We start from the raw sequence: 49,094 nt of genomic DNA on the forward strand, positions 1-49,094 counted from the left end.
GGTAGTGGTAAAACATTATTGGCACAAACATTAGCGCGTATTTTAAATGTTCCATTTGCGATCGCGGACGCAACATCTTTAACAGAAGCTGGATATGTAGGGGAAGATGTAGAAAACATCTTACTAAAATTAATCCAAGCCGCTGATTATGATGTAGAGAAAGCGGAAAAAGGAATCATTTATATTGATGAGATTGATAAAGTGGCACGTAAGTCCGAAAATCCATCAATTACACGTGATGTATCTGGTGAAGGCGTACAGCAGGCACTTCTGAAAATTTTAGAAGGTACTGTAGCAAGCGTTCCACCTCAAGGTGGTCGTAAGCACCCGCATCAAGAGTTTATTCAAATTGATACAACGAACATCCTATTCATTTGTGGTGGAGCGTTTGATGGCATCGAGCCTATTATTAAACGTCGCCTTGGTGAGAAAGTAATTGGATTTGGTGCTGAGAAGAAAAATGCTGATTTAAATGAGAAGCATGTTTTATCTCACGTTTTACCAGAGGATCTTTTAAGATTCGGTTTAATTCCGGAGTTTATCGGTCGTCTTCCAGTTATTGCGAACCTAGAGCCGCTTGATGAAGATGCTCTTGTAGATATTTTAACTAAACCGAAAAATGCACTTGTTAAGCAATTCCAAAAATTATTGGAGCTTGACGATGTTGAGTTAGAGTTTGAAGAAGGTGCACTAGTTGAGATTGCGAAAAAAGCAATTGAACGTAAAACAGGTGCTCGTGGACTTCGTTCTATTATTGAAGGCTTGATGCTTGATGTAATGTTCGAACTGCCATCTCGCAAAGATATCGAGAAGTGTATTCTTACGAAAGAAACAGTAGCTGATAATGAACCGCCGAAATTGGTGTTACAAGACGGTACTGTACTTGATACAAAAACATCTGCATAATGCGAAGAAGAAACAGCAATTTTTATAATTGCTGTTTTTCTTTATGTTTAGCACTATTCCTCCCAGGAAATACTAAAAGGTAAAACATAGCGGGAGGAAATGAATTATGAGCTGGACAAATATATTTTTACTTGTTCAACTTGTTTTTGGCGTAATTGTCGGATTGTATTTTTGGCACTTACTTCGAAATCAGCGAACACAAAAAGTTTCAATTGATCGAGAATCGAAAAAAGAATTAGAGCAGCTTCGTAAAATGCGTGAGGTTTCTTTAACAGAGCCACTTGCGGAAAAGGTACGTCCTACATCCTTTATAGACATTGTAGGGCAAGAAGACGGGATTAAGTCGTTAAAAGCGGCTCTTTGTGGTCCTAATCCGCAACATGTGATCATATACGGTCCGCCAGGTGTCGGAAAGACAGCGGCAGCACGCCTTGTATTAGAAGAAGCGAAACGAAATCCGAAATCTCCATTTCGTACAAATGCAACATTTATCGAACTTGATGCAACGACAGCTAGGTTTGATGAGCGTGGTATTGCGGATCCATTAATTGGTTCAGTGCATGACCCGATTTATCAAGGAGCAGGTGCAATGGGGCAAGCGGGTATCCCGCAACCGAAAAAAGGGGCTGTAACAGATGCGCATGGTGGTATTTTGTTCATTGATGAGATTGGTGAATTACATCCAATTCAAATGAATAAAATGCTAAAGGTGTTAGAAGATCGGAAAGTATTTTTGGAAAGTGCGTACTATAGTGAAGAAAATTCGATGATTCCAACGTATATACATGATATTTTTCAAAAAGGTTTACCTGCAGATTTTCGCTTAGTTGGTGCAACGACGCGTTCGCCAGAGGAAATTCCTCCTGCAATTAGGTCGCGTTGTTTAGAAGTGTTCTTCCGTGAATTAGATACAGAAGAAATTCAAAAAGTAGCGAAAAATGCAGCTGACAAAGTGGAAATGCAAGTAGGTGAGAACGGTATCGAAATGATTGGAATGTATGCAAGAAATGGACGAGAAGCAATTAATCTCGTGCAAATTTCTGCTGGCATGGCGATAAATGAAGAACGACCTTTCATTAAAGATGAAGATATTGAGTGGGTTGTTCATTCTAGTCAGCTTACACCAAAGTACGAAAAACGTATTTATCCAATTCCAAGAATCGGTCTTGTGAACGGGCTTGCTGTATATGGGCCGAATACAGGTACGTTATTAGAAATTGAGGTAACAGCTATTCCTGCGAAAGATAAAGGGTCAGTAAATGTCACTGGAATTGTAGAAGAGGAAAGTATTGGTAGCCAAACGAAATCAATTCGCCGTAAAAGTATGGCGAAAGGTTCTGTTGATAATGTGTTAACAGTACTTCGTTCTCTAGATGTGTTGCCAGAAGGGTATGATATACATATTAATTTTCCTGGTGGTATCCCGATTGATGGTCCTTCAGCAGGTATTGCTATGGCAACAGGTGTCTATTCAGCAGTGCATCGTACGTATGTGAATAATGAAGTAGCGATGACAGGTGAGATAAGTATCCACGGAGAAGTGAAGCCTATTGGTGGTGTGTACGCAAAAATAAAAGCTGCGAAAAAAGCGGGAGCTAAGAAAGTCATCATTCCGGCTGAAAACATGCAACCATTTTTGTATACAATAAAGGGAATTGAGATCATTCCTGTTCGCAAATTAAAAGAAGTATTTGAATTAACATTTATGCAGGAAAATATGCATCGTGAGCTTGATGCACATACTGCTTTGGATGAAACAGATGCGCAATCAATGTGAGAATATACAATAATAAAGATTTGCCAGACTTCGTTTAAGTTTGTATGCTTAAGCGGAGTCTTTTTTCTTTTCGTGAGGCACAAAAAAACAGGGGATTTACAATTGCGAAGAATCTCTGCAATTGCATCTAGATGTATTGTAATATAAAATAGTTGAACAGGAGTTTAATTTATTATGGAGGTGCTATGTCTAGTATGAATACGAATGAAAGAATTGTACCCCTCCTACCATTAAGAGGCATTCTCGTATATCCAACGATGGTTCTGCATCTTGATGTAGGACGTGATAAATCGATACAAGCACTAGAGCAGGCGGCAATGGATGAAAATATCATCTTTTTAGCAATGCAAAAAGAAATGAATATCGACGATCCTAAAGAAGATGACATATATAGTGTAGGTACAGTGGCGAAAGTGAAGCAAATGTTAAAATTGCCGAACGGTACGCTTCGTGTCCTTGTAGAAGGTTTACATAGAGCAGAAGTAGTAGAGTTTATCGAAGAAGAAAATCTGGTACAAGTTTCTATTAGAACAGTAACTGAAGAAGTAGAAGATGATTTAGAAGAGAAGGCTCTTATGCGTACGTTACTGGAGCATTTCGAACAATATATTAAAGTTTCGAAAAAAGTTTCAAATGAAACATTTGCAACGGTAGCTGATGTAGAAGAACCCGGAAGACTAGCTGATTTAATTGCTTCTCACTTACCGATTAAAACGAAGCAGAAACAAGAGATTTTAGAGATTGTATCTGTGAAAGAACGACTACATACACTTATTTCAATTATTCAAGATGAACAAGAGTTACTTAGCCTAGAAAAGAAAATTGGACAAAAAGTGAAACGTTCAATGGAGCGCACGCAAAAAGAATATTTCTTACGTGAGCAAATGAAGGCGATTCAAACTGAACTTGGTGATAAAGAAGGCAAGGGCGGGGAAGTTGAAGAACTTCGTGAGAAAATTGAACAGTCGGGAATGCCTGAAGAAACAATGCAGGCTGCACTGAAAGAATTAGATCGTTATGAAAAGTTACCTGTAAGTTCTGCTGAGAGTGGTGTCATTCGTAATTATATTGATTGGTTATTAGCTCTCCCATGGACAACAGCAACAGAGGATATGATTGACCTCGCTCATTCGGAAGAAATTTTAAATAAAGATCATTACGGTCTTGAAAAAGTGAAAGAGCGAGTACTTGAATATTTAGCTGTACAGAAGTTAACGAATTCATTAAAAGGACCAATTCTTTGTCTAGTAGGACCTCCTGGGGTTGGGAAAACTTCGTTAGCACGTTCTATTGCAACATCGTTAAATCGTAATTTTGTACGTGTTTCTCTTGGTGGTGTGCGCGATGAATCTGAAATTCGTGGTCACCGTCGTACATATGTAGGAGCGATGCCAGGACGTATTATTCAAGGTATGAAAAAGGCGAAAACAGTTAATCCAGTCTTCTTATTAGATGAGATTGATAAAATGTCTAACGATTTCAGGGGAGACCCATCAGCGGCGTTACTTGAAGTATTAGATCCAGAGCAAAACCATAACTTCAGTGATCATTACATTGAAGAGCCATATGATTTATCGAAAGTTATGTTCGTTGCAACTGCTAATACACTTGCAAGTGTTCCTGGCCCATTGCTTGACCGTATGGAAATCATTTCGATTGCTGGTTATACAGAACTTGAAAAAGTGCACATTGCTCGTGAGCATTTATTGCCGAAACAATTAAAAGAGCATGGCCTACGAAAAGGTAATTTGCAAGTGCGTGATGAAGCGCTTCTTGAAATTATTCGTTATTATACACGTGAGGCTGGTGTTCGTACGTTAGAGCGTCAAATTGCAAAAGTTTGCCGTAAAGCAGCAAAAATTATCGTTACAGCAGAACGCAAGCGCATTGTTGTAACAGAGAAAAATATTGTTGATTTACTTGGTAAGCATATATTCCGTTATGGTCAAGCTGAAAAAACAGACCAAGTTGGTATGGCAACAGGTTTAGCTTACACAGCAGCGGGCGGCGATACACTTGCAATTGAAGTGTCTGTAGCGCCAGGAAAAGGGAAATTAATTTTAACAGGGAAACTTGGGGATGTTATGAAAGAATCCGCACAAGCCGCGTTTAGCTATATTCGTTCTCGTGCAGAAGAACTTCATATTGATCCGGATTTCCATGAGAAAAACGATATTCATATTCATGTTCCAGAAGGAGCAGTTCCAAAAGATGGACCGTCAGCAGGTATTACGATGGCAACGGCACTTATTTCTGCACTAACAGGTATTCCTGTAAGTAAAGAAGTTGGTATGACAGGTGAAATTACACTTCGTGGTCGTGTATTACCAATTGGTGGTTTGAAAGAAAAAACATTAAGTGCTCACCGCGCGGGATTAACAAAAATTATTTTACCGGCGGAAAATGAGAAAGATTTAGATGATATTCCAGAGAGCGTAAAAGAAAACCTTACGTTTGTGCTTGCATCTCATTTAGACGAAGTATTGGAGCACGCATTAGTAGGAGTGAAACAATGAAAGTAACAAAAGCAGATATTGTAATTAGTGCCGTTAAACCGGAACAATATCCAGACAGTGATTTACCAGAAATTGCCTTAGCGGGTCGTTCTAATGTCGGGAAGTCTTCCTTTATTAATAAAATTTTAAATCGTAAAAAGTTAGTACGTATTTCTTCTAAACCAGGAAAAACGCAAACGCTGAACTTTTTCTTAATCAATGAAATGATGCATTTTGTTGACGTTCCAGGTTATGGATATGCGAAAGTATCTAAAACAGAGCGCGCGGCATGGGGCAGAATGATTGAGACTTACTTTACAACACGTACGCAATTAGACGCAGCTGTATTAGTAGTTGATTTACGTCACCAACCAACAAAAGATGACATTATGATGTATGATTTCTTAAAGCATTATGAAATCCCAACAATTATTATTGCAACGAAAGCCGATAAAATTCCGAAAGGGAAATGGCAAAAGCATTTAAAAGTTGTAAAAGAAACGCTTGCTGTTGAAATTGGCGATGAAATCGTTCTATTCTCTTCTGAAACAGGTCTTGGAAAAGAAGAAGCATGGAAAGCAATTCATAAAATGACAAAAACAAAAAACGCGTGACGAATGTCGCGCGTTTTTTTTATTTACTAAACTTTTAGCGTACGTTTAATGTAACCTCAATATTTCCTCTTGTTGCTTTGGAGTAAGGACATACACCGTGAGCGGCTTCTACAAGTTCTTGTGCTTCGGCATGAGAAACACCAGCAACATGTACGTCAAGTACAGCAGATAGTCCGAAACCACCATCTGTATCTTTACCGATAGAAACGTGTGCAGTCACTTCTGTACTTTCCACTTTCATACGTTTTGTACGAATTACAAGTTGCAATGCGCTATCAAAGCAAGCTGCATAACCAGCTGCAAATAATTGTTCTGGATTTGTTGCCTCTCCGCCTGCGCCACCTAGTGCTTTTGGCATTTTTACATCAAGATTTAATATGCCATCATCTGAAACTACCTTACCGTTTCTTCCACCTGTAGCTGTTACTGAAGCAGTATATAATTTATCCATGTTTATTCCCCTTTTCTATCATTAATTTTTTTCATTGTTTCAATTAATGTGTTTAATTGGATTAATAAAGAATGATATTCTTGCTCTGTAATTCCTAAATTTGTAGCCATCGTTGTTGGTAATGAACAAGCTATTTCTTTTAAATCTTTACCTTGTTCTGTTAATTCAATACAAACTTTTCGCTCGTCTTCTTTTGAACGAACACGTTGTACAAGTTTTAATGATTCCATCCGTTTTAACATAGGTGTTAAAGTACCAGAATCTAAAAATAGACGTTCTCCAATTTCTTTTACTGTTAGTCCGTCTCGTTCCCAGAGTACGAGTAAAGTAATGTACTGGGGATACGTAATGCCCATTTCTTCTAAATAGGGTCGGTAAAAACGAGTAACCTCTTTAGAACAAGCGTAAATAGAAAAACAAAGTTGGTTATCTAGATGTAGAGGATTTTCTTTCATAAGCAACTCCTTATACTTTTAAATTGTGCGCAATTTAATTTTGTAAAATCAATATAACGAAAAATAAATACAATGTCAAATGCATTGCATTGAGAAAGTGAGTACTATATTTTGGAACAATCATACATATTTTCCTTCATGATGAAAGAAGATAGAAAAGATGATGTTATAATTAATATGGAATAGTTTCCATCACTTGATTATGAGGACTTTTTTTGGTAACGTACAAATAGAGTTATTATTTTATAATTATTATAAAGTAGAGAGTTCTTTATTAATCTTACTGAAGCTCCTTTATTACATATGGAGAAAAAATAATCAGTTGTTCACACGATTGTCAGATTCATAAGAGGAAAGTTGTATTATGATAGTAGATAAAGTGATAAAACGGGTGAAGGGGGACATGCTGCGTGCATATTCTTGTTGTTAGTGTAAATTATCGAACAGCCCCTGTAGAATTTCGTGAGAAACTCACATTTCAGGCAGCAGAGCTAGAGCAAGCAATGACTACATTACAAAACCAAAAGAGCGTACTAGAAAATGTCATTGTATCAACTTGTAATCGCACTGAGATTTACGCTGTTGTCGATCAATTACACACGGGACGGTATTACATTAAGAAGTTTTTAGCTGATTGGTTTCAGCTTGAAATAGAAGAAGTCGCACCATACTTGTCTATTTTTGAACAAGATGGCGCAATAGATCATTTATTCCGCGTAACGTGCGGTTTAGATTCTATGGTTGTTGGAGAAACGCAAATTTTAGGTCAAATAAAAGATAGCTTTTTAGAAGCGCAACAAGTAAAAGCGACAGGTACAATTTTTAATGAGTTGTTTAAGCAAGTGGTTACGTTAGCAAAACGTGCGCACTCAGAAACAACGATTGGTGAAAGTGCGATGTCTGTTAGTTATGCTGCTGTTGAGCTCGGAAAGAAAATATTTGGAGATTTAACAGATTGTCATGTACTTATTCTTGGTGCTGGTAAGATGGGTGAACTTGCACTGCAAAACTTATACGGAAGCGGTGCTCGTAAAGTAACAGTTATGAATAGGACGCTTACGAAAGCGGAAGTGATGGCTGAGAAATATATGGGACATGCAAAGCCTTTAAGTGAATTGCAATGTGCATTATTAGAAGCGGATATTTTAATTAGTTCAACGGGTGCATCAGAATATGTCATTACGAAAGAGATGATGACGAAAGTAGAGAGAATGCGCTCTGGTCGTCCGTTATTTATGGTTGATATTGCAGTACCACGTGATATTGATCCTGCGATTGATGAATTAGAAGGCTCTTTCTTATATGATATCGACGATCTGCAAGGTGTAGTTGAAGCAAACCGTGCTGAACGTTTAAAAGAAGCAGAGAAAATTCAATTTATGATTGAAGAGGAAATGGTTTTATTTAAAACTTGGTTAAGTACGCTTGGTGTTGTACCGTTAATATCGGCTCTTCGTGATAAAGCGCTAGCAATTCAAAGTGACACGATGGAAAGCCTTGAACGAAAAATACCAAACCTTAGTGATCGTGAGAAAAAAGTAATTAGTAAACATACGAAAAGTATTATTAACCAATTATTAAAAGATCCAATTTTAGTAGCTAAAGAATTAGCTGCTGAAGAGGGAGCTGGCGAAAAATTAGCTTTATTTGCGAAGATTTTTGATTTAGAAGTGGAAGAAGCGGGAAATACGGAAGAAGTAGAACATAAAAGAGCCTGGACACCATCCGTTCCATCTTTATAACTTGGAAGGATGATCGGATGAGTTTTTTAAATAACAGTATTATTTATCATATTGCAATTATTTTATATGCTTGTAGCATTAGTTTATATTTTATAGATTATTTTCAAAGTAACCGAAAGGCGAACCGATTTGCTTTTTGGTTACTTTCGATTGTATGGGTATTGCAGTCTATCTTTATGTTACTTAGGGCTACAGATTCAGAAACGAATCCTATTTTAACTTTATTGTCAGGGATTTATTTTTATGTTTGGTTATTGATTACGATGTCATTAGTCATTAATCGATTTATGCGCATTGACTTTTTAGTCTTTTTTACAAATGTTGTAGCATTTGGCGTAAGCGCTTTTTCTATTTTTACACCGCTCGGAAAGATGTCGCCAGTACTTGCAGAGCAATTAGTTTCAGAACTTGTATACGTGCATGTCGGTATGGCGATTATTTCTTATGCAACGTTTACTGTATCGTTTATTTTTTCTATCATGTATTTATTGCAATATCGGCTATTAAAAAAGAAAAAATGGAATGCGAGATTAAGAAGGTTAGGAAATTTGCCGAAGCTTGAATCGATGTCTTACGGATTAAATTTATTTTCTGTTCCGTTTTTCTTATTAGCAATTATATTAGGATGCATATGGGGATATACAAAATTGGATAATTTCCATTGGTATGATACGAAAGTAATCGGGTCTTTTGTCGTTCTATTTGTATATTGCGTGGGCTTATATTTACGAGCGGCAGATGTGTTGCAGGGTAAGAAAATTGTGCTGTGGAATATCGGGGCATTTCTCGTAATGCTAGTTAACATTTTTCTATTAAGCAGTTTATCTAATTTCCACTTTTGGTATTTATAATGAGGAGAGAGAATTATGCGCAAAATTATTGTAGGTTCACGAAAGAGTAAGCTAGCATTAACACAAACAAATTGGTTTATCGATCAATTAAAAGCGCTTGGTTTACCATATGAATTTGAAGTGAAAGAAATCGTCACAAAAGGTGATGTTATTTTAGATGTTACTCTTTCAAAAGTAGGCGGAAAAGGTTTATTTGTAAAGGAAATTGAACATGCGTTACTTACGAAAGAAATTGATATGGCTGTACATAGTATGAAAGATATGCCAGCTGTACTCCCAGATGGATTAACGATTGGTTGTACGCCAAAGCGCGTTGACCCTCGTGATGCTTTTATTTCTAAAAACGGAGAATCGTTTAAAGACTTAGCAGAAGGCGCGATCTTAGGGACGAGTAGTTTGAGACGTAGTGCACAATTACTAGCTGCGAGACCAGATTTACAAGTGAAATGGATTCGTGGGAATATCGATACACGCTTACGTAAGTTGAAAGATGAAGATTACGATGCAATTATTTTAGCGACAGCAGGATTACAGAGAATGGGCTGGGACGGAGAAGTTATTACAGAACATTTAGATGAAACGTTATGTGTACCAGCCGTAGGACAAGGTGCATTAGCGATTGAATGTCGTGAGGATGATAAGGATTTACTTCAGTTGTTAGCACATATTAATGATGCAGTAACAGAAAGAACAGTGGCTGCTGAACGAGTATTTCTTCATAAACTTGAAGGTGGATGCCAAGTTCCAATCGCTGGATATGCAACTCTTAAAGAAAATGATGCAATCGAATTAACAGCGCTTGTCGGTTCTATGGACGGTTCTGTTTTATTGAAAGAGATAGTAGTAGGCAATGATCCGAAGCAAGTTGGATTAGAGGCTGCGGACCGTTTAATTAAACAAGGAGCAAAAGAGCTCATCCTTGCTGCAAATAAGGAGCAACAATAAATATGGATGCTCTCGCTGGCAAAATAGTATTGATTACACGTGCCCAGCATCAAGCGAAACAAATGAGTGTAGCAGTGAAAGAAAGGAGCGGAATTCCATTGGAAATTCCGCTTTTGCGTATGGAAGGCATATCTCATAGGCAAATTCAACGTATAACAAGGCAACTACATTCGTATGACTGGGTTATTTTTACGAGTAAAAATGGTGTAGCTTTTTTTCTAGATGGTTTGAAAAAGAAAATACCATTAACTATTAAAATTGCTGCGGTAGGCGTGAAAACAAAATTAGAGTTAGAAAAAAGGGGCTATCAAGTTCATTTTGTTCCGACCTCATTTGTTGCAGAAGCATTTTCCGAAGAGTTTTTAAAAGAATTAAGTGGAAACGAGCGTATTTTATTTCCGAAGGGGAATTTAGCAAGAGATGTAATCCCGGTTAAACTTAGGGAGTTTGGTGTTTTTCTAGATGAGCTAATCGTATATAGTACGAAGGTGAATGTAGAGAAAAAACAAGAACTTATAGCAGCATTGAAATTAGGGGAAGTAAATATTATTACATTTACGAGCCCTTCAACTGTTGATAGTTTTGTTCGTTTACTTGAGGGTACAAACTGGAGAGAATGGACGAAAAAATGTACAATTGCTTGTATAGGGCCTATTACGGAAAAAGAGGCGCTCCTTTATTTTCCACATGTTATTGTGCCGAAAGAGTACACTGTAGAAGCATTACTACAATGCATTTGTGAATCTATAAAGTGAAACTTTAATTAGTGGGAGGTTCATCCCCCACTAATTATTAGCCTTCACCAATCGGGCGTTTACGGGCAGTTGATTTCCCATCTAACTTCTTTGCTCTAGCCGAATTTTGAGATGGGAGTCTTACTGCCCGTTAACGCGGGATAAAATAAAAGAATGGGGATAGAAATCTATGAATTCTTTACAATTTAATCGTCATCGTCGTCTAAGACAAAGCGGGGGTATGCGTGCACTTGTGCGTGAAACATTTTTACATACAGAAGATTTTATTTATCCTATTTTTGTATTAGAAGGAGAAAATACTCGTAATGAAGTTCCTTCTATGCCAGGCGTATATCAAATGTCTTTAGATTTATTGCAAGCTGAAATGCAAGAGGTCGTTGATTTAGGTATTCGTTCTGTTATTGTATTTGGTTTACCTGCTGAAAAGGACGAAGTTGGATCATCGGCATATTGTGAGCATGGAATTGTACAGCGTGCAATTAAGCAAATTAAGAATGAGTTCCCAGAGCTAGTAGTAGTTGCAGATACATGTTTATGTCAATTCACAAGCCATGGTCATTGCGGTGTTATTGAAGATGGCGTTATTTTAAATGATGAGTCTCTTGCAGCTCTTGCAAAAACAGCTGTAAGTCAAGCGAAAGCAGGGGCGGACATTATTGCACCATCTAACATGATGGATGGATTTGTAACAGCAATTCGCCATGCATTAGATGAAAATGGTTTCGCGCACGTACCAGTTATGTCGTATGCTGTGAAATATTCATCAGCATTTTACGGACCGTTCCGTGATGCAGCACATGGTGCACCGCAGTTTGGTGATCGTAAAACATATCAAATGGACCCAGCGAACCGTATGGAAGCATTCCGTGAAGCAGAATCAGATGTAATGGAAGGGGCAGACTTCTTAATTGTAAAGCCAGCTCTTTCTTATTTAGATATCGTTCGTGATGTGAAAAATAGCTTTAACTTACCCGTCGTTGCTTATAACGTAAGTGGTGAATATTCGATGATTAAAGCAGCAGCACAAAATGGTTGGATTAATGAAAAAGAAGTTGTACTTGAGAAATTAATTAGCATGAAACGCGCAGGAGCAGACTTGATTATTACGTATCATGCAAAAGATGCAGCAAGATGGTTACAAGAAGGAGGCGCTAAATAATGAAAAAGTTCGATAAGTCGATTGCGGCGTTTGAAGAGGCACAAAATTTAATGCCTGGAGGCGTAAATAGCCCTGTTCGTGCCTTTAAGTCTGTTGGTATGAATCCGCTGTTTATGGAGCGCGGAAAAGGCTCTAAAGTATATGATATCGATGGGAATGAATACATCGATTACGTATTATCGTGGGGACCTTTAATTCATGGTCATGCGAACGACCGTGTTGTTGAGGCTTTAAAAGCTGTTGCTGAAAAAGGAACAAGCTTTGGTGCCCCAACAGAAATTGAAAATAAATTAGCGCAGCTTGTTATTGAGCGCGTGCCATCAATTGAAATTGTACGTATGGTTAACTCTGGAACAGAAGCGACAATGAGTGCACTACGTTTAGCTCGAGGTTATACAGGGCGTAACAAAATTTTGAAATTCATTGGTTGTTACCATGGTCATGGCGATTCTTTATTAATTAAAGCAGGTTCTGGTGTGGCGACGCTAGGTTTACCAGATAGCCCTGGTGTACCAGAAGGTGTAGCGAAAAATACGATTACAGTAGCGTATAACGATTTAGAAAGTGTAAAATATGCTTTCGAACAATTCGGTGATGACATCGCTTGTATAATTGTAGAACCAGTGGCAGGGAATATGGGTGTTGTTCCCCCGCAACCAGGATTTTTAGAAGGACTTCGTGAAGTGACAGAGCAAAACGGTGCACTACTTATTTTTGATGAAGTAATGACTGGATTCCGTGTTGCTTATAATTGTGGGCAAGGTTACTACGGCGTAACTCCTGATTTAACTTGTTTAGGTAAAGTAATCGGTGGTGGCTTGCCGGTAGGAGCATACGGTGGTAAGGCAGAGATTATGCGTCAAGTTGCACCAAGCGGACCGATTTACCAAGCCGGAACATTATCGGGTAATCCACTTGCAATGACAGCAGGCTATGAAACGCTAGTGCAGTTAACACCAGAATCATATGTGGAATTTGAGCGTAAAGCAGAAATGTTAGAGGCTGGACTACGTAAGGTAGCTGAAAAGCATAATATCCCGCATCACATTAATCGTGCAGGTTCTATGATTGGCATTTTCTTTACAGATGAGCAGGTTATTAATTATGATACAGCAAAATCTTCAAACTTAGAATTCTTTGCAGCTTACTATCGTGAAATGGTAGAACAAGGTGTATTTTTACCACCTTCTCAATTTGAAGGTTTATTCTTATCGACAGCACATAGTGATGCAGATATTGAGGCGACAATTGCGGCGGCTGAAATTGCAATGTCAAAATTAAAAGCATAATTTCTTAGAGAAAATCGCTTTCCATTAGGGGAGCGATTTTTTTTATTCATAAAGTAGCCGTAGGGAACATAAATCTGTAATGACCTATAGTTTGGGAGGGGGAAAAGAAGTGGCAACAGATCATTCATTACGATTTTCGTTAAAAGAATCTGTTTGGTTCCAAAAGGGACAGGAAGTCGAAGAACTTTTGTCAATTTCGTTAGATCCAGACGTTGAGATAGAGGAGCTCGATCATGAAGTTATCGTGAGAGGGCAATTAGATTTAACGGGAGAGTACGTTGCAAGGCAAGATGATTCAGCTTATTCATTAAGAGAGCTATCACCAGCAAAGGCAATTGATTATGTAGAAACAAGGGCAGACGGGGTTAATGAGCTTGTCCATTCCTTTCCGCTCGAAATATCAATTCCAAGAAATCGAGTGAAAGTAATTGAAGAATTATATGTATCAATCGAGGAATTTGATTATGAATTAAAGGAAAATGGTTGCTTACAACTATTAGCGGATATATCTATTACAGGTTTATGTGACGAAGAAAGAACCGAGGATGAAGAGGAAGAGATGGCGTATGCCGAGTTGGAAGCTGATTCAGCTGAAGAAGGTGAAAGTAGACCTGGGCCGCACGAAGAGGTACCAGCCTATAAAGAATCAGATGGATGGGAAGATTATGCATTTGAACCGTTTCAGCTAGAAGAAAGAAAAGAGCAAGAAATAGAAGAAGAGGAAATAGAAGAAGAGGAATTAGAAGAACATGAATTTGCGGGGCGTGAAGAGGAGAAAGAAACGACGCCACAATTTGAATTGTTCGGGCGAAAAAATTTCAAGAAAGAAAAAGCGAAAAAGCAGGAAGAGCCAGAGGAAGAAACATATTCACAGCGAGATGAAAATGCACTTTATTTAACGAAATTATTTACGAAAGAACCAGAAGAAGAATTTACGAAGTTAAGAATGTACTTCGTACAAGAAGGAGATACAATTGAAGCTGTTGCAGAACGTTATGAAACGACTGTACAAAACTTACATCGTGTAAATCAATCAGAAGATATATATTTAACTACAGGGCAAATTATATATATTCCTGTTTCAAAAGCAAAGGTGAAATAAGTGAGTGAGTTTTTTCACTCACCTCTTTTCTTTTCCTAGAAGCTATGTTTTGAATAAGAAAGGGTTATTCGTATGGATATTGAATTACGAAATCGCTATGAACCCATTGTGAGGCAATATAGATTGGACACTCAGCATATGGAAGAGCACGGAAGTGTAATGAAAATTTATACGAATCAAGGTCCGTATGCGTTAAAGAAAATACAAGATAGAAAATTAGAGCGGAATAATTTTTTGCACCATATTCAATATTTGAAGGAGAAAGGTTTTTCAAATTATGTACCTATCTATCATGCGACGGACGGGAATTATGTTTTAAGTGATGGGACGTATAGTTATTATTTAATGCCTTGGTTAGAACGTGCGGAAGGAAACGGAGAAGATAATGATCAATACCATAAGATGTTTCAAACGCTCGGGACGTTGCATCAAAAAACAGTGAAAGAGGAGACTTATACAGAAGAAGATTTAAAAAAACATTATACAAATATATCCGATCGTTGGGAAAATGATGGTGAGATGTTAGAAGAGTTTCTTGTAGAATCTGAAGCGAAGTGGTATATGTCGCCATTTGAATTACAATATTGTACGTATTATCACCATGCTATGAGAGCACGTGAGTTTGCAACGAAACAGTTAAGTGAATGGCACGATGCAATGAAAGAAAAGGAAACGACACGTACTACTTTCGTTCATGGAAATGTATCGCTTAATCACTTTTTATTTGATTATGAACGAAACGGTTATTTTATTAGTTTAGAAAAGTCTCAGTTTGCTACACCGGTACAGGATATTGTCAGCTTTTATTCAAGGTCTTTGAACACATATCCAATTGCGCGGAGTGATCGCTTTGAATGGTATCAAATGTATCAAAAAAATTTTCCATTTACGAAAGAAGAGCAGCTTCTTATGTTTGCGTATATGACGTACCCGTCGCATTTTATTCGGCAAATTCAGTCGTATACGAAAAGAAGAAAGAGTCGTAATGAAGAAAATGAGCTCCGCGGGGTGAAAACTCTGCAGCAATCGCATTGGCTCATTAGTAATACAGAATATTTCCTTTCGCAATTACAAGCTGCCCAGCAAGGGAACGGATAAAGTGGAATTTTAATCAGTGGGGGTTTTGTTCATTCCCACTGATTATTAGCCTTCATCAATCGGGATAAAGAAGGTAAGTAGGGAGAAACCTGCTTATCTTCTTTTTATTAGTTCCATAAAGAGATAAAGGTCGCAGTTTCAAATTTATCTTGACGAATAAGGTTTCGTTTTTTACACTATTGTATATAATAATTAACAATCATATAAATGCCTTGAAGGGGAAGAGTATAACATGAAACGTCTTCAGAGAGGAGAATCATTAGCTGGGAGATTCTCTAGATAGTTATGTTAGAAGGTAGCCCTGGAGCATCTTTTCTGAACGGAATAGTTCTCATTAGGAAAAGACGGATTTGTCCGTTATCAAATTAAGAGTATAAGCAAATTCTGAATTTGTTTGTAAATAAAGGTGGTACCGCGATGTCCCTCGTCCTTTTTTGGATGAGGGACATTTTTTATTTTAAGGAGGGAAAATAATGTCAAACACGGAAAAGAATTTACCAACTAAATATGATCATATGTCCGTTGAAGAAGGCCTTTATAAGTGGTGGCTTGAAGGCAAATATTTCGAAGCAACAGGAGACGAGAAGAAACAACCGTATACAATTGTAATTCCACCTCCGAACGTAACTGGTAAGTTACATTTAGGTCATGCTTGGGATACAACTCTTCAAGATATTTTAACTCGTACGAAGCGTATGCAAGGATACGATGTATTATGGCTTCCAGGAATGGACCATGCTGGTATCGCAACACAAGCGAAAGTAGAAGGGAAACTTCGTGAAGAAGGTATTTCACGTTACGATCTTGGCCGTGAGAAATTCCTTGAAAAAGCTTGGGAGTGGAAAGAAGAGTACGCTTCTCACATTCGTCAACAATGGGGAAAAGTTGGTTTAGGACTAGACTATTCTCGTGAACGTTTCACATTAGACGAAGGTTTATCTGATGCAGTTAATAAAGTATTCGTTCAATTATATGAAAAAGGCTTAATTTACCGTGGTGAGTATATCATCAACTGGGACCCAGCAACACGCACAGCTCTTTCTGATATTGAAGTAATTCATAAAGAAGTTCAAGGTGCATTCTACCATATGAACTATCCGCTAACAGACGGTTCAGGTCACATTCGCCTTGCAACTACTCGTCCAGAAACAATGCTTGGTGATACAGCAGTAGCAGTTCATCCAGAAGATGATCGTTACAAACATTTAATCGGAAAAACAGTAACACTTCCAATTGTAGGCCGTGAGATTCCGATTATTGCTGATGAATACGTAGAAAAAGACTTCGGAACAGGCGTTGTAAAAATTACACCAGCTCATGACCCGAATGACTTTGAAGTAGGTAACCGTCATGACTTATCACGTATTTTAGTAATGAACGAAGATGGAACGATGAACGAAAAAGCTGGTAAGTACAACGGTATGGATCGTTTCGAATGCCGTAAAGAGTTAGTGAAAGACTTACAAGAAGCTGGCGTATTAGTAGAAATCGAGCCTCATATGCACTCAGTAGGTCATAGTGAGCGTAGCGGTGCAGTTGTTGAGCCTTACTTATCAACACAATGGTTCGTAAAAATGGCTCCACTTGCAGAAAAAGCGGTAAAACTTCAACAAAAAGAAGAAGAAAAAGTAACGTTCGTACCAGAGCGTTTTGAAAACACATACTTACGCTGGATGGAAAACATTCATGACTGGTGTATTTCTCGTCAATTATGGTGGGGTCACCGCATTCCAGCTTGGTATCATAAAGAAACTGGTGAAGTATACGTAGGTACAGAAGCGCCAGCGGATATTGAAAACTGGAATCAAGATAACGACGTACTTGATACATGGTTTAGTTCAGCACTATGGCCATTCTCAACACTCGGCTGGCCGAATGAAGATGCAGCAGACTTTAAAAAGTTCTATTCAACAGATGCTTTAATAACTGGTTATGACATTATCTTCTTCTGGGTATCTCGTATGATTTTCCAAGGTTTAGAGTTTACAGGAGAGCGTCCATTTAAAGATGTATTAATTCACGGTTTAGTTCGTGATGAGCAAGGACGTAAAATGAGTAAATCTCTTGGTAACGGTATTGATCCGATGGATGTTATCGAGAAGTATGGTGCAGATGCAATGCGTTACTTCTTATCAACAGGAAGTGCACCAGGTCAAGATTTACGTTTCAGCATGGAAAAAGTAGAATCTACTTGGAACTTCATTAATAAAATTTGGAATGCATCACGTTTCGTATTAATGAACATGGATGACATGAAGTATGAAGAAATCGATTTAACTGGTGAAAAATCAGTTGCAGATAAGTGGATTTTAACTCGCTTAAACGAAACAATCGAAAGTGTAACACGTAACATGGATAAATATGAGTTCGGTGAAGCTGGTCGTTCATTATACAACTTCATTTGGGATGATTTCTGTGACTGGTACATTGAGATGGCGAAACTGCCACTATACGGTGAAGATGAAGAAGCTAAGAAAACAACTCGTTCTATTTTAGCTTACGTATTAGACCAAACGATGCGTCTATTACACCCATTCATGCCATTTGTAACAGAGAAAATTTGGCAGCATTTACCGCATGAAGGCGAGTCTATTACAGTAGCGGCATGGCCAACAGTTCGTGAAGATTTACAAGATAAAGAAGCGGCAGCAGAAATGCACCTTCTAGTTGATATCATTCGCTCTGTTCGTAACATCCGTGCGGAAGTAAATACACCAATGAGCAAAAAAGTTCAAATGCAAATTAAAGCAAAAGACGAGGCAGTACTAGCTCAGCTTACGAAAAACAGTTCTTACATTGAGCGTTTCTGTAACCCAAGTGAACTAACAATTAAGATTGATTTACAAGCGCCAGAAAAAGCGATGACTGCAATCGTATCAGGTGCAGAGTTATTCTTACCATTAGCTGATCTTATCAATCTTGATGAAGAGAAAGCACGTCTTGAAAAAGAACTTGAGAAGTTCGATAAAGAAGTAGAGCGTGTACAGAAGAAACTTTCAAACCAAGGATTCGTAGCGAAAGCTCCTGCAGAAGTTATTGACGGAGAGCGTGCGAAAGAGCAAGATTATCTAGAAAAACGCGAAGCGGTTCGTCAACGTCTAGCTGATCTTGAAAAATAAAAATGTTTTTCAGAGACTCACTATATTGGTGAGTCTCTTTTCTTTGCGTATAATAGAATTAAGAAGTTTGTCTTTTGAAAGGGGAATAGCAAACGTGATACATACATACGAAGAAGCGATAAGCTGGATTCATAGCCGATTGAAATTTGGGATAAAACCAGGACTAGAAAGAATGCAATGGATGTTGGAAGAACTCGGAAATCCAGAGCGTCATATAAAATGTGTGCATCTTGCCGGCACAAATGGAAAAGGTTCAACTTTAACATATATGCGCTACATGTTAGAAGGTGCGAAATATAAAGTAGGAACGTTTACATCGCCTTACATAGAAACATTCAATGAACGTATTAGTGTAAACGGAATACCGATTGCAGATGAAGAGATTGCGGAACTTGTAAATATGGTAAAGCCAGTCGTTGAAAAATTAGATGAGACGGACTTAGGAGAAGCGACTGAGTTTGAAATCATTACAGTAATGGCAATTTGTTATTTCGGTAAAGTTAATTTCTGTGATGTTGTTTTATTTGAAACGGGGCTTGGGGGAAGATTTGATTCTACAAATGTTATTCATCCGGTTCTCACGATTATTACGAATATCGGCCACGATCATATGCATATTTTAGGAAATACACTAGGAGAAATTGCATATGAAAAGGCAGGGATTATTAAGTCTGGTGTTCCAGTTATTACTGGTGTGAAAAATGAAGAAGCATTACAAGTAATTCAAAAGGTTGCTAAGGAAAATCATGCAAGCTTATATGAATTTGGAAAACAGTTTACAACATTACATAAACATTCTAATGAAGATGGGGAACATTTTGATTTTGCTTGTCCATTCGCCTCATTTGAAAATGTTCGGATTTCAATGAAAGGTATTCATCAAGTAGGCAATGCAGCGCTAGCGCTTATGGCAGTCATGTATTTAAAAACATATTTATCATTTTTAATTGATGAAGAGGAAATGAAAGCTGGCTTACAAGAAGCCTACTGGATTGGTCGATTTGAAAAGTTACAAAGTAATCCAGATATTATAATAGATGGTGCCCATAATCCAGAAGGTATTGAAAGTCTTGTAAAAACAGTAGAGGCACATTATAAAAAGAAGAATGTAATAGTTTTATTTACTGCTCTTGGTGACAAACAGTTACATAACATGGTAGGGCAATTAGAAAAAGTTGCTGATGAAATAATATTTACGACGTTTGCCTTTGATCGTGCCATTTCTGCTGACAAGCTTGCATCGTATTCACAACAAGAATCAAAATTAGTTTTTGAAGATTGGAAAGAGGCAATTGATACAAAAGTTGATATGATTGGAGAAAATGATGTCTTTATCATAACAGGTTCTCTTTATTTCATTTCTGAAGTTCGAAAATATATTCGCGAGAAAAACTAGATAGTCTTTGCTATCTAGTTTTTTGTTCTACAAATGAAGTCAAATGCATACATATAAGATAATAATATAGGGTTATTTGACGAATTCCTCTGACAAATATCTCGTTTTTTTGTGGAATGAATATGATATGATGCGGACAACGACAAGAGGTGAGGTGTGAGTGTATGGACAAGCAATCACGAACAATCTCGGTGAAAGTAAATGGAACAGAAGCGAAGTATGAGGAAAAAAAGAAGGATGAGTTTGACTGGATGGTAGCAGAAAGTGAGAGACCGAAAAATGTCGTTCCGTTTCAAAAAGCGAAATCAGTATCTATGGAAAAATATCGAAAGAAGTGGAGTAATACATTAATTGCAATCGTTGCAACTGCAATTGTTATTGGTACGGCGTTTGGAATGGGAATGCTTCATTTAACAGGACAAGGGACGACAGGGGGAAGCGAAGTAACAGCTTCGAAGCAGACGGGGAATGAAGAATCAAAGGTGGGTGGAACGGCAGAACAAACACCGGCACCAAAAGAGGAAAAACAAAAAGCACAGGTAGGAACGTCATTAGACCCGATGAAATTATTTTTTGTTCAAGGAGGGATTTATTCTTCCGAAGAAAAGGGACAGGCCGCTCTTGAAGAGTGGAAAGGCAATGGAGGCGTGGCTGCTTTGAAACCGAGTGGTGATAAGTATGCGTTAGTTGTTGGTATTACGAGCGATGAACAGGCTGTTAATCAATTAATAGATCAGTATAAGCAAGATGGTGTTTCAGTTTTGAAAAAAAATTGGGATATTACAGATAAAGTATTGCTCAAAAATGATAAAGAAGTAGGAATGTTTTTAGCGAAAGTGCAGCCATTATATACTCATTTAACAAAATATGTGTCCAGCGTACAAACTAGTGGAAAAAGTAATCCAAAAGATGTAGAGGCGATTGAAAAAGAGTGGAAAGTTATTGAAAAGGAAGGGAAGAGTATGAAGCGTGAAGATGCGAAGAAGCTTTATACGTATACGTCAATAGCGGTGCAAACGATTAAGGAAGGGAAGAACGATAAGGAATCTGTAGCTAAATTAAATCAAGTTATTATTGATGGATTACTTTCGTACGAAAAAATGGTTTCACAAAAAGTGAAATAATAAGATAATAAGATGAAGGGGAAAGAAGTACATATACTTCTTTCTTTTCTTTTGAATTTAGAGCAAAGTGCTTTCTGTATGGGCAGAATATAATCGTATTTAAAAAGAACTATTATTTTGTTTAGAGAAAATGATATTTCTAGAATTTGTGGGGAAACTATTCCTTTGATACGATTGATTTGAATTATTCTGCTTCATGCGAGAAGGGAAGGAGAAAATATGAGGAAAATTATTTTAGCTTCAGGATCACCTAGGAGGAAGGAACTGCTTGAATTAGCTGATGTGCCATTTGAAATCGTTGTTAGTGAAGTAGAAGAGACGATTGGTGCATATTTATCACCTTCTGATATTGTTATGTCGCTTGCTTTGCAAAAAGCATCTGCTGTGGCAGAAAATCATAGTGATCACGTTGTATTAGGTGCAGATACAATTGTTACATATGATTCACGTATTCTTGGAAAGCCGTCTAATGAGGCTGAGGCGAAAGAAATGTTACGATTATTATCGGGGAAAACACACGAAGTATACACAGGTGTTGCAATTATATTGAAAGAAAAAACGGTAACTTTTTATGAACGTACAGAAGTAACATTTTGGGAATTAACAGAAGAGGAAATAGACGTATACGTTGCATCGAAGGAACCACTTGATAAAGCAGGAAGCTATGGAATTCAAGGTAAAGGGTCTATTTTTGTTCAACATATTCAAGGGGACTACTACAGTGTAGTTGGCTTGCCAATTGCGCGTCTTGTCCGTGAATTAAAACAGTTTGATAGCGATGTAACCCATGCGTAAAATTGCATGGGGTTTTCTTTAGGAGAAATCGTAAAAAAAGGGGTGGAGAGATGAACGGTATTCGTGATGTTGTGAGAGAAGAACAGCCACGGGAGCGTTTATTGTTAGAAGGAGCAGGAAGTTTATCGAATCGAGAACTTCTTGCAGTTTTACTCAGAACGGGTTCTAAAGAAGAAACGGTGTTAACGTTATCAGATAATATTCTACATCATTTTGACGGCTTACGAATGTTAAAGGATGCAACGTTAGAAGAGATGATGAGCATTCATGGTGTTGGGATTGCAAAGGCGTCGCAGCTTATGGCTGCTTTTGAATTAGGTAGAAGAATGGTACGTTTAGAATATCAAAATAGATATAGTATTCGAAGTCCAGAAGATTGTGCGAGTTATATGATGGAAGAGATGCGTTTTTTGCAACAGGAGCATTTTGTTTGTTTATATTTGAATACGAAAAATCAAGTTATACATAGGCAAACTATTTTTATTGGAAGTTTAAATACGTCGATTGTGCACCCAAGGGAGGTTTTTAAAGAAGCGTTCCGTCGGGCAGCAGCCTCTATTATATGTCTTCATAACCATCCCTCAGGAGATCCGGCGCCGAGCCGTGAAGATATTGAAGTTACAAAACGACTAGTAGAATGTGGTCGAATTATTGGAATTGAAGTGCTTGATCATATCATAATAGGTGACCATAAATTCGTGAGTTTAAAGGAAAAAGGTCATATTTAAGACTATTCTTTTTACCTATTTTGTTTTATAATGTGATTTATGAGTTTTTTGTAGAAAATTATCTACAAGAAGGATACAGATATAAAAAAACGTACTGTTTTTATAAATATAAAGTAAGAAAAATGAGTCCGTGAAAATAAGAAGGGAAGATAAATGATATGTTTGGATTTGGTGGATTTACTCGCGATCTTGGAATTGACTTAGGAACAGCGAACACGCTTGTATATGTGAAAGGAAAAGGTGTAGTTTTACGTGAACCTTCAGTAGTAGCATTACAAACTGATACGAAACAAATCGTGGCGGTAGGTAGCGATGCAAAACAAATGATTGGTCGTACACCAGGAAACGTAGTGGCACTTCGCCCTATGAAAGATGGTGTAATTGCTGATTATGAAACAACAGCAATAATGATGAAATACTACATTCAACAAGCTCAAAAATCAAATGGATTCTTCTCACGTAAGCCATACGTAATGGTATGTGTACCATCTGGTATTACAGCTGTAGAAAGACGGGCGGTAATCGATGCGACTCGTCAAGCTGGTGCTCGTGATGCTTATCCAATCGAAGAGCCATTTGCAGCAGCAATTGGTGCAAACTTACCTGTTTGGGAGCCGACTGGTAGTATGGTTGTTGATATCGGTGGTGGTACAACAGAAGTTGCAATTATTTCTTTAGGTGGTATTGTAACAAGTCAATCAGTTCGTGTTGCTGGTGATGATATGGACGATTCAATCATTCAGTACATTAAGAAAAGCTACAACCTAATGATCGGTGAAAGAACAGCAGAAGCACTAAAATTAGAAATCGGTTCTGCAGGCGAGCCAGAAGGTATCGAGCCTATGGAAATTCGCGGTCGTGATTTAGTAAGTGGTTTACCAAAAACAGTACTAATTCAACCAGAAGAAATTGCAGATGCATTAAAAGATACAGTAGATGCAATTGTAGAATCAGTTAAAAATACGTTAGAAAAAACTCCACCTGAATTAGCAGCGGATATTATGGACCGTGGTATCGTATTAACAGGTGGTGGGGCATTACTACGTAACTTAGATAAAGTTATTAGTGAAGAAACAAATATGCCAGTTCTTGTTGCAGAGGACCCATTAGATTGCGTAGCAATTGGAACGGGTAAAGCATTAGACAATATCGATCTTTTCAAAACTGCTGCTCGATAATATTGCAAAATAAAAATCACTGAAATTAAGAGGGTGTGAACGTGCCACAGTTTTTCTTAAACAAAAGATTAATTGTTTTGTTAGTTAGTATTATTCTTCTCGTGGCATTGATTGGAATCTCATTGAAAGAACGGAATAGTTTAACATGGCCAGAGCAGTTTATTAAAGATACTGTCGGTGTTGTAGAACGTGTATTCCAAAAGCCAGCGAATTATGTTGCCGGATTCTTCGAAAACGTAGAAGATGTAAAGCGCACGTATGAAGAGAATAAAAAGCTGAAAGCAAAATTAGATACTACCGCAGATTTATCTGTAGTAGTGAAAAATTTAGAGGATGAGAATAAAAAACTACGAGAATTAACTGGTAAAGAAAAGTCCCGTGGTGATTATACGGAAGTACAAGCTAGTGTGGTTTCTCGTAATCCCGATAAATGGTACGATTTAGTTGCAATTGATAAAGGAGCACAGCAAGGGATCAAAAAAGATATGGCTGTTGTAACTCCGAAAGGTTTAGTTGGACGCGTAAAAAGTGCATCTCAGTTTACATCGTCAGTAGAGTTGTTAAGTTCTATGAGCCGAACAAACCGTGTTTCTGCTATTGTACAAGGACAAGAAAATATCTTTGGATTGATTGAAGGTTACGATAAAGAAAAACAACTACTTCTTTTCACAAAGATTAGCTCTGATGCAAAAGTAGAAAAAGATCAACTAGTTGTAACATCTGGACTTGGTGATATCTTCCCAAAAGGTCTTGCGATTGGGAAAATTGTTGATGTTCAGCCAGATCCATACGGTTTAACAAAAACAGCTTATGTAAAACCATCCGCTGATTTGAATGATGTAGAGCATATTATAGTTGCAAAACGTGATATGCCTACAGCGTCGTTAGAATAGGAGGGGGAGAAGAGATGATGACGATTTTAAAAAGAGCAGCTCTTCCTCTTCTGCTCCTTTTTGTTTTTTTATTTGAAAATATGTTCTCTACTGTTGTTCCAACAGACGTCTTTTGGAAAGGCAGTATAGCAGCACCGCATTTCTTTATAATTGTGTTATGTTTTATTACAGTGTACTATAGTCCGATTCAAGGGATTTACTACGGACTATTATTTGGTTTCTTATTTGATACCGTATACACAGAACTGGTCGGAATATATATTTTTGCTTATCCGATTTTAGCTTATTTAGTTTATAGTGTGATGAAGGTATTACAATTAAATTTATTTATTGTCGCTTCTATCGTACTGGCTGGCATTGCAGCATTAGAGTATTATGTGTATGGGTTTTTAACTTTGTTAGGACGTACTCACATGTCAGCATCTGTCTTTTTCACAGATCGTCTCCTTGCTACTTTATTGCTAAATGGAATTTTCTTGTTAATAGTTTGTTTCCCACTGAGACGATATTTAGTGCGTCTTTCAAAAGCGATAGAAGAAAAAGAAAAAAGGATTTTCTAATTTTATGTCGAATTGAATCGGTGGGGTGAACTTTAGTGGAAGAAAAAAAGCAACAAAATGTAACGATAAAAGGGACAAAAGATGGAATAACACTTCATTTAGATGATTGCTGTTCATTCTCCGAACTACTAAAAGAATTGGATGAAAAGCTTTCTACACATTACTATGAGGGTGACGGACGTTCTTTAATTGAAGTGCGTGTTAAAGTAGGAAATCGCTATTTAACAGAAGTACAACAAGAAGAGATTCGTACGTTAATTCGCAATAAGAAGAATCTTGTTGTGGAATCAATCGAAAGTGATGTTATAACAAAAGCAGAAGCAATAGCTTGGAAAGAAGAAACAGAAATTGTCCCTATTTCCAAAATTGTTCGCTCTGGACAAGTGTTACATGTAAAAGGCAATTTATTATTAATTGGAGATGTTAATCCAGGCGGAACGGTTATCGCTGGGGGGAATATTTTTGTCGTGGGATCATTAAGAGGAATTGCACACGCGGGGTATGATGGAGATTCAGAAGCTGTTATTGCTGCATCTAGTATGAACCCTATGCAACTCCGAATTAGTGATGTGACAATGCGGGCTCCGGAAGAGAAAGAAGACGGAGCAGAGGCGGCAGAATGTGCGTACATTAATGAGAACAATCACATTGTTGTCGATCGCCTGCAACTTCTCACTCATCTTAGACCTAATTTAACAAAGTTAGAAAGGGGAATTGTATAGCTGTGGGAGAGGCAATAGTAATTACATCTGGAAAAGGCGGAGTAGGTAAAACTACAACGTCTGCGAACATTGGTACAGCCCTTGCGTTATCTGGAAAAAAAGTATGTTTAATTGATACAGATATCGGTTTACGCAATTTAGACGTAGTAATGGGGCTGGAAAATCGTATTGTATTTGATCTTGTTGATGTCGTTGAAGGGCGTTGTCGTTTACCTCAGGCTCTTATTAAAGATAAGCGTTTTGATGATCTTTATTTATTACCTGCAGCACAAACGAGCGATAAATCGGCGGTAACACCTGAACAAATGGATGAATTAATACAAGTATTACGTCAAGATTATGATTACATATTAATTGATTGTCCTGCGGGGATTGAGCAGGGGTTTAAAAATGCAGTAGCAGGTGCGGATAAAGCAATCGTTGTAACAACACCAGAAGTATCCTCAATGCGTGATGCGGATCGTATTATCGGACTTTTAGAGAAAGAAGATATTGAACCACCGAAACTTGTCATTAACCGTGTGCGTAGTCATATGCTTCATGAACAGGATATGTTAGACGTTGATGAAATCGTACGTACACTGTCAATCGAGCTTCTTGGAGTTGTCGAGGATGATGATGAAGTTATTCGTGCTACGAATACAGGTGAACCTGTAGCACTGCAACCTAGTGGGAAAGCAGCAATAGCTTATCGTAATATTGCAAGACGCTTGTTAGGTGAGAATGTACCATTACAAGCATTTGAACAAGAGAAAGTATCGGTATTTACAAAGATGAAGAATTTCTTTGGAATCCGTTAAAAGCACTTCGCATAAATGCGGAGTGCTTTCTTTTTTCTTCGCATGAATATCTTCCTTCTATAACTCATACATATGTACAAACTGTATATAACTGTTTCTATATTAAATAAGGCTAACGAAAGAAAGGAGACAGTATGAAGAATAGACGTGTGGAAGAAATTAAAAAGCGGATTGCGAAAAGGAAAGCAGAGCAAGAATTGCTAGAAGAAGAGCGGTATTTTGCGGGAGGAGATTTTGATAGCGAAACGGTCTTTATTGAAGAGGGGGAGAAGGAAATTCATCCTCTATTTCGAAAAGAAGTTTTTCTCTTCAAAGTTTTGCTATCAGCAATATTAGTTCTTTCTGTTGCTATTTTATATAAGAATGCTCCTTCTTCTTTCGATGGTGCTAAAGCTGTTACAGAAAAAGTGATGAAAGAGGAGTTTCAGTTTGCCACTGTAGCGAAATGGTACGAAAAGCAGTTTGGAAAACCTCTCGTATTCTATTCGCCTAATGAAAGAAAGGAAGGAACGATTCAGCAAAAAGATTATGCAATTCCCGCCTCTGGAAAGGTGATGCAAGGCTTTCAAAAAAATGGTCAAGGTGTATTTGTCCAAACAGCTACAAATGCAACAGTTGAGTCAGTGAATGAAGGGCTAGTTGTTTTTGCGGGCAAGAAAGAGGAACTTGGAAATACAGTTCAAATTCAGCACGCTGATGGCACGGAGTCATGGTATGCAAATTTAAATGATATGTCAGTAAAATTATATGATTACGTTTCAAAGAAACAAAAAATTGGAATAGTGAGTAATGATGAAAATAATAAAAATGGCAAATTTTATTTTGCAATAAAAAAGAATGAAAAATTTATTGATCCAATTCAGGTGATTTCATTTGATTAAATATAGGGATGTTTTCACGAAAATTTCCGTGCATCCGTTGTTTTGGGTTATTATTGTCATTGGTATTTTTACGGCGCGTTTTAAAGAGTTACTATTGTTATTTTGTATCGTTCTCATTCATGAACTTGGGCACGCTTTTGCCGCAGCGTATTATAATTGGCGTATTAAACAAATTCAGCTTTTGCCGTTTGGTGGCGTAGTTGAGATGGAAGAGCATGGGAATAAATCGTTAAAAGAAGAATTAATTGTCGTTATGGCGGGGCCAATTCAGCATATATGGATGATTGCGGCCGCTTACATTTTGTATCAAGCGGGCTGGGTAACTGATGATTTGTACCATTTCTTTGTATGGAATAATGTCATTATTTTAGGGTTTAATTTATTGCCTATTTGGCCACTTGATGGTGGAAAAGTATTATTTAATGTATTATCATATCGTTTTCCCTATTTACAAGCACATGAAAAGATGATGAAATTGTCATGTGTTTTTTTTAGTGTAATATTAGGATGGCAGTTACTTTGGAATAGTAATAACATTATGATGTGGGTATTACTCGTTTTTCTAGCGATTTCTTTATATCAAGAATGGAAACAAAGACGGTACGCATTTATGCGTTTTTTATTAGAGCGTTATTATGGGAATAAAAGAGATATTGAAAAAATAGCACCTATTGAGGTAAAAACGGAAGATCATTTATATACGATTTTCACAAAATTTCGCAGAGGATATAAACACTCTATTATCGTCCATGGAAAATATAAAGAGCATTACACATTGGACGAAAATGAATTGTTGTATGCGTATTTTGCTGAAAAACGAACAACCTCATCTGTTGAAGAATTAATTGGTTAGTGTTGACGACGACACTAACCTTTTATATTGTAAGGAAAAGAAATGAAAAGTGAGGAAAGAATTTTGAAGACGTTATATATTAACTACACTGGTTCGGAAAAGCGTGTTGCGATAGAAGAGAAACAAAAAATTGTCGAGCTTTTATGGAAACGGAATGAAGAGCAGGAGATTGTCGGACATATTTATGTTGGGCGTATCGTAAGAACAATTGCAGGAATGAACGCAGCCTTTGTAAATATCGGATTAGAAAAACATGCATATCTTTCGTATGATGATGTACCATCTTCATATCGCATACATGAAGGGCAGGCGATACTTGCACAAGTTGTGAAAGAGGCAATTGATACGAAGGGGCCAAAATTAACGGCGAAGATAGAATTTACCGGAAAATATGTCGTTTACATGCCGTATGATGACATGCGCGCTGTTTCTCGGAAAATAAAAAATAATAAAAGAAGACAACAGTTACTGGGAATTGAAGTAGAAGGAACGGGTGGATACATTTTCCGTTCTGCTTCTGAAAAAGGAACGATCGATGAAATACAAGCTGAAATGCAAGGGTTGCAGCAGTTATATGAAGAGTTAAAAAGAAAAGAAGATCAAGGGAAGGCGCCCTTACTACTTCATCAACCAGCGACGTTTTTAGATCGTGTATTTCAGGAGAACCCAATTGAAACAATTGAAAAAATAGTTGTAGATACGAGAAGTATAGTAAAAGAATTAGAAGAAAAAGTAGGGAAAGAAAGAGTATCCTTTTATAATGAAAAATCTTCGATGTTTAACCATTTTGGAATAGATCGTGAAATCGAGAAAGCACTTCAAAAAATTGTGTGGCTACCAAATGGTGCCTATCTAATTGTAGAACAAATGGAGACGATGACTGTAATTGATGTGAATACAGGTAAATTTACTGGAAAACAAAATTTACAAGATACCGTATTTCGCACAAATGAAATGGCTGCTGAAGAGATTGCTCGTCAATTAAGACTTCGTGATATTGGCGGGATGATATTAATTGATTTTATTAATATGAAAAGACGGGAAGATAAAGAGAAGGTAAGAGAACGTCTCATAGCTGCTATGCAAGATGATCGCACATATACAAGGGTGCTTGGGTTTACAGAGTTAGGTATTTTAGAGATGACGCGAAAACGTAAGAAACATTCGTTACGTGACGTATTATTAGAAGAATGTGTACCTTGTAAAGCGACGGGGTATGTTATGTCTTATGAAACAATTGCATATGAGCTAGAGAGAGAATTAATTACATATGGCAATATAGAAGATGAAGCAGTATTAATCGCTGCACCAAAAATTTTGCAAAAACATTTTTCACAAAAAGAATTACAAAAAAATATTCCATTTGAAATTTATTTCAAAGATGATATTATCGAAAAGTACGCTATTATCCGTTTTGGAAGTAAGAAAGAAATTGTAGAACGGAAAAAATAGTTAGCAGAACATTCATTGACAATAGTCAATGAGTCATGGTAATATTTTTATGTTATAGTTTATAGCACCTAAACTGCTATATGCTACAACCGCACAAGACAGGTTCCCTAAAGACATTTTATGTCTACCTCGTTTTTGGCGAGTCTTAGTAATTAAGAGGAGGTGCAAGTATGTACGCAATTATCGAAACAGGTGGAAAACAAATTAAAGTTGAAGCTGGTCAAGCAATCTACATTGAAAAATTAGATGTTGAAGCTGGTGAAACTGTTACTTTTGACAAAGTTCTTTTCGTTGGTGGCGAAAACGTGAAAGTTGGTAGCCCAGTTGTAGAAGGTGCAACAGTTACTGCGAAAGTTGAAAAACAAGGTCGCGCTAAGAAAATCATCGTTTTCAAATATAAAGCGAAAAAGAACAATCGTAAGAAACAAGGTCATCGTCAACCTTACACTAAGCTAGTAGTTGAAGCTATCAACGCTTAATTCTGGTTAAGATGATTAAGATTACGATAAGTCGCACGAAACTAGGAAGTATCCAATCATTTAAAATGACTGGACATGCCAATTATGCGCCACATGGACAAGATCTTGTCTGTGCTGGAACTACAGCGGTTGTGTTTGGCTCTATAAATGCAGTGGAAGAACTTTGTAATGTGCAGGCAACTATTGAACTCGGAAGTGATGGCGGATTCTTGACGTATGAATTGCCTAATGATTTAGACGTTCATACAGCAGAAAAAGCACAAATACTTTTAGAAGGATTGGTTGTTTCACTTAAGACGATTGAACTTGATTACGGAAAGTATATCCGTTTAATAGAAAAAGTGCAGGAGGTGTAACGTATGTTAAGATTAGATCTTCAGTTTTTCGCATCTAAGAAAGGTGTAGGTAGTACAAAGAACGGTCGTGACTCTCAGTCAAAACGTCTTGGTGCTAAACGCGCAGATGGTCAAACGGTTTCAGGTGGTTCAATTCTTTACCGTCAACGCGGTACAAAAATTTATCCAGGTGTTAACGTTGGTCGTGGTGGCGATGACACTTTATACGCGAAAGTTGACGGCGTAGTACGCTTTGAGCGTCTTGGTCGTGACCGCAAACAAGTGAGCGTATATCCTGTTGCTCAAGAAGCATAAGAACTCACGGAAAACTCTAACCTGAGTGCAGGTTAGAGTTTTTCTATATTAAGGGGTATCTAAATGAATGAAAAATGGACAATTATAGATGCGTTGAGCCACTCAAGGCATGATTGGCTCAACCGTTTGCAGATGGTTAAAGGAAATCTTTCCCTTGGAAAAGTGGAAGAAATTCATAGGCTCATCGATCGTTTTGTCCAAGAAGCGAGACAAGAATCCAATCTGATGGGGCTATCAATGCCTTTATTTTCAGAGTGGATTTTAACATATAATTGGAAACAGCAACCGTGCTTATTGGAGTACGAAGTATTAGGGAAATTACATAACTTATCTCATCTAGATGAGACTGTATGTACATGGACGAATCAGTTTTTCTTAATGCTTCAGCATAGTTTAGACGTATATGTTGAAAATTATGTTTGTATCACAATTGAATGTGACGCGGAGAATGCTCGTTTCTTTTTTGATTTTCGTGGAAAGCTAACGAATGTAGAAGAACTACAAACGTGGCTTGCGAACCAAAACAATAAATGGTATTCCATTTCTTATACAGTACGAGACGAAGAAGTCTCAGTTATATTACAACTAATCGAAAAAAGTGTGGTGAAATAATGTTTGTAGATCAGGTCAAGATATATGTAAAAGGCGGCGACGGTGGTAACGGAATGGTTGCGTATCGTCGTGAGAAGTATGTACCTAAAGGTGGCCCAGCAGGTGGCGACGGTGGTAAAGGTGCAGATGTTGTTTTTGTTGTTGAGGAAGGCTTACGTACATTAATGGACTTCCGCTACCAACGTCATTTCAAAGCTGATCGCGGTCAGCACGGAATGAGTAAAGGTCAGCACGGCCGTAAATCTGAAGATTTAATCGTAAAGGTTCCACCAGGAACAATAGTAAAAGATGAAAAAACAGGTGAAATTCTTGCCGATTTAGTAACGCATGAACAAACAGCTGTAATCGCAAGAGGTGGCCGTGGTGGTCGTGGTAACTCACGTTTCGCAACAGCGACGAACCCAGCGCCAGAAATCGCTGAGAACGGGGAACCAGGTCAAGAACGTGATGTCACGCTAGAACTTAAAGTGCTAGCAGATGTTGGACTTGTTGGATTCCCAAGTGTAGGTAAATCTACATTATTATCTGTTGTATCATCAGCGCGTCCGAAAATTGCAGAATATCACTTTACAACAATCGTTCCGAATCTTGGTGTTGTTGAAACTGGTGATAACCGCAGCTTCGTTATGGCTGACCTTCCTGGACTAATTGAAGGCGCACACTCCGGCGTTGGACTTGGACACCAATTCTTACGCCATATCGAACGTACACGTGTAATTGTGCACGTTATCGATATGTCTGGTTTAGAAGGACGTGAGCCATATGAAGATTATGTCACAATCAATAATGAACTAAAAGAATATAATATGCGTTTAACTGAGCGTCCACAAGTTGTTGTTGCAAACAAAATGGATATGCCAGATGCAGAAGAAAACTTACAAGCATTTAAGGAGAAATTGGGAGACGAAGTGAAAATTTTCCCAATCTCAGCTGTAACGAAACAAGGTGTTCGTGACTTACTATTTGAAGTAGCGAACTTATTAGAAACAACACCAGAATTCCCAATGTACGATGATGTAGAAGAATCTGAAGCAAGTGTAATGTACAAATTTGAATCTGAATCTAATTTTGAAATTACACGCGAAAGTGATGGCACATTTGTTATTTCTGGTTATGACATTGAGAAAACATTCAAGATGACAGACTTCTCACGTGATGAATCTGTACGCCGATTTGCTCGTCAAATGCGTGGAATGGGTATCGATGAAGCCCTTCGTGCACGCGGTGCAACAGACGGAGATATTGTAAAAATTCTTGAATATCAATTTGAATTTATCGATTAAGACTGCCGAAATATGGCGGTCTTTTTTTTTTCACTATTTGAGTTCAGTAAAGATCCGATTCGTATAGGCGAACTATAAGTCGATATAGGAAAAAATCCCCATTGATTAAAGTTTCAATTTATAATAGAAAAAGGAGTGATTTTAGAAGAATATTTTATGGGGAGAAAAGGAACATGTATAAAATATTAATTGTAGAAGATGATGAAAAAATTGCAGAAATATTAGAGGAGCATTTAGAAAGGTATGGATATCAATCTTTCAGAGTAAGCGATTTACGTCATATAAAAGATGAGTTTGTAAAAGTAAGTCCTCATCTTGTGTTACTTGATATTAATTTACCGTACTTTGATGGTTTCTATTGGTGTCGTCAAATTCGCACAGTATCGAATGCACCGATTATTTTTGTCTCCGCCAGAACAGGCGAAATGGATCAAGTGATGGCGATTGAGAATGGTGGGGATGATTATATTACGAAGCCATTCCATTTAGATATCGTAATGGCAAAGGTGAAGAGTGCACTTCGCCGTGGATATGGTGAGTATGCTTTGGCAGCGGAAAGTGATTGTTTAGGTGTTAATGGGTTGTTATTATTCCCATCACAGCACACAGTAGAGTGGAAAGGGCAACAAACTGAACTTACAAAAAATGAATTTTATTTATTAGAATGTTTAATGAAACAAGCAAATCAATACGTAACGCGTGAAGAGCTGTTAGAGGCCTTATGGGATGAAGTAGCTTTTGTTGATGATAATACATTAACTGTGAATGTAAAGCGTGTAAGGAAGAAACTTGAGGAGCTAGGCATTAAAAATGCAATTGTCACAAAAAGGGGATACGGTTATGCGCTTCTTACAGAGTGGAGTGAAGGGCATGAAGGTTAAAAATTACCTCATAGATCGTTTTTCCTTAATCCTTTCTTACATTATAAGCCTTTGTTTATTTGGGCTCGTATTGCAGTTGCAAAGTCTTTTAGAAAAGCGTTCGCTGGACTGGAGTACATGGCTATACGGACTGTTATTAGGGACAGTTGTGTTTAGTGTATATCTTATTTACGATTACCGAAAACGGAGTGTGTTTTTAAAGAGAATAGAACAGTATATTGCTGGTGGACATACATTACATGACTCTTTACTTATTGATACTTCTTATACGTCAGAGCAAGAACTGGTTGTTGAAGCGTTTACGCTGCTAAGGCAGCAATATATGAATGAGGTTCATAAGCAGCATGCAAAAGAGCAACAGCAAATGATTTTCATGAATCAATGGATCCATCAAATGAAAACACCAGTATCCGTTATTGAATTATTGTTACAGAAATATGGTAAGGAACACCGTGAAGCAAGGGGAACGATTGAAAGTATTCGTGAAGAAAATAACCGTATTTTAAATGGGTTAGATTTAGCGTTACATATGGCAAGGTTAGATCAGTTTTCGAAAGATTATAAAGTAGAAGTAGTAAATGTTATAGAGGTCATTCGAGATATTATTAATGAAAATCGAAAGTCGTTCATTCAATCTTCTGTATTTCCGAAAATGATGTTTGAAGAAGAGACTTGTATGATTGCGTCTGATAGAAAGTGGCTTAGTATCGCTATGAGCCAAATTGTTGTGAATGCAATTAAGTATACAAAAATTTCAGAAGCAGGGAAAAAAGAAATTCAATTTCAAATTGAAGAGAAAGATCAAAAGGTGCTATTACATATTAAGGACAATGGAATCGGTATTCCAGAGCAAGATGTAAAGCGTATATTTGACCCATTCTTTACGGGGGTAAACGGCCGTAAAACGAGGGAAGCGACTGGAATGGGCTTATATATTACGAAAGAAATTTGCGATAATTTACATCATAGAATTTATGTTCAATCGGCTGAAGGAGAAGGGACAACTTTTACGTTCCAATTTGCAAAAGATGAAGAATATCATACATTAATGAGAAAAATGACAAAACTGTAAGATAACAAAACGTTTTGTAAGGAAAATCACTCGTTTCTTTTTCTTATTTTTCTTATAGTAAATGTAAGAAGAAAACACATAGGGGGATTAGAAATGAGTGTTCTTGAAGTAAAAGGATTAACAAAGGTGTATCAATCAAAAGGTTCAGTAGCGACGACTGCTTTAAATGATATAAATTTTAAAATTGAAGAAGGCGAATTTGTAGGAATTATGGGGCCTTCAGGGAGCGGTAAAACAACGCTTTTAAATTTATTAGCGACAATTGATAAGCAAACTTCAGGTCATGTGCTTGTAAATGGTGAAGAAATTAATCAAATGCGTGCTGCAAAATTGGCGGAATTTCGCCGTACACATTTAGGATTCATTTTCCAAGATTTCAACTTACTTGATACGTTATCCATTAAAGAAAATATTATTTTGCCGCTTGTAATGGCGAAGAAGTCTGTAAAAGAAATTGATGCGAAAGTGCTGGAAATTGCGAAGTTTTTAAATATCGAAGAAATTTTAAATAAAAAAGTATATGAAGTATCAGGCGGACAACAACAACGTGCAGCAGCAGCGAGAGCGATCATTCATGAGCCGACGTTAATTTTAGCAGATGAACCAACTGGAAACTTAGATTCTAAGTCAGCTAAATCATTAATGGGAGCACTTCAAGATTTACATGAGCAAAAGAAAGTAACGATTGCAATGGTAACGCATGATCCGGTAGCGGCTAGTTATTGTGAACGTATCCTCTTCATACGTGATGGAGAGATCTTCTCAGAAATACATAAAGGAAGAACGAAACAAGCCTTTTTCCAAGAAATTTTGGACGTACTTGCGATGCTAGGGGGGGAATATCATGAACTTTCGCCAGCTCGCGCTTAACAATGTAAAAGGAAATTGGCGTAATTATAAAGCGTTCCTTATTAGTAGTTGTTTATCGATTGTCGTATTTTTCATGTACGCTTCCTTCATTTATCATCCAGATGTCGTAAGCGGTAATATTAGTATGAAGACGATGATTACAAAAGGGTTAGAATCAATGAATTATATCGTAGTCATCTTCTCAGCACTCTTTATTTTATATGCGAATTCAACGTTTTTACGAGCAAGAAAAAAAGAATTCGGTTTATTAACATTAATAGGTGGAACGAAGTCTCAGCTCGGCCGAATGATTATATTAGAGCAACTGATGTTAGGTAGTATTGCCATTGTAGTAGGTATTGGGATTGGAATGCTTTGTTCAAAACTTTTCTTCCAAGCACTCAGTGTCTTACTAAAAATTGATAAAACACTGCCGCTTGTGTGGAATGGAAAAGCAGTTCTTATTACAGCTGGTATATACTTTATCCTCTTTTTAATACTATCATTGTTTAGTGTTTGGACAGTAGGACGCTTACAAATTATTGATTTATTAAGAGAAGCAAGAAAACAAAAAATAGAGCCGTTTGCATTTACATGGTTATGTGTAGCCGGTATAGGATGTATCATTGCTGCATATGTCCTTTGCTTCCAAGTAACAATTATGAATTTTATTATATATTTCTTACCAATTGTAGGATTGACCATTGGCGGAACGTATTTACTATTTACGCAAGGAAGTACAGTCGTATTAAAAGTATTGCAAAAAAGAAAACAATCTTTTTATACATATCCAAATATGTTCGTGCTTAGTAATCTTATTTATAAAATGAAAGATAATGCTCGTTTTCTATTTATCATTTCTATTATTACGGCGGTTGTTTCCTCAGCAGTTGGTACGCTTTATGTATATTATGAAAATATGAGTGCAAAAACGGTAGAGCTTACGCCGCATGCTATTTCATATGAGGAAAAGGGGTTAAATACGCATAGTCTTATTAATGAAGAAAAAGTACAAGAGATTGTAAAAAAACATGGGTTTGAAGATGCACGAAAAGTAACCTACGTAAAACTACCTGCAACACAGAAAATAATGTTGTTTAACAGTGAACGTGAAGTACCAATGACGATTATTTCAGAAAAAGAATATAACGCAGAAGTGCGTAAACAAAAGAAAGAGCAAATTACAGAGGTTCATAATGCGCCAGGTAGTGCGACGATGGTTATGGTTGATGCAGCAAATGAACTTATGAAAATAGATCGTACTAAACCGTATGAATTTACAATTAATGGACAAAAGCAGTCTGTTCAATTAAATGAGCCAACGTCATATTCTGTTTTTAACGATAGCGAATATCTCATTGTGAATGATCAAGATTTTGAGAAGTATGCAAAGCTCGTACCAGATGAAGAAAAGACGAAATATTACGGTTATTATATTGAAGACTGGAAAAGTACGGAAGACCTTGTGCTAGATTTGAAAAAGCAAATTGCACCAGAAAAGCAAGGAGAACTGAAAAATTCAGTGTTTGCTTATAAAGATATAAGAGAATCTGGAGCAATTACAATGTTCATCGGTTTCTTCGTAACAGTACTGTTCTTCTTCTTCGCTTGTAGCATGACATACTTTAAATGGTTTAACGATAAAGAACAAGATCGTATTCAATTTAAGTCATTGAAAAGAATTGGTATGACTGATAAGGAAATCCGTAAAATTGCAATTCGTCAAATGGGCGTTATCTTCTTTATCCCAATCTTAATCGGTACAATTCATAGTGGATTTGCTCTTCATACGTTAGGGAAAATGCTTTATATCGATTTATGGAAATCAGGTGCGATTGTAATAGGGGCTTATATTTTAGCTTCTGCCATTTACTTTATGATCGCGCAAAGAGGATATTTAAAACACGTAAAAAGCTAGGGAAACCTCTAGCTTTTTACCTATGTAGTAAGGTACAGGAGGACGATAGATGAACATTTGGCAACTGGCGCTACAAAATATAAAGGGAAATTGGCGTAATTATAAAGTGTTTTTCTTAAGTAGTTGTTTTGCAATATTTGCGTCTTTTGCATATATGTCTGTTATTGTACATCCGTATATGCAAGAGACGATGTGGTATCAAAATGTACGCTGGGGACTTATCATATGTAACGTTATAATTATTTCTTTTTTCGTCATATTTATTTTGTATTCTACTTCTATTTTTATAGAAGCACGTAAGAAAGAATTAGGGTTATATATGTTAATGGGAGCAACGAAATCTAACGTAATAGGAGTGATTATGACCGAGCAAATATTGATCGGAATTTCCGCTAATATTTTCGGTATTGGGCTTGGCATGATTTTTTTGAAACTCTTTTTTATGGTATTTAGTATGTTACTTCATCTTCCGAAAGAACTCCCTGTCATATTTGACATGAGAGCGGTTGGTGTAACGTTTGTTACATATATGCTCGTCTTTGTTCTGTTATCTTTTGTAAGTGCTTTACGTATATGGAATATAAAAATCATACGGTTATTAAAAGAATTTCGAACAGATAAACGAGAGAGGAAAACATCAAAGTGGCTTTGTTTATTCGGTTTTGCTTGTTTAGGGACGGGATATGCGTTAGCGCTACAAGTGACGATGACAACGATAGCATTATACTTTTTTCCGGTTGTTATACTCATTTCTTTTGGGACGTATTTCTCATTTACACATGGCGCTACACAAATATTAGAAGTGATAAAAAGAAATAAAAGGATTATGTATACATATCCGTATTTATTTATAGTGAATCAATTGTCACATCGAATGAAGGAAAATAGTCGCTTTTTCTTTCTGTTGTCTATGGCAACAACGTTTGTCGTTACGGCGACAGGTACGGTGTTCTTATATTTTTCTAGCATGCAAGATATGTGGCGTGGCGGAGGAGTACACTCATTTTCATACATAGAAAAAGGCACTTCTGCTCATGAAGTTTTCGAGAAAGACAAGGTTGAAAACTTATTACATCAATATGGATATGATGATTTTCAATATATGAGTTTTGTTGGAGTGTATGCATCCTTTCAGTCCAATAAGGGAGAAACAACAATAGCGCCGCTTATAAAGGAAAGTGAATACAATCAAGAGGCGAGAAAACAAAAACAGAAAATGTATCATCCTAAAAAAGGAACAGTTACACTTATTTATTATAATAAACACAATTATCCAAATGTATATAATCAAAAAGAGATTCAATTGCAAGTAATGAATCAAACATATCAATTTGTATATAACGGTCAGAAAGAAGGGGTACAATTTAACTATCACCCTTCATACATTAATGGTCTGTTTTTCGTCATGAATGATGAAGATTTTAACAGTATAGCAAATAAAATTCCGGATTCTGAAAAAATGATATATAGAGGCTACACATTACCAAATATCGAAAATACGAAGAAATTAAATGAAGATTTACGGAAACATATGAAACAAGATAATAATGATGCATTTCGAAGTAATATGGAGTTATATGTGAATATGAAAGAAGGCGGCGATATTACTCTATTTGTAGGTTCATTCATTAGTATATTATTCTTTCTTACTTCATGTAGTATCGTATATTTTAAATGGTTTCATAATATTGCATCGGATCGAAAGCAGTACGGAGCACTATCTAAACTTGGAATGACGAAGGAAGAAGTGTGGAAGGTTTCTCGTTGGCAATTATGTATGTTATTTTTTGCGCCTATTATAGTAGGAAGTATGCATAGTGCAGTTGCGTTATATACGTTTCATAATACTGTCTTTATGGACGGTTCATTAAGAAAAGTAGGCTTGTTTATTCTATTTTACATCGCTGCATGTATCATTTATTTCTTCTTTGCTCAAAGAGAATACAAGAAACATTTAGACTAGCGAACGCTAGTCTTTTTTTAATATTCGAAATTTACATAGAAGAATATTAAAAATTGTGGTATAACAGTAAGAAAACGAAAAAGAGAGGGAAAAGACGATGATTCGAGTAGGATATTTAGGACCAGAGGCAACATTTACAAATATGGCGGTGAGTCGTTTTTTTCCGGAAGCAGAGCATGTACCGTATCGAACGATTCCAGATTGTATTGATGCAGCCGCAAATGAAAACGTAGATTTCGCAGTTGTACCGCTAGAAAACGCAATAGAAGGTTCAGTCAATATAACGGTCGATTACCTCGTACATGAGCAACCGCTTTCTATTGTAGGAGAAATTACAGTACCAATTCAGCAACATCTACTTGTACATCCGCAGTATGCAGAAGTGTGGGAAGAAGTATATGCAGTACATTCTCATCCGCATGCTATCGCTCAGTGTCATAAGTTTTTAAATGAAGAATTAAAAGGGGTAACCGTTCGGGATATGACATCAACAAGTGCTGCTGCACAATATGTGAAAGAACATCCTGAAGAAAAAGTTGCCGCCATTGCAAATGAAGCAGCGGCAGAAAAGTACGGATTAACAATTGTAAGACGTGATATTCATACGCATAAAAACAATCATACACGTTTCCTTGTTCTCCATAAGAAAAGGAAAGCAGTACTCCCGAATAACGGAGAAAATCGCGGCGAGAAAACGACGCTTATGATAACGTTACCTGCAGATTATGCGGGAGCGCTATATCAAGTGTTATCAGCTTTCGCATGGAGAAAATTAAACTTATCCAAAATTGAATCGCGCCCGATGAAAACAGGTCTTGGAAATTACTTTTTCTTAATCGACGTAGATAAAGCATATGATGACGTATTATTGCCAGGTGTAACGATGGAACTTGAAGCGCTCGGTTTTTCTGTTACTGTGCTGGGGAGCTATTCTTCTTATTGGTTGTAAAAAGCGAGGAGGCTGTTAAACTTGCTTGAAACGAAACGTTGTTTATTAAATACAGTTCATGAATTAGATTACGAAAGTATAAAAGAACTATATTTAAATGAAGAAGTGAGAAAATATCTTGGTGGACCGCGTGAAGAAGAGTCGATTAGAGATGTTTTGAATGATATGTTGCATCCGGAAGAAAACTGTTGGTATTGGATTGTTAAAGAGAAGGAAACAAAAGCGTTTTTGGGAGTAGTATCGCTCGATCCAAATGATGTTAATAAAGATATTGAAGTATCTTATCAATTTTTACCGATGTACTGGGGAGTTGGCTATGCAACAGAAGTTGTTAAAGCTGTAATTCAGTATGGTTTTCGGGAATTACATTTATCAAAAGTAATTGCAGTAACACAAATGGCTAATATACCTTCGCGTAAAATTTTAGAAAAGTTACGTATGAAGTTAATTCAAACGTATTATCGGTTTGGGGCAGAGCAAGCTGTCTATTCTATTGAAGTAGCAGAAGCGATTTTGCTAGATTAATAAAAACCCACCTGCAGAAGGTGGGTTTTTTTATTTCAACTTCGCAAGACGATCCTCTAACTGATCACGCCAAATATCCGCTAGTTCAGGGACAGCGAGAATCTTTTCAATGCCATCTTTATCTTTTCTATTATGGAAATAGATTTCGTTAGAGAACAAAACAGATACATTGTTTGATGGACGCTCTAGTAATGTAATTTTAGAATCTTTATGCACAGTACCTTCTTGAAGAACACGACATAAGTAGCCAGTAAATCCAGTTGCTACAATGCGTGGTAAAATGCCAGGAATACCAAGACGTTTTGAAATTGTGCTGCAAGGTACGCGAGCTTGTGTTACTTGAATGATTGCTTCGCCTAGTTGATATGTATCTCCGATGCATACATCACGCTCTAACATATTTGTTACCGTAATATTTTCGCCAAATGTGGAAGCTGGAAGTGTTGTTTGGAATTCTTCTTCCCATAGTGCGTAATGCTCGTGTGGGTACACACAAACAGCGCGATCAGGTCCCCCGTGATGTTTTAAATCTGCTACATCATCACCACGGAATCCGTCTTTTGAGAGAAAGGCCTCTTCTGTAGGATCTTTACATATACCTGTTATCATTTCTTTATCTTCGCCATATTTCATTTGTTTCGGTTTACCGGTGCTAAAGTGAACGAGTTCAATTCCCATAGTTGACCTCCTTTACAATTGATTACAATATTATATCATTTACAAAATAAAAGCACAGAGAATGATGAAAAACTCTGTGCTTTACATTAATTAATAAACGAGAAATCCAGCTCGATCTAGTGCCTCACAAGCGGCATCTAACTTCTCTTTAGAATCTGCTTCGATTGTATGTAAGTGAATACCATCTGTTAGTTGTGAAAGATAGGAAGCGTTTGTGTTTTCGATTTTTTGTAAATATTGCTCTACATCAAAGCGATTACTTACCATAATCGATGCCGTTAAGTCGCCGTATACAGGGTGCTCAACTTTTACGTCTTTAATCGTAACGCCGTGGTCAACTAACATAGTAAGCTCTTGACGTACTTCTGCCGGTTTATGTTGGCACACGATTACGCGTTCAAAAGCTTGTTGTCTTGTTTGTGGTTTTAAATATAAATACCCTTGTGCAGTCGCAATAATTGGTTCATTTCGTGCTTTTAGTAAGGAAATGTCTTGAACGATAACTTGCCTACTTACGTTTGTCTTTTTAGATAGCTCATTCCCCGATAACGGTTCATTTGCAGCAAGGAGCCACTCGAGGATGAGTTGTCGTCTTTCTTCGCCTAAAATCTTTTTTTGATCATTTTGTTTCATTATGATTTAACACCTCTATAAAATTGATTTCCAATTGTGTGTAGTGCATGAATAGTTGTATCAATTTGTTCTTTCGTCGTGTGATGTCCGAAAGAAAAGCGGACATATTGTTTTGCCTCTTCATACGTTTTTCCAATTGCAAGCATTGTTTTTGAAGGTTCTTGTTTACCGACTTGGCAAGCACTTCCAGTTGAAATGGCTATACCATGACGGTTACATTCTAACATTGTATACTGACCTTCTATTCCTTTTATTGTAACCCCAATAATATGTGGTAAACAAGAAGTAGAATGTCCTTTCACTTCAATTTCTAGAGGAAGTGTTTGTAATTGCTCTAAAAAATAAGATCGTAATTGTTTAAAACGAAAGCTCTCTTCCTTTTGATTCTTTAATATATGCTCTGCGGCGGTTAAAAAAGCAGCGATTCCAGGAACGTTCACTGTACCAGGACGAAAGCCTTTTTCATGAGAAGTTCCAGGGAATATTTGTTCCCAGCGGACTTGCGGATTTATATAGCAAGCTCCAACTCCTTTTGGTCCGTATATTTTATGGGCTGAAACAGAGAGACTATCAATCTCCATCGCTGTAACGTCTATTGGAAGTTTACCAAACGTTTGAACACAATCCGAATGAAATAAAACATTATATTTTTTTAAAAGTGCTCCGATCTCTGCAATGTTTTGAACGGTCCCAATTTCAGAGTTTCCATGCTGTATACTTGCTAGAACAGTATCTTCTGTAATAGCTGCCTCTAAATCTACTAAATCAATAAGCCCACTTTTATTAACAGGGATTTCTGTAATCGTATAGCCCTTCGTCTTTAAAGATTGAAAATAACTTCGAATCGATGCGTGTTCCATAGGTGTCGTAATAATGTGCTTTCCATTTCTAGCATTTAGAAGGGATTGAATCGCAAGGTAGTTAGATTCGGAACCGCCGCTTGTAAAGAATACACCTTGTTCCTTACCCCCAATCATTTCTGCAAATGTTTCTCTACAAACTTGTAATAAAGATGATGCGCTTCCGCCGATATCGTGTAAACTTTGTTCATTTCCAAAATATGTTTTTGCCGCTGCTATATATGTTTCTAAAGCTTCTTCGCTCATAGGTGTTGTAGCTGCATAATCTAGATATATCATCATGTAATTTCCTCTCTTCAGTAAGAGTGACATTTGTTTTCGTTTTTAGCATGGTAGTGAAAATAAGAATTGTAAAAAAACTCTTGTCATTATTTTAAAACTATGTAAATATAGGTGTCAAGACAGTTGAAAAGTGTAAAGTAGGAGGCAACAATTATGCCAAGTGCAGATGTCTTGATTATTGGAAGCGGCGTTGCAGCGCTTCGTGTTGCGAAAGAGCTTTGTCACGAAAAGAATGTGATAATTATCACAAAAAAAACAGGACGTAATAACAATACACATTTAGCTCAAGGAGGAATTGCAGCAGCTGTTGCTACATATGACGATCCGAGTGAGCATTTTGAAGATACATTAGTGGCGGGTTGCCATTATAACAACGAAGAAGCAGTTCGTTATTTAGTTGAAGAGGGGCCGAAAGAAATAAGTAAGCTTATTACAAATGGAATGAAATTTGATGGGGATGAAAAAGGGCTCCACCTTGGTAAAGAAGGAGCGCATCGAAAACGGCGTATTTTACATGCGGGAGGAGATGCAACTGGTAAAAATTTATTAGAGCATTTAATACAAGAAGTAGTTCCGAATGTTACTGTCGTTGAGCATGAAATGGTGCTCGATTTTATTATAGAAAATAATAAATGCATAGGAGCTTTAACGCGAAATAGTGAAGGGAAGCTGAAGCGTTACTATGCTGATAATACGGTGTTAGCATCAGGAGGAATAGGTGGTTTGTACGCCTTTACATCGAATGATGAGACAATTACAGGCGATGGACTTGCGATGATATATCGAGCTGGGGGAGAACTTGTTGATTTAGAATTTGTACAATTTCATCCGACGATGTTATACGTGGACGGGCGATGTTGTGGTCTCGTTTCTGAAGCAGTCCGTGGTGAAGGAGCTGTCCTTATAAATGCAAAAGGACAGCGTTTTATGATGGATATACATCCCGGGAAAGATCTCGCACCGCGTGATGTAGTGGCAAGGGCTATTCATGAACAACTCCTTGCGGGTGAAACAGTGTACTTAAACATCGAAGCCATTCAAAACTTTGAACAACGTTTTCCGACCGTCTCATCATTATGTAAAAAGAACGGCGTTGATTTAAAAGGGAACCTTATTCCGGTCGTACCTGGTGCTCATTTTCATATGGGCGGCGTGAAGACGAATTGTGACGGAGAGACGTCCATTTCAAACTTATATGCGGTCGGTGAAGTGGCTTGTAATGGAGTTCATGGTGCGAATAGATTGGCGAGTAATTCATTATTAGAAGGTCTTGTGTTTGGAAGACGAATAGGAAAACACATTTTAGCTAAACCAGCAGAGGAAAGAAAAAATGTGCCGGAAGAGAGAGGGAAAAGTTTTATAGCTCTTAATGATTTACCGTTGAAAGAAGAAATACAAGAATACATGATGAAGCATGTTGGGATTGTGCGAACTGAGAAAAATTTATCATATGTTAAGAGATGGTTTAGTAGGTACGGTGTGCTAAATATGATCTTACAATATGATGCACTTACAAATGAAGAGATAACGCTTATTAATATGTTAACAGTTTGTGAGCTTATAACAGTATCAGCTTTGCAAAGAGAAGACAGTATCGGTGGTCATTATCGCATTGATTATCCAGAAAGAAATAGCGTGAAAAAAGAGATTATCCGAGTGAGAAGAAAACTACAACTTGTTTAATAAGGGGAAGAGGGGTTTTATGAATACGTTAAAAGTTAAGGAAGCATTAAATCGATTTTTTCTAGAAGATATAGGAGAAAGAGATGTAACATCTCAGCTTATCTTTCCCGATAATGCACTTGCGAAAGGAACGTTTCTTGTAAAGGATACAGGGGTATTTGCAGGGCGCTTAGTAATTGAAGAAGGATTTAAATTAATTGATCAGAAAATTGAAGTTGAACTTCATAAAAAAGATGGGGATCTTGTAGAAAAAGGCGAAATAATTGCAACTGTGCAAGGCCCAATCGCATCATTATTAACGGCAGAGCGCGTTATATTAAACGTTATCCAGCGTATGAGCGGGATAGCGACGATGACACGTAAGGCGGTTTTTGCTTTAGATAGCAGTCATACACGCATTTGTGATACGAGAAAAACGATGCCAGGACTACGTATGTTTGATAAGTATGCGGTAGTATGCGGGGGCGGATTTAACCACAGATTCGGTTTATATGATGGTGTCATGATTAAAGACAATCATATTGCTTTTGCTAGCTCGATTACAAAAGCTGTTACATCGGTGAAAGAAAGATTGGGACATATGGTGAAAGTAGAAGTTGAAACAGAGACAGAGGCGCAAGTAAGAGAAGCAGTAGAGGCCGGCGCAGATGTTATTATGTTCGATAATTGTACGCCAGAAGAGATTCGTGAGTTTTCAAAAATTGTACCAAGTGCCATCGTTACGGAGGCTTCAGGTGGTATTACAATTGAAGATTTATCAAAATACGGAAAAACAGGGGTAGATTATATTTCACTTGGAGCGTTAACACATTCAGTGAAAGCACTTGATATTAGTTTTAATATTGAGGCCTAATGAGAGTGGTTTAGAGGGGGAGAATCATAAATGGGTATTTTAGAGAAAGTTCAGCCAATCGAAGTAATGTTACCAGAGCGTTATCAAACGATGTCTACATTAGAGATGGAAGAGCGTGTCCGTGAAATTAAAGAAAAAATGGGGGCATTACTATTTATTCCAGGACATCATTATCAAAAAGATGAAGTGGTGCAATTTTCAGATGCAGCAGGGGACTCACTTCAACTGGCGCAAGTTGCAGCGAGTAATAAAGAGGCAAAATATATTGTGTTTTGTGGTGTGCACTTTATGGCAGAAACGGCAGATATGTTAACGACAAATGATCAAATTGTCATCTTACCAGATATGCGTGCCGGCTGTTCTATGGCAGACATGGCAGATATTGAACAAACAGAAAGAGCGTGGAAAGAGCTCACGAGATTATTTGGGGATACGATGATTCCGCTAACGTATGTAAATTCAACAGCTGCGATTAAAGCGTTTTGTGGTCGTAACGGGGGGGCAACAGTAACCTCTTCTAATGCAAAACAAATGGTGTCTTGGGCGTTTACACAAAAAGAGCGTCTCGTCTTTTTACCAGACCAACATTTAGGGAGAAATACAGCGTACGATTTAGGGATCCCTTTAGAGAAAATGGCAGTGTGGAACCCGCATACAGATACATTAGAGTACGATGGAGATATAGAAGAAATTCAAGTGATTTTATGGAAAGGTCATTGTTCTGTTCATCAAAACTTTACAGTGAAAAATATTGAAAGTGTCCGAAAAAATCATCCGGATATGAATATTATTGTTCATCCTGAATGTTGCTATGAAGTTGTAGCTGCCTCTGATTATGCAGGATCAACGAAATATATTATTGACATGATTGAAGCAGCTCCAGCAGGAAGTAAATGGGCGATTGGTACAGAGATGAATTTAGTGAATCGAATTATTCAGCAACATCCAGATAAAGAAATTATTTCTCTAAATCCGTTTATGTGTCCTTGTTTAACGATGAATCGAATTGATTTACCTCACCTGTTATGGGCGCTTGAGAATATAGAAAGAGGAGAACAAATTAACGTTATTCGTGTGGAAAAACAAGTAACAGAAGAGGCGATTCTTGCATTGAATCGTATGCTAGAGCGTGTGTAAAGCAACGGAACTCCCGTTGCTTTTTTTCGTGCATGTAATCATAAGAAGAGTGAAATAGGCATACATTGTGTTGAGGAAATCATTGTGATTTTTTTATGATTATGCCACTTCAAACCATATTGAAATAGAAGAAGTGATAAAAGTAGATGGAGTTAAGTTTTTTAGAAAGTGTTACTTCGAAGTGTTTTTACTTATAGATAAGTTATACAGGAGGGGGAAAATTTGAAAATTCATATCGTGCAAAAAGGGGATACCCTTTGGAAAATTGCGAAAAAGTACGGAGTGGATTTTGAAACGCTCAAAAAAACAAATACACAACTTAGTAATCCAGACCTTATTATGCCAGGGATGAAAATTAAAGTACCATCAAGCAGCGTTCATGTGAAACAACATGCTGGATCGGGGTCAGCGCCTCCGAAACAATATGTAAAAGAGGTGCAGCAAAAAGAGTTTGCATCAACCCCAACCCCGCTCGGAATAGAAGATGAAGAAGAAGTTACGTATCAGTCAGCACCTATTACACAAGAGCCAGCTATGCAACAAACGCAAAAAGAAATACAGGTGAAACCACAAAAAGAAATGCAGGTAAAACCGCAAAAGGAAATGCAAGTGAAACCACAAAAAGAAGTACAGGTAAAGCCGCAAAAAGAAGTGCAAAAAGAAAAACCAGTTGAAAAGCCGCCTGTCATTCAAAAACCAGTTGAAAAGCCGCCTGTCATTCAAAAACCACCTGTTGTAGAGAAAGTAGAAAAACCAAAACCGACTACGAAAGAAAATACTAAATTTTCCATTAATGTATTACCACAGCCACCACAACCGCCGATTAAAGCGAAAAAAGAATATAAAATTTCAGATGTAATAAAAAAGGGAAGCGAGTTAATTGCTCCTCAAATTAATAAAATGAAGCCTAACAACGTCATTTCTCCGCAAACGAAAAAAGACAATATAGGAAATGCATCACCGCAAGTGAAGAAAGACAATATAGGAAACATAGTGTCACCGCAAGTGAAGAAAGAAAATGTAGGGAATATAGTGTCACCGCAAGTGAAGAAAGAAAATGTAGGGAATATAGTGTCACCGCAAGTGAAGAAAGAAAATGTAGGGAATATAGTGTCGCCGCAAGTGAAAAAAGAAAATGTAGGGAATATAGTGTCGCCGCAAGTGAAAAAAGAAAATGTAGGGAATATAGTGTCGCCGCAAGTGAAAAAAGAAAATGTAGGAAGCATAGTCTCGCCACAAGTGAAGAAAGAAAATATAGGAAGCATAGTCTCACCAAACGTATCAAAAGAAAGTGTTATTATCCCGCAAGTAAAACCGCCTAATATTCAAGTGCCGAACATAATGCCGATAATGGATAATAATCAAATGCCGAATATGATGCCGATAATGGATAACACTCAAATGCCAAATATAATGCCGATAATGGATAACAATCAAATGCCGAACATAATGCCGATAATGGATAATAATCAAATGCCGAACATAATGCCGATAATGGATAATAATCAAATGCCGAATATGATGCCGATAATGGATAATAATCAAATGCCGAATATGATGCCGATAATGGATAACAACCAAATGCCGAACATGATGCCGATAATGGATAACAATCAAATGCCAAATATAATGCCGATAATGGATAAC

The 49,094-nt window shown here is 37.2% G+C and carries 46 protein-coding genes and 2 other annotated features (1 of these 48 cut by a window edge); of the genes, 41 read left to right on the forward strand and 5 right to left on the reverse strand.

Annotation, left to right across the window (positions count from 1 at the left end; translation table 11 throughout):
- From clpX to yihA, 4 genes are all read left to right on the forward strand, one after another.
- Positions 1-906 carry the 3' portion of an ATP-dependent protease ATP-binding subunit ClpX gene (gene clpX / locus ACFVQC_RS02205; RefSeq protein ID WP_002145523.1) on the forward strand. It extends 354 nt beyond the left edge of the window, so 906 of the gene's 1,260 nt are visible here — the last part of the coding sequence; its start codon lies off the left edge, out of view; it ends in the stop codon at positions 904-906.
- 106 nt (positions 907-1,012) lie between these two features.
- On the forward strand, positions 1,013-2,683 hold the full coding sequence (lonB, locus tag ACFVQC_RS02210; RefSeq protein ID WP_002112070.1) for an ATP-dependent protease LonB: 1,671 nt from the start codon (positions 1,013-1,015) through the stop codon (positions 2,681-2,683).
- 185 nt (positions 2,684-2,868) lie between these two features.
- Positions 2,869-5,199, forward strand: coding sequence for an endopeptidase La (lon, locus tag ACFVQC_RS02215; RefSeq protein WP_002145524.1), 2,331 nt, complete (start codon positions 2,869-2,871; stop codon positions 5,197-5,199).
- Positions 5,196-5,792, forward strand: a complete 597-nt coding sequence (gene yihA / locus ACFVQC_RS02220) for a ribosome biogenesis GTP-binding protein YihA/YsxC (RefSeq protein WP_002088829.1) — start codon at positions 5,196-5,198, stop codon at positions 5,790-5,792. The genes lon and yihA overlap by 4 nt, the downstream gene beginning before the upstream one ends.
- A gap of 34 nt (positions 5,793-5,826) precedes the next feature.
- On the opposite strand, the gene ACFVQC_RS02225 is transcribed toward yihA, so the two are convergent.
- Entirely contained in the window at positions 5,827-6,243 is a 417-nt protein-coding gene (locus ACFVQC_RS02225) for an organic hydroperoxide resistance protein (protein WP_002015349.1), read from the reverse strand.
- Positions 6,244-6,245: 2 nt separating this feature from the next.
- Positions 6,246-6,698: a MarR family winged helix-turn-helix transcriptional regulator gene (locus ACFVQC_RS02230; protein WP_002112064.1), complete on the reverse strand. Its 453-nt coding sequence runs from the start codon at positions 6,696-6,698 to the stop codon at positions 6,246-6,248.
- Between the two features lie 410 nt (positions 6,699-7,108).
- Between ACFVQC_RS02230 and hemA the strand changes: the two genes are divergently transcribed.
- The 33 genes from hemA (at position 7,109) to ACFVQC_RS02395 (ending at position 41,321) form a co-directional block, all read left to right on the forward strand.
- Positions 7,109-8,440: a glutamyl-tRNA reductase gene (hemA, locus tag ACFVQC_RS02235; RefSeq protein WP_002112063.1), complete on the forward strand. Its 1,332-nt coding sequence runs from the start codon at positions 7,109-7,111 to the stop codon at positions 8,438-8,440.
- Positions 8,441-8,457: 17 nt separating this feature from the next.
- Entirely contained in the window at positions 8,458-9,291 is an 834-nt protein-coding gene (locus ACFVQC_RS02240; protein WP_215554308.1) for a cytochrome c biogenesis protein, read from the forward strand.
- A 15-nt stretch (positions 9,292-9,306) separates the two neighbouring features.
- On the forward strand, positions 9,307-10,236 hold the full coding sequence (hemC, locus tag ACFVQC_RS02245) for a hydroxymethylbilane synthase (protein WP_002145529.1): 930 nt from the start codon (positions 9,307-9,309) through the stop codon (positions 10,234-10,236).
- Between the two features lie 2 nt (positions 10,237-10,238).
- Positions 10,239-10,991 (forward strand): uroporphyrinogen-III synthase, encoded by a 753-nt coding sequence (hemD, locus tag ACFVQC_RS02250; protein ID WP_377897340.1) that lies wholly within the window; start codon positions 10,239-10,241, stop codon positions 10,989-10,991.
- A gap of 169 nt (positions 10,992-11,160) precedes the next feature.
- Positions 11,161-12,150, forward strand: coding sequence for a porphobilinogen synthase (gene hemB / locus ACFVQC_RS02255; protein WP_377897342.1), 990 nt, complete (start codon positions 11,161-11,163; stop codon positions 12,148-12,150).
- Positions 12,150-13,439, forward strand: a complete 1,290-nt coding sequence (gene hemL / locus ACFVQC_RS02260; RefSeq protein WP_377893247.1) for a glutamate-1-semialdehyde 2,1-aminomutase — start codon at positions 12,150-12,152, stop codon at positions 13,437-13,439. Before hemB ends, hemL begins: the two co-directional genes overlap by 1 nt.
- A 79-nt stretch (positions 13,440-13,518) precedes the next feature.
- Positions 13,519-14,541 (forward strand): stage VI sporulation protein D, encoded by a 1,023-nt coding sequence (spoVID, locus tag ACFVQC_RS02265; RefSeq protein WP_377897344.1) that lies wholly within the window; start codon positions 13,519-13,521, stop codon positions 14,539-14,541.
- A 72-nt stretch (positions 14,542-14,613) separates the two neighbouring features.
- Positions 14,614-15,639 carry a spore coat protein YsxE gene (gene ysxE, locus ACFVQC_RS02270; RefSeq protein WP_377893249.1) on the forward strand — a complete coding sequence of 342 codons (1,026 nt, stop codon included), beginning with the start codon at positions 14,614-14,616 and terminating at the stop codon, positions 15,637-15,639.
- A gap of 203 nt (positions 15,640-15,842) precedes the next feature.
- Positions 15,843-16,074: a binding site (T-box leader), on the forward strand.
- A gap of 38 nt (positions 16,075-16,112) precedes the next feature.
- Entirely contained in the window at positions 16,113-18,758 is a 2,646-nt protein-coding gene (locus ACFVQC_RS02275) for a valine--tRNA ligase (protein WP_377897345.1), read from the forward strand.
- 94 nt (positions 18,759-18,852) lie between these two features.
- Complete coding sequence (locus ACFVQC_RS02280) at positions 18,853-20,154, forward strand: bifunctional folylpolyglutamate synthase/dihydrofolate synthase (RefSeq protein WP_377897347.1); 1,302 nt, start codon at positions 18,853-18,855, stop codon at positions 20,152-20,154.
- A 164-nt stretch (positions 20,155-20,318) separates the two neighbouring features.
- Positions 20,319-21,278, forward strand: a complete 960-nt coding sequence (locus ACFVQC_RS02285) for a stage II sporulation protein B (protein WP_377897348.1) — start codon at positions 20,319-20,321, stop codon at positions 21,276-21,278.
- Positions 21,279-21,497: 219 nt separating this feature from the next.
- Positions 21,498-22,073, forward strand: a complete 576-nt coding sequence (locus tag ACFVQC_RS02290) for a Maf family protein (RefSeq protein WP_002112047.1) — start codon at positions 21,498-21,500, stop codon at positions 22,071-22,073.
- A gap of 50 nt (positions 22,074-22,123) precedes the next feature.
- The gene (gene radC, locus ACFVQC_RS02295) at positions 22,124-22,801 is read left to right on the forward strand and encodes a DNA repair protein RadC (protein WP_002015368.1); all 678 of its coding nucleotides are present in this window, start codon (positions 22,124-22,126) and stop codon (positions 22,799-22,801) included.
- Between the two features lie 158 nt (positions 22,802-22,959).
- Entirely contained in the window at positions 22,960-23,979 is a 1,020-nt protein-coding gene (gene mreB / locus ACFVQC_RS02300) for a cell shape-determining protein MreB (protein WP_002015369.1), read from the forward strand.
- A gap of 41 nt (positions 23,980-24,020) precedes the next feature.
- Entirely contained in the window at positions 24,021-24,872 is an 852-nt protein-coding gene (mreC, locus tag ACFVQC_RS02305) for a rod shape-determining protein MreC (protein ID WP_002145588.1), read from the forward strand.
- 14 nt (positions 24,873-24,886) lie between these two features.
- Positions 24,887-25,432 carry a rod shape-determining protein MreD gene (mreD, locus tag ACFVQC_RS02310; protein ID WP_002145590.1) on the forward strand — a complete coding sequence of 182 codons (546 nt, stop codon included), beginning with the start codon at positions 24,887-24,889 and terminating at the stop codon, positions 25,430-25,432.
- Between the two features lie 35 nt (positions 25,433-25,467).
- Positions 25,468-26,154 carry a septum site-determining protein MinC gene (gene minC / locus ACFVQC_RS02315; RefSeq protein ID WP_002112042.1) on the forward strand — a complete coding sequence of 229 codons (687 nt, stop codon included), beginning with the start codon at positions 25,468-25,470 and terminating at the stop codon, positions 26,152-26,154.
- A gap of 2 nt (positions 26,155-26,156) precedes the next feature.
- Positions 26,157-26,954 carry a septum site-determining protein MinD gene (gene minD, locus ACFVQC_RS02320; RefSeq protein ID WP_000503308.1) on the forward strand — a complete coding sequence of 266 codons (798 nt, stop codon included), beginning with the start codon at positions 26,157-26,159 and terminating at the stop codon, positions 26,952-26,954.
- A 134-nt stretch (positions 26,955-27,088) separates the two neighbouring features.
- Entirely contained in the window at positions 27,089-27,835 is a 747-nt protein-coding gene (gene spoIVFA, locus ACFVQC_RS02325; RefSeq protein ID WP_002145591.1) for a stage IV sporulation protein SpoIVFA, read from the forward strand.
- Positions 27,828-28,688: a M50 family metallopeptidase gene (locus tag ACFVQC_RS02330; RefSeq protein WP_002145592.1), complete on the forward strand. Its 861-nt coding sequence runs from the start codon at positions 27,828-27,830 to the stop codon at positions 28,686-28,688. Before spoIVFA ends, ACFVQC_RS02330 begins: the two co-directional genes overlap by 8 nt.
- Before the next feature lie 42 nt (positions 28,689-28,730).
- Positions 28,731-30,140 carry an Rne/Rng family ribonuclease gene (locus ACFVQC_RS02335; RefSeq protein WP_377897349.1) on the forward strand — a complete coding sequence of 470 codons (1,410 nt, stop codon included), beginning with the start codon at positions 28,731-28,733 and terminating at the stop codon, positions 30,138-30,140.
- 77 nt (positions 30,141-30,217) lie between these two features.
- Positions 30,218-30,296, forward strand: a sequence feature (ribosomal protein L21 leader region).
- A 14-nt stretch (positions 30,297-30,310) separates the two neighbouring features.
- Positions 30,311-30,619, forward strand: coding sequence for a 50S ribosomal protein L21 (gene rplU / locus ACFVQC_RS02340; RefSeq protein WP_000270907.1), 309 nt, complete (start codon positions 30,311-30,313; stop codon positions 30,617-30,619).
- 11 nt (positions 30,620-30,630) lie between these two features.
- Positions 30,631-30,975: a ribosomal-processing cysteine protease Prp gene (locus ACFVQC_RS02345; RefSeq protein WP_002008596.1), complete on the forward strand. Its 345-nt coding sequence runs from the start codon at positions 30,631-30,633 to the stop codon at positions 30,973-30,975.
- 3 nt (positions 30,976-30,978) lie between these two features.
- A complete protein-coding gene (gene rpmA, locus ACFVQC_RS02350) occupies positions 30,979-31,269 on the forward strand; it encodes a 50S ribosomal protein L27 (RefSeq protein WP_000944957.1) in 291 nt (96 codons plus the stop codon).
- Positions 31,270-31,332: 63 nt separating this feature from the next.
- On the forward strand, positions 31,333-31,881 hold the full coding sequence (locus tag ACFVQC_RS02355) for a sporulation initiation phosphotransferase B (protein WP_002145594.1): 549 nt from the start codon (positions 31,333-31,335) through the stop codon (positions 31,879-31,881).
- Positions 31,881-33,164 carry a GTPase ObgE gene (gene obgE, locus ACFVQC_RS02360; RefSeq protein WP_002015378.1) on the forward strand — a complete coding sequence of 428 codons (1,284 nt, stop codon included), beginning with the start codon at positions 31,881-31,883 and terminating at the stop codon, positions 33,162-33,164. Before ACFVQC_RS02355 ends, obgE begins: the two co-directional genes overlap by 1 nt.
- 173 nt (positions 33,165-33,337) lie before the next feature.
- Positions 33,338-34,045, forward strand: coding sequence for a response regulator transcription factor (locus ACFVQC_RS02365; RefSeq protein WP_377897351.1), 708 nt, complete (start codon positions 33,338-33,340; stop codon positions 34,043-34,045).
- The gene (locus ACFVQC_RS02370) at positions 34,035-35,117 is read left to right on the forward strand and encodes a HAMP domain-containing histidine kinase (RefSeq protein ID WP_377897352.1); all 1,083 of its coding nucleotides are present in this window, start codon (positions 34,035-34,037) and stop codon (positions 35,115-35,117) included. Before ACFVQC_RS02365 ends, ACFVQC_RS02370 begins: the two co-directional genes overlap by 11 nt.
- Positions 35,118-35,210: 93 nt before the next feature.
- The gene (locus ACFVQC_RS02375) at positions 35,211-35,987 is read left to right on the forward strand and encodes an ABC transporter ATP-binding protein (protein WP_070144986.1); all 777 of its coding nucleotides are present in this window, start codon (positions 35,211-35,213) and stop codon (positions 35,985-35,987) included.
- Positions 35,962-37,884, forward strand: a complete 1,923-nt coding sequence (locus ACFVQC_RS02380) for an FtsX-like permease family protein (RefSeq protein WP_377897354.1) — start codon at positions 35,962-35,964, stop codon at positions 37,882-37,884. Before ACFVQC_RS02375 ends, ACFVQC_RS02380 begins: the two co-directional genes overlap by 26 nt.
- A gap of 49 nt (positions 37,885-37,933) precedes the next feature.
- On the forward strand, positions 37,934-39,847 hold the full coding sequence (locus tag ACFVQC_RS02385) for an FtsX-like permease family protein (protein WP_377897356.1): 1,914 nt from the start codon (positions 37,934-37,936) through the stop codon (positions 39,845-39,847).
- Positions 39,848-39,944: 97 nt separating this feature from the next.
- Positions 39,945-40,796, forward strand: coding sequence for a prephenate dehydratase (gene pheA / locus ACFVQC_RS02390; RefSeq protein WP_377889453.1), 852 nt, complete (start codon positions 39,945-39,947; stop codon positions 40,794-40,796).
- A gap of 21 nt (positions 40,797-40,817) precedes the next feature.
- Positions 40,818-41,321 (forward strand): GNAT family N-acetyltransferase, encoded by a 504-nt coding sequence (locus tag ACFVQC_RS02395; protein ID WP_377897357.1) that lies wholly within the window; start codon positions 40,818-40,820, stop codon positions 41,319-41,321.
- 30 nt (positions 41,322-41,351) lie between these two features.
- Here the strand turns inward: ACFVQC_RS02395 and ACFVQC_RS02400 are convergent, their stop codons facing one another.
- From ACFVQC_RS02400 to ACFVQC_RS02410, 3 genes are all read right to left on the reverse strand, one after another.
- The gene (locus ACFVQC_RS02400) at positions 41,352-41,999 is read right to left on the reverse strand and encodes an MOSC domain-containing protein (RefSeq protein ID WP_377897358.1); all 648 of its coding nucleotides are present in this window, start codon (positions 41,997-41,999) and stop codon (positions 41,352-41,354) included.
- A 90-nt stretch (positions 42,000-42,089) separates the two neighbouring features.
- The gene (locus ACFVQC_RS02405) at positions 42,090-42,632 is read right to left on the reverse strand and encodes a transcription repressor NadR (RefSeq protein WP_002034157.1); all 543 of its coding nucleotides are present in this window, start codon (positions 42,630-42,632) and stop codon (positions 42,090-42,092) included.
- Positions 42,632-43,774 (reverse strand): IscS subfamily cysteine desulfurase, encoded by a 1,143-nt coding sequence (locus tag ACFVQC_RS02410; RefSeq protein ID WP_377897359.1) that lies wholly within the window; start codon positions 43,772-43,774, stop codon positions 42,632-42,634. Before ACFVQC_RS02410 ends, ACFVQC_RS02405 begins: the two co-directional genes overlap by 1 nt.
- A gap of 153 nt (positions 43,775-43,927) precedes the next feature.
- On the opposite strand from ACFVQC_RS02410, the gene nadB reads away from it, so the two are divergent.
- From nadB to exsA, 4 genes are all read left to right on the forward strand, one after another.
- On the forward strand, positions 43,928-45,457 hold the full coding sequence (gene nadB, locus ACFVQC_RS02415; RefSeq protein WP_377897360.1) for an L-aspartate oxidase: 1,530 nt from the start codon (positions 43,928-43,930) through the stop codon (positions 45,455-45,457).
- A gap of 19 nt (positions 45,458-45,476) precedes the next feature.
- On the forward strand, positions 45,477-46,310 hold the full coding sequence (gene nadC / locus ACFVQC_RS02420; protein ID WP_377889447.1) for a carboxylating nicotinate-nucleotide diphosphorylase: 834 nt from the start codon (positions 45,477-45,479) through the stop codon (positions 46,308-46,310).
- 30 nt (positions 46,311-46,340) lie between these two features.
- Positions 46,341-47,447 (forward strand): quinolinate synthase NadA, encoded by a 1,107-nt coding sequence (nadA, locus tag ACFVQC_RS02425; protein ID WP_377889445.1) that lies wholly within the window; start codon positions 46,341-46,343, stop codon positions 47,445-47,447.
- A gap of 222 nt (positions 47,448-47,669) precedes the next feature.
- Positions 47,670-49,094, forward strand: a 1,425-nt coding sequence (gene exsA, locus ACFVQC_RS02430) for a spore coat assembly protein ExsA (RefSeq protein ID WP_377897362.1), incomplete at its 3' end; no start/stop codon positions are given.

It is taken from the genome of Bacillus sp. NPDC057893, assembly GCF_042796455.1.
Lineage (GTDB): Bacteria > Bacillota > Bacilli > Bacillales > Bacillaceae_G > Bacillus_A.

What these genes read in the sequence shown, in the direction of transcription:
- lonB (WP_002112070.1), top strand. Translation starts at nt 1,013, where the DNA reads ATGAGCTGGACAAATATATTTTTACTTGTTCAACTTGTTTTTGGCGTA.
- lon (WP_002145524.1), top strand. Translation starts at nt 2,869, where the DNA reads ATGTCTAGTATGAATACGAATGAAAGAATTGTACCCCTCCTACCATTA.
- yihA (WP_002088829.1), top strand. Translation starts at nt 5,196, where the DNA reads ATGAAAGTAACAAAAGCAGATATTGTAATTAGTGCCGTTAAACCGGAA.
- ACFVQC_RS02225 (WP_002015349.1), bottom strand. Translation starts at nt 6,243, where the DNA reads ATGGATAAATTATATACTGCTTCAGTAACAGCTACAGGTGGAAGAAAC.
- ACFVQC_RS02230 (WP_002112064.1), bottom strand. Translation starts at nt 6,698, where the DNA reads ATGAAAGAAAATCCTCTACATCTAGATAACCAACTTTGTTTTTCTATT.
- ACFVQC_RS02240 (WP_215554308.1), top strand. Translation starts at nt 8,458, where the DNA reads ATGAGTTTTTTAAATAACAGTATTATTTATCATATTGCAATTATTTTA.
- hemC (WP_002145529.1), top strand. Translation starts at nt 9,307, where the DNA reads ATGCGCAAAATTATTGTAGGTTCACGAAAGAGTAAGCTAGCATTAACA.
- hemD (WP_377897340.1), top strand. Translation starts at nt 10,239, where the DNA reads ATGGATGCTCTCGCTGGCAAAATAGTATTGATTACACGTGCCCAGCAT.
- hemB (WP_377897342.1), top strand. Translation starts at nt 11,161, where the DNA reads ATGAATTCTTTACAATTTAATCGTCATCGTCGTCTAAGACAAAGCGGG.
- hemL (WP_377893247.1), top strand. Translation starts at nt 12,150, where the DNA reads ATGAAAAAGTTCGATAAGTCGATTGCGGCGTTTGAAGAGGCACAAAAT.
- spoVID (WP_377897344.1), top strand. Translation starts at nt 13,519, where the DNA reads ATGACCTATAGTTTGGGAGGGGGAAAAGAAGTGGCAACAGATCATTCA.
- ysxE (WP_377893249.1), top strand. Translation starts at nt 14,614, where the DNA reads ATGGATATTGAATTACGAAATCGCTATGAACCCATTGTGAGGCAATAT.
- ACFVQC_RS02275 (WP_377897345.1), top strand. Translation starts at nt 16,113, where the DNA reads ATGTCAAACACGGAAAAGAATTTACCAACTAAATATGATCATATGTCC.
- ACFVQC_RS02285 (WP_377897348.1), top strand. Translation starts at nt 20,319, where the DNA reads ATGGACAAGCAATCACGAACAATCTCGGTGAAAGTAAATGGAACAGAA.
- ACFVQC_RS02290 (WP_002112047.1), top strand. Translation starts at nt 21,498, where the DNA reads ATGAGGAAAATTATTTTAGCTTCAGGATCACCTAGGAGGAAGGAACTG.
- radC (WP_002015368.1), top strand. Translation starts at nt 22,124, where the DNA reads ATGAACGGTATTCGTGATGTTGTGAGAGAAGAACAGCCACGGGAGCGT.
- mreB (WP_002015369.1), top strand. Translation starts at nt 22,960, where the DNA reads ATGTTTGGATTTGGTGGATTTACTCGCGATCTTGGAATTGACTTAGGA.
- mreD (WP_002145590.1), top strand. Translation starts at nt 24,887, where the DNA reads ATGATGACGATTTTAAAAAGAGCAGCTCTTCCTCTTCTGCTCCTTTTT.
- spoIVFA (WP_002145591.1), top strand. Translation starts at nt 27,089, where the DNA reads ATGAAGAATAGACGTGTGGAAGAAATTAAAAAGCGGATTGCGAAAAGG.
- ACFVQC_RS02335 (WP_377897349.1), top strand. Translation starts at nt 28,731, where the DNA reads ATGAAAAGTGAGGAAAGAATTTTGAAGACGTTATATATTAACTACACT.
- rplU (WP_000270907.1), top strand. Translation starts at nt 30,311, where the DNA reads ATGTACGCAATTATCGAAACAGGTGGAAAACAAATTAAAGTTGAAGCT.
- ACFVQC_RS02345 (WP_002008596.1), top strand. Translation starts at nt 30,631, where the DNA reads ATGATTAAGATTACGATAAGTCGCACGAAACTAGGAAGTATCCAATCA.
- rpmA (WP_000944957.1), top strand. Translation starts at nt 30,979, where the DNA reads ATGTTAAGATTAGATCTTCAGTTTTTCGCATCTAAGAAAGGTGTAGGT.
- ACFVQC_RS02355 (WP_002145594.1), top strand. Translation starts at nt 31,333, where the DNA reads ATGAATGAAAAATGGACAATTATAGATGCGTTGAGCCACTCAAGGCAT.
- obgE (WP_002015378.1), top strand. Translation starts at nt 31,881, where the DNA reads ATGTTTGTAGATCAGGTCAAGATATATGTAAAAGGCGGCGACGGTGGT.
- ACFVQC_RS02365 (WP_377897351.1), top strand. Translation starts at nt 33,338, where the DNA reads ATGTATAAAATATTAATTGTAGAAGATGATGAAAAAATTGCAGAAATA.
- ACFVQC_RS02370 (WP_377897352.1), top strand. Translation starts at nt 34,035, where the DNA reads ATGAAGGTTAAAAATTACCTCATAGATCGTTTTTCCTTAATCCTTTCT.
- ACFVQC_RS02375 (WP_070144986.1), top strand. Translation starts at nt 35,211, where the DNA reads ATGAGTGTTCTTGAAGTAAAAGGATTAACAAAGGTGTATCAATCAAAA.
- ACFVQC_RS02380 (WP_377897354.1), top strand. Translation starts at nt 35,962, where the DNA reads ATGAACTTTCGCCAGCTCGCGCTTAACAATGTAAAAGGAAATTGGCGT.
- ACFVQC_RS02385 (WP_377897356.1), top strand. Translation starts at nt 37,934, where the DNA reads ATGAACATTTGGCAACTGGCGCTACAAAATATAAAGGGAAATTGGCGT.
- pheA (WP_377889453.1), top strand. Translation starts at nt 39,945, where the DNA reads ATGATTCGAGTAGGATATTTAGGACCAGAGGCAACATTTACAAATATG.
- ACFVQC_RS02400 (WP_377897358.1), bottom strand. Translation starts at nt 41,999, where the DNA reads ATGGGAATTGAACTCGTTCACTTTAGCACCGGTAAACCGAAACAAATG.
- ACFVQC_RS02405 (WP_002034157.1), bottom strand. Translation starts at nt 42,632, where the DNA reads ATGAAACAAAATGATCAAAAAAAGATTTTAGGCGAAGAAAGACGACAA.
- ACFVQC_RS02410 (WP_377897359.1), bottom strand. Translation starts at nt 43,774, where the DNA reads ATGATGATATATCTAGATTATGCAGCTACAACACCTATGAGCGAAGAA.
- nadB (WP_377897360.1), top strand. Translation starts at nt 43,928, where the DNA reads ATGCCAAGTGCAGATGTCTTGATTATTGGAAGCGGCGTTGCAGCGCTT.
- nadC (WP_377889447.1), top strand. Translation starts at nt 45,477, where the DNA reads ATGAATACGTTAAAAGTTAAGGAAGCATTAAATCGATTTTTTCTAGAA.
- nadA (WP_377889445.1), top strand. Translation starts at nt 46,341, where the DNA reads ATGGGTATTTTAGAGAAAGTTCAGCCAATCGAAGTAATGTTACCAGAG.